Raw genomic sequence first — 57,671 nt, 5'->3', positions numbered from 1 at the left:
GTGGTTTAGACCACGTTCTTGCTTCTGGTGAAGATGTAAACGTATTAGTATTCGATACTGAGGTTTACTCAAACACTGGTGGTCAGGCTTCTAAGTCTACTCCAACTGCTGCTGTTGCTAAGTTTGCTGCTTCAGGTATGAAAGTTAAGAAGAAAGATCTTGGTATGATCGCTACTACTTACGGTTACGTTTACGTTGCTCAAGTAGGTATGGGTGCTAACCAAAATCAATTCATGAAGGCTCTTCAAGAAGCTGAGTCTTACAATGGTCCATCATTAATTATCTGTTACTCTCCATGTATCGCTCATGGTTTAAAGGCAGGTATGGGATCAGCTCAAGAAAGAATCAAAGAAGCTGTAGCTGCTGGTTACTGGCACTTATGGAGATTCGACCCTAGACTTAAAGATCAAGGTCAGAACCCATTCATCTTAGATTCTAAAGCACCTACTGCTAGCTACCAAGATTTCATCAGAGGTGAAGCTAGATACACAATTCTTATGAACCAATTCCCAGCTGAAGCAGAAAGATTATTTGCTAAAGCAGAGGAAGATGCAAAAGACAGATACCAGTCTTACGTAAGAATGACTGAAATGAAGTACGGTGAAGAATAAGAATAATATTCTTTAAATAATTAAGACTGCATCCTAGATGCAGTCTTATTTTTAATGGTTGTCTTTTGATTTAATTGTATCTATGTATTCGCTTAAGACAGTTTCAGCAAAGTATTCTGATGAATATCTGATAACACTGTCTCTTGTTTGATCTAAAAGAGAATCATAATAATCTTTGTCTTGCATCTTAAGAATACAATCTGAAATGTCCTCATCACTAGAAAAGAGTAGGCCGTTGTAATCGTCTTTTACAATTTCTATAAAGGCTTTATCATCAGCACAGATAACAGGGACCTCAGAAGACAGCGCTTCTATAACTGTTAGGCCCTGAGTTTCAAATCTTGAAGCCGTTATAAAGGTGTCCCCCAATTGGTAGTAGTAGGCAATCTCCTCCCAGGGTACCTTACCAAGAAGTTTGATATTATCTCTATAGGCTTCTGTATCTTTTAAAAGGGACTTGTATTCTGGTCCATCTCCAATAATTAAAAACTTGATATGTGGATTAGTAGGCACGATTTTCTTAACCGCTTCCACGATGGCACGTGTATTTTTTTCCTTGCTCATCCTTCCTATATTCAGACATACAAAATCATCTTCTTTTAGACCGAGTTTGGTCCTGAGTTCATGGGTATGTGGATCGTCTCTTTTTATCATAAACTTAGAAAAATCCAGTCCTGTTGGAATAGTAGTTAAAGGTGTCTCTACCTTATAATCTTCTAGGACTTTTCTCGTCTTTTCAGTTGGTACAATTATTTTTTGACAAGCATCAGCAAATTCTCTAACATAAACCTTCATCACACCTGTTGCCACTCTTTCAGTAGTTTTGAAATTAGTGACGTAGTGGATGAAGTCATCATACATGGTATGGTAGGTATGGATTTGAGCTATTTTACTTTTTCTAGCTATGTAAGTACCCAGAAGACCTATTGAAAACTCTGTATGAGAATGAACGATATCTAGGTGCATGTCTTCGATGATTTTATCAATTCTTTCTGGTATTAAAAGGTTTGCCAGTCTGTAATCAGTCCCTTTTAAAACCTTCATACCAGGTATTCTTAGAATTTTACCATCATACTCAGAATGAAGGGTTGAGTCATTGATGGTGATGATATAAACTGTGTGGCCCATCTTTTCTAGTTCCTTAGTTAAAACGTGGATACTTGTTGCGACACCATTGATCTGTGGCATATAAGTATCAGTAAACATACCGATGGTCAATTTCTCTGGATTGTCACCAGGCTTTTTCGTCATAAACTTAAAACTAGATTCATTTAATAGCCATTTTAAAACTCTTGATGAATAGTACTTTCTTGTTCTAAATCCCTGAGATTTATAAAGTTCCTCTGCAGCCTTGTTGGAAGCAGATACATGGAGTGACAGTTTTTTAAAGCCCTTATGTAAAGCGAACTCATCAGCTTTTTTAAGAAGGGATGAAGCAATACCTTGTCGTCTAGCCTGGTCTGTAATGGCAATGGCTTCTATGTAACATTCACCTTTTTCTGGTACTTCTATAAGGGCAAGTGTTGCTAAGAAAGTTTTAAAGAGCTTTCTTTTGCTGTATTTCTTTCTAAGCTCAATAAGGTCTAGAAACTCAGTTTTCTGTTTAAGCTCACGCCAGTTTAAGTTAATGGCACCGAGTATCTGGTCATCAGATTCTGCTACAAAGTAACCTTCTACTGGTTTCTTAGGAAAAAATTCTATGTCTGAAAAGAACTCGGTCAGTTCGTCATCATTATAATCAAATGGGTGTTTAAAGCGATCATTAAAGGCATGGCTCATGATTTTTACGACTTGGTCGTAATCGCTTTCTCTATATTCTCTAATTATGTAATTCATATCAACCTCCAGTTCTATTATCATGAAAGCTTCTTTAAATTTCAAGAAAAAACGGCCATAAGCCGTTATAATTTTTTCTCAATTTTTTCAAGTGCATTTGCAATTCTTTCGAGTGAACGGTTAATGGTGTCTAGTGGATCTTCAAGCTCCTTTAACTGTTCCATTTCTATGTCTAATATTTCGAGGACCTTTTTAAGTTGGTTTGCCGGCAGTGGTTTATCACCTTTTTCATAATATGAATACGCCGGTTGAGAGATGTTCAGCTTTTTAGCCATATCCTTTTGAGTCAAGCCTTTTTCTTTTCTTGTCATAAGAATGGTCTCTTTGATGCCTCTAATATTAGTCATAGTTTTACTCCTTTCTGGTACGAATACTCGTGTACAGTATTGTAATTATAGGAGACAAATAGCAAAGTATTGCAAAGGGTGCATATTGTAATGCTGATATGCCTGTGATACCTAAGATTATCAAACTGTTTACATTCCAAAACTCTAAGGGTGCGATAATAGTACCTGTATCTGCGATGGTTCTTGCCAGTACTTCATGTTTTAAGTTCATTTCATCGTACTTGTCCTTTAGGATATTGCCGGGTACAACAATACCAATGGTTTGATCACAAGTGATGGATGTTAAAAACATTGAGATGATCCCTGTTTTAAAGACCAGGGATGTTTTTGTCTTGGTGCCTGCAAGAATCCTGTCAAAAATCGGATTTAATGTTTTCTGATGTGTTAAGAGGCCGTTTAAGACGATGGCTGCTGTTACGATCAGTAAAACTTCAACCATTGGCAGTATGCCGCCTGCTTTTAAGATACTATCAATAAAAGGTTGTCCTGTATTAGCTTTATAACCAAATATAACTGACTTAAACCATAAACTTACAGAAATTTTTTGATAGAAGATAGTAATCAAACTTCCTGTAGTAAAAATGGCCAGCATATTCTTTAAAACATTGATACCACTAAGGGCCATAACAATGATGGCAAGAGGTATTAGAAACAAAAGCGGTGTAATCTTATAGTTTTCAAAAAGCGTTTCTTGATAACCTGTTAAGACACTTGTATCCACGGCAGTTGTAAGGGAAGAACCCAATATGTAATAAATCAAACCAGTGATCAAACAAGTGATTAATAGTGGCCCGATGGCTGCCTTAAAGTAGCGCTTGTAGTCAATACTTGTTACTTCAATGGTCAGGTTAGTAAGGGCTGATACCGGTGATATCTTATCTGAAATAAATGCCCCTGATACAATGGCACCTAATAGGATGGGTTCTGGTAAACCAAAACCTTTACCGATGCCATACAAGGCAAGTCCTACTGTAGACAGGGTGCCTAGGCCTGTTCCCATGACCGTTGATAAGATGGCTGTACAGACAAATGAGAATGCTAAAAAGTTGACACCTGCAATTTTATCAAAACCAAAATAGATGGTCGTCGGTATGATACCAGAGGACATCCAGATGGAGATATTTGCCCCTAGTAGCAAGATGATCAAATAAAGTGACTTACAGGTTTTAACGCCCTCTAAAGCCGTTTTATAGGCTATTTTCTTATCTTTTATGCTTGCCGTTAATATTAAGATGGCAGCTAGAAATCCCCAAAATAAAGAGATGTCTAAAACAACACATGATGCGATGCATAGTATGACGATGATTAACATAGTTACTCCTTTAAAGTTGCAATGATTTTTTTAGGTGATTCGATTATTTCAAAAGCATGATAAATGCTGGTAACAACTAGGTCTGCTTCTAAAAGGGCTTTAAGGCTTGCTCCTTCTCTTTCTATAACACCAATTGAAAGGCCGGCTTTATTAAACATCAAGTGGTCTATGGCACCATTACCAATTGCCAGACAGTGGTCAGGCTGGTGTTTAGAAATAATATCAGCCTTTTCTTTTGCTGTATTTGCCAAAATGACATGGATGTTTGTATCTTCAAATGCTTGTCTGACTGTTCCGAAGGTATCGCCTGTGATGACGTATACTTGATAATTTTCACTGAGATCACGCAGATTTTTTTTAATACCTGTCATAAGTTGACCATTGTTTGCTATGGTACCATTGTAATCGATAAAAATTGAATCAATCTCATATGTACCAAGCCCTGTTATTTCAATATTCATAAGCCACTCCTTTTTTTTATATGGTAATCCTAAAATTACATTTTTACAACCTATTTAATTGAAAAAAATTTAATGTTAAATTATAATTAAACTAGTTTAAGACTGTATTGGTGGGTATGTATAATATAGTTGATAAGGAGTGCAAGATATGAAGAATTACAAATGTCCAAAATGTAGCTACATCTATAAGCCTGAAAGAGGTGACTGGATGAGTGGCGTAGAAAAAGGCACCCCGTTTGAAGCATTACCTGATGATTGGAAATGCCCAACATGCGGTGAACCTAAGGATTTTTTTGAGGAGGTAGAATAATGAACCAAAAGGTAGTAGAAGCTTTAACAGCACAAGTAAATAAAGAATTTTATTCAGCATACCTATATTTAGCAATGAACCAACACTTTGAAGGTGAAGGCATGCCTGGTATGGCAAACTGGATGTACCAACAATTCCAAGAGGAACAATTCCATGCTAAAAAAATGCTTAAGTACTTAAACTCTAGAGGTCAAAAAGTTATTTTGGAAGCAATTGAAAAACCATTAATCGAGTGGCCGTCTACAATGGCTGTATTTGAGAATGTTTTAGAGCATGAAGAGTCAATCACTGCTTCAATTAATGCCATTCAAGGTATAGCAGTAGATGAAAAAGATTTCGCGACTATGAATTTCTTACAATGGTTTATCGATGAGCAAATTGAAGAAGAAGAAAATGCATCAAATCTTATCAAGCAGCTTGAGCTTATTGGTGACAACGGTTATGGTCTTCTAATGTTAGATAAAGAATTAGCTCAAAGAACATTTGCTGAGCCTGCGGCTGAATAATGTTTATTCACAAGAAAGTTAGATTGAATGCATCGATAACACAATCGATGCGTTTCTTTCTTATAGAAAAAGAAGTGGCTAAATGGCTGGGTCAGGCCACCATTGAAAACAAAACTGGTGGCAAATACCTCTTAAATCTTGAGTTTGAGGATAAAAGATGGGCAAGTGACACAGTTTTATTGGAAAAGGTCTTTGAATCACGCTTAAAATTTGATATGATAACGGCTGAGGCTAAATTACCGTCTTCAGTTGAATTTAACTTTATGCCGTGTACTTCTAAGACTGAGTATTGTACAGAAATTCATTTGATCCACAGAAACACGGGTGAGGATCAAGACATCATGAGCAGGTTCTGGGATGAAAAGTTAGACAAGCTGAGAAAACACTTTAATAATGATTGGGTTATTGAAGACAGAGATTTGGTATTGTCCGTTTTAAAGGGCGGCTTCTAGAAAGGAAGAACTATGAATTATAGATTGACAATCAGCTACGATGGTAGCAGATACAAAGGCTGGCAGCGCCTTGGCGATACCGACATGACTATTCAACAAAAGCTAGAAAATGCCTTGTTTGAAATGTTTTTCGAGCCTGTAGAAGTACATGCTTCTGGTAGAACAGATGCAGGTGTACATGCAGTAGGACAAGTAGCAAACTTTAAGGTAGATAAAGATGTAACACCAAAGGAAATCAAGGAGTATTTATACAGATACTTACCGGATGATATTGTTGTAACAAGTGTAAAGAAGGTAGATGATCGTTTCCATGCAAGACTAAATGCAACTGAGAAGACTTATGTTTATAAGATCTACAATGATTTCTATCATGATCCCTTCTTAAGAAAACATGTTTTACATGTTCAAGAACACCTTGAACTTGAAGCTATGAAAAAAGCTGCAGCTTACTTTGTAGGCGAGTATGATTTTTCTGCATTTACAACAGCCAAGTCTAAGAAGAAGTCACATATCAGAGAGATTAAATCGATTGAGATTTTAAAATCTGGTCATGAAATTGATATTACTATTACAGCCAATGGTTTCTTACACAATATGGCTAGAAAAATAGTGGGTACAATTTTAGAGGTTGGTCTAGGTAACTTTAAGGCAACTGCAGTACCGGGTATTATCAACGATAGAGACCGTGCTAAAACAGGTACTATGGCACCAGCAAAGGGTCTTTATTTATACAATGTAAAATACTAGGAATGACTTGGTCATTCTTTTTTTTTAGGTTATTGTCAACTTGATAAAAAAATGTGTTGACAATAAAGTCAAGTCCTAGTATCATACTAGTTGTATGAAGGGAGACGTTATGAAATTAACAGTTAAAGATATGGTATTATGTGCTTTATTCGCAGCACTTATTTCTATTGGTGCACTAGGTTCTATTCCACTACCGGGTGGTATTCCATTTTCGATTCAGCCTTTACTGGCTATGTTAGCAGGTGCTGTGCTTGGATCTAAAAGAGGGGCAATCTCAATGACATTATACATGTTCATGGGTGTTGTTGGTTTACCGGTATTTTCAAATGGTGCAGGTGGTTTCGGTTATATTTTAGCACCATCATTTGGTTACATCATCGGTTTTATCTTCTGTGCTTATGTAACAGGTTTAATCGTAGAAAAATCAAGAGCTAATAATTCTAAAGTTGGTATGGTGATTGCGCCATTTGCTGGTTTAATGGTAGATTATATCATTGGTGTGCCTTATTTATACATGATTTTCAATCTCGTTATGGGCAAGGCAATTGATGTGAACACAGCACTTGTTTATGGATTCTATCCATTCATCCTTTTAGATTTATTAAAAGCTGCTCTAGTGGTTGTAGTCATCTTTGGCTTATTACCTAGACTGGAAAGACAAGGTATTTTAGCATAGAAAAATGATGCCTAAGCATCATAGTTCAATGGTTTCATAAAGACGAGGGATATAAGTATCAAACTTGTATCTCTCTTTTATTTTTTTGTTAAAGGCTTCAATGGCTTCAAAGTCACCATGGACTAAGAAGAGTTTTTTCGGTCTTACATTGGTCAGCCATTCAAGCAGCTCTTCTTGGTCTGCATGACCCGAAAAACCGTGTAGTGTAAAGACATTTGCCCGATTTTTTACTTCCTCGCCATAGATCATGATATCTTTTTTATTTTGAATCTTCCTACCTTGGCTTTCTTCAGCCTGATAACCGACAAAGACGATGCTTGTGGTCTCTTTTTCTAGATAGGTCTTAAGGTGGTGAAGAATTCTTCCTGCATCACACATACCACTTGCAGAAATTAAAACTTTTGGCACCTTAGAATAGTCTAATTTATAGGATGTAGAAGCATCATCGATAAATTGAAGATTTTTCATTTCAAATGGGTGTTTCTTGCCTTTGATTTTCTGAATGATTTCAGGCTTCATACCATCTAAGTCTTTTTCAAAGACCTTGGTAGCATTGATGGCCATGGGACTGTCTACATAAAATGGAATATGAGATAAAGGTCTGTCCAGTTGATTTAGACCATAAATAATATCTTGTGTTCTGCCAACTGAAAATGCTGGTATGATAACCGTTCCCTTGTTTTCTATGGTTTCTAAGATGATGTCTGCCAATCTATCAAATCGGATGTTCATCTGTTTATGGAGCCTATTGCCATAGGTAGACTCTACAAAGATATAATCTGCCTGAATAGCTGGTCTAGGTGGTAAAAGTATCTGCGAGTGATAGGTACCGACATCACCGGAGAATAAAAGACTTTTCCCTTCAAGTGTTAAATAAACATGGGCAGACCCCAAAAGGTGGCCGGCATTTAAAAACTTAACCGATATGTCATTTGTGATTTTATAAGTTTCCTCATAAGGCAGGGGATTGAAATACTGGAGTGTGTTAATGACATCATTGACGTCGTAGTAAGGTTCAATTAAATCCAAACCTGCCTTCAATCTTTTTTCGTTTTCTTTTTCAGTTTCTACTTCATGAATTTTACCAGAGTCCTTTAAGAGTATATCTGATAAGGAAGCTGTACCACGTGTCATAAAGACCCGTCCTGTAAAGCCTTCTTTAACCAGTCTAGGCAGTCTGCCTGTATGGTCGATGTGGGCATGGGTTAAGACAACAAAATCAAGTGATTTTGGATCAAATGGAAAAGGTTCACGATTTTTACGCTCTTCTTCTGAAGAGCCTTGAAATTGACCACAATCGATTAGAAATGATGTTTTGTCACTTTGAATATGATAACAGGACCCTGTAACGCCTTCTTGTGCTCCGAGAAATTGTAGTTTCATATCTACCTCCATTTCCTTATATTTTATATATACCTGTTTAAGAGAAAAAAACACATTAATTTTCTATTTAAAGTCCCCTAGAAGGTACCTTTTCGTGGGTATTTCAAGTATAATGAGAGTGTTAGATAAAAGGGGTATTTTATGAAATATTTAAAGTTTAGCTATAAAAATGAAAAGGCTATCGGTATTCTAGAAAATGATCATGTTTATCCACTTCAATCCAATGGTTCATGGATAAAAAATATGATCTCATACATAGAAAGTCCTTGTGGGACTAGGGGGCAAGGTATCTCTATTGAAGATGTAAAAATATTGTCACCCATTGAATATCCGAGAAGAAACATCATTTGTTTAGGTAAGAATTACAAGGAACATGCTTTAGAGATGAAGGGAAAAATCACGGATGCTGTAGTGGTACCGGATGCGCCCATATATTTTTCAAAGGCCTGTTATAAGACCATCGGTCATGGAGAGACCATAACAGGTCATAAGGGTGTTTCTGATATGGTGGACTATGAAGTTGAACTGGCAATTATCATTGGAAAAGAGGGCTTAAATATAGGAAAAGATCAGGTCAGAGATCATATATTTGGTTATACCATCGCCAATGATGTATCAGCTAGAGACTTACAGAAAAACCACTTTCAGTGGCTAAAAGGCAAAAGCCTAGACGGTTTCTGTCCATTAGGACCTGTCATCATTGAAAGAGATGATGTGGCTTATCCGCCGGCTTTAGATATTAAATGTTATGTCAATGATGAACTGAGACAAGATGCTAAAACAGACGATCTTATATTTGATATAGATACCATCGTGTCTGACCTTTCAAAGGGTATGACACTGCTTCCGGGTGATATTATTTTAACCGGTACACCTTCTGGTGTGGGTATGGGCTTTAAGCCGCCTAAGTACTTATCATCAGGGGATGTCATCAAATGTGAGATTGAACATATAGGAAGACTCATCAACACTTTAGACTAGAAAGAGAGAAAAATGAAGAAATTAGCGATCATACTAATTATAGCCATGTTATTAGTGGCTTGCGGCAACAACAACACAGAAGTAGTCAACAATGTAGCTGTAGATTTAACAAATGTTGATGAAGCTATAAATGATACTGAAGAAACAACAGAAACAGATGTAGAAGAGACGGAAGTAACTGAAGAGACAGATGCTGAAGAAATTGAAGTAACTGAAGAGACAGATGCTGAAGAAACTGAAGTAACTGAAGAAACAGAAGAGACTGAAGAGACTGATGCAACAGAAGAAACGGATGCAACGGAAGAAACAGATGCAACTGAGGAGACTGATGCAACAGAAGAGGCTGAAGAAGTAGTTGAGCCAGTAGATTATACAGCAAATATATCTAAGCCTTATGATGATGTAGATTATACACCTTTTGAAAAGGTTGAGTCTTATGAATCTAATCCAGCGATTGAAGTAAAAGGTATTTATGTAACAGCTCATACAGCTGCCCTTGATCGTATGGATGATATTATTGAACTGATCAATACAACAGAGTTAAATGCAGTTGTTATTGATGTAAAAAATGACTCAGGTTATACACTTTTCTATTCTGAAGCTGCAGAGGAATATGTACCTGATGCCAATAATTATGTGCAAATAAAAGATATGGAAGCTTTCATGAAAAAGTTGAAAGACAACAACATCTACACCATTGCAAGAATTGTAACTTTCAAGTCGCCATTATATGCAGTTAAGTATCCTGACCGTGCCATTACTTACAAAGGGTCAGATCAAGTATACTATGCAGATGGTGCTTACTGGGCATCTCCATTTGATGAGAACTTATGGAAATACAATGTAGCTATTGCCAAAGAGGCGGTAGAGTATGGCTTTAATGAAGTTCAGTTTGACTATGTAAGATTCCCTGCTGTAAAGTCTTCTGTTAAGAAAAACTTAGACTTTGGAAATCCTGATAACCATTCATGGACATATGCGATTCAAAATTTTGTTAAGTATGCTCAATCAGAAATTAGTCCAATGGAAGCTTACATTGCCTTAGACGTATTTGGTTGGACAGCAACAACAATCAATGACTCAGGTATTGGTCAGCACTGGGAAGGTATGAGTAATGTAGCAGACTACATGTGTCCAATGGTTTATCCATCTCACTATGGTCCTAATATCTTTGGTCTACCAGTACCGGATGCAGCACCTTATAAAACTGTTTACAATGCTATGTTAGATTCTCAAGAGAGAAATGCCAACATTGAAACACCAGCGAAGTTAAGACCTTGGCTACAAGCCTTTACTGCTAAATGGGTAAAAGGTTATATTCCATACGGAACAACTGAAATTAGAGCTCAGATTCAAGCTTGTGAGGACTTAGGTATCAACGATTATATTTTCTGGAATCCAGGTAATAATTACAACAAGAATTGGTTTGAACAGGAGCAATAATGGGGATAAAAATAGTAACAGATTCAACAGCCTATATACCAAAGACTCTTCTTGAGTCTTTGGACATTAGAGTCTTATCACTCTCAGTAGTATTTGGTGAAGAAATCTATAAAGAAACAGAAATTCCATATGAAACATTTTATCAGAAGCTAGTGGATTCTGAGGAACTACCAACTTCTTCTCAACCTATTATTTTAGAAGTTCAGGAAATGTTTGAAGAAGTCCTTAAAGCAGGTCATGATTTGATAGGTGTCTTTTTATCATCTGACATGTCTGGCACTTATCAAACGGCTTGTATGATTGCATCTCAACTGTCAGACAAGTATCCTGATAGAAAAATACAAATCATCGATTCAAGATCTAATTGCATGCAGATGGGTTTAGCTGTTTTAAAAGGAGCTGAAAAGCTAGAAGATTCATTTGAGTCTGTTTTAGGGACCATTCATCATGTCATTGATCACAGTCGTTTCGTATTTATACCTGAAACCTTGGAGTTTCTGAAAAAGGGTGGACGAATAGGTTCGGCTAAAGCCCTTTTATCAAGTGTTCTTCAAATCAAACCTATTCTAACGGTTGATGATGGCAAGACATCTGTTATCAACAAGGTTAGAACAAGAAAAAAAGCCATTCAGGCTTTAATAGATATATTTAGAAAAGATCAAAGTGATCATACCATTACAGGTGGTTATGTCCATCATATCAATTGTCTAGAAGATGCAAAGAAGTTATCTGTGAGACTGGGTGAATCCTTTGATGTAACAGCAATTGGTCCTGTCATTGGCACCCATGTAGGACCTGGTGCAATTGGTATTGCTTATTGTTGGGAGTAAAATATGACAAGAAAGAGAAAGACTGGCGCCTTAATATTTATAGCACCTGTTTTAATCATTGCCATCGCAGTCATTGTGTTGGTTTTTCTTGATGTCTTTAATACAAAGCTGTTTTTACAGATTAAGTCTGTATTCGGCTTTGTTTTTAATTTCTACGTCGTTGCAGCAGTTATACTGGTATTTCTTGAAAAAAGAAACCCTCAGAGAATGATTTCTTGGCTTTTGGTTCTGGTTTTATTTCCTGGTGTGGGTCTGGTCTTTTACTTGACCTTTGGTCGGTCTTTTAGGAAGTCCTACCGTGTAAAGCATAAGCGTATGGATGATTATCCTAAATGGCTTGAAGATATGTCGAGAAGAGACATTGAATGGCTAGATACCCTAGACCGGGATGTAGATGATTTATCCAAGACCTTGATTCAACTCTTGCAGTCTAACTCTGAATCAAGACTTTTACTTAAGAACAAGGTCAAGGTGATGGCAGATGGGGCCATTACATTTATGGTCATGTTAGAAGAACTAGAAAAAGCTCAGTCTGTCATTAACTTCATGTTCTTTATTATAAAGGAAGATGATTTGGGCAATCGCTTTAAAGACGTCCTTATAGAAAAAGCCAAACAAGGTATAGAGGTCAACTTCTTATACGATGCCGTTGGTTCTTGGAAATTATCACAAACCTATAAAAATGAGCTTTCAGAAGCAGGTGTGAATGTCAGAGCCTTTTTACCGGTGCTGACGCCCTTTGCTTCTAGAAACTTTAACTATAGAAACCATAGAAAAATCGTTACCATTGATGGTCAGGTGGGCTTTGTTGGTGGTCTTAATATTGGTGATGAATATGTGGGCAAAAAAGAATACTTTGGCTACTGGCGTGATACCCATCTTATGTTAAAGGGTGAATCGGTTTATGCCCTTAATAATATCTTCTTAGATGACTGGGTCTTCTCAGGTGGCCACATTGAATCTTTGGATAAGCATTATCCACCACAAAACATTGAAAGACAGACCTTGATGCAGATTGTCAGCTCAGGTCCTGACTCTGACAAACATGTGATTATGCAGGGCTTCTTTAAGATGATTGCCTCTGCTAAAAAAAGCATATGTATCACGTCACCTTATCTGGTACCGGAAGATGCTCTACTTGTTGCCATAAAAACAGCTGCCTTGAGTGGGGTGGATGTAAAAATCATTATACCGGATGTGGCAGACCACTTTATGGTTTACTGGGCCAACCAGTCTTATATTGAAAACCTGCTTGAAAATAAGGTTAAGATCTATGCTTACAAGGGTGGATTTATACATGCCAAGTCACTCTTAGTTGATGGTGTGTGTGCATCAGTTGGTACAGCCAATCTAGATATTCGGTCTATGGAACTTAATTTTGAGGTCAATGCCTTTATCTACGATGAATCAGTTGTCAGTGATTTAAGAAATGACTTCGAAGAAGACTTAAGACGGTCAGAGAAGATTGTACTTGAAGAGTTTAAAAAGAGAAAATTCTATAGAAAGGTGTTAGAAGTGTTTGGTAGATTGGTATCACCACTTCAGTAATATATGATTATTTGGATGTTTTTTATAGTAGCCCTTGATCAGGTTACAAAGTATATAGCCGTAAAAAAGTTAATGAATCAACCTAGAAAGACCTTTGGGCCTATGATATTTCTTTATGTAAAAAACTATGGCGGCGCCATGGGTTTTATGAGAAAAAAGCCATGGCTTATAAAGTGGTTTTCAGTGGTCCTTTTGGTCATCGTTTCTTATCTATTTTTAACGTCAAGTGACTGGCTTCACAGATTTGCACTCATAACCATCATCGGTGGTGGCATGGGTAATGTGCTTGACCGGTTTACTAGAGGCTATGTCGTTGACTTTTATTCATTTAAAATAAAAAAACTGCCATATTTTAATATAGCAGATTTCTTCGTCATTATGGGTTGCTTACTCTTAATGATTGTTGAGCTTAATGTCTAGGACTTTCAGTGGAAGTCCTTTTTTTACGTCTAGGTGCAAGACCTTAGGCGGAATAAAATCATAAGCTGTATCGGTGTTGATGTTTTCATCACCTTTGTTGACATAACCTGATGAGAAGATGGTATGAATCTTATCAAAAAGAGGTAGATGGCCCATCTCTATGGCCTGGTGGCCTCTGACAACTAGGTCAATGTTCATATGTTTTAAGTAGTTGATCAGCTGGTCTTCATAAAATTTAAAACGCTTGCCTGTATGTGGTGTTTTCTTGTCTTGTATAGAAGGATCAGACCATAGAATACAGTCTCTGATTCTGGTTTCTTCATGATCAAGAGTCAAGTCTGTCAGTTGACCGTAATCTGAGATATAGAAGAACTGATCATCTAATGGTCTTGGAATACCACCATGAACAGCCTTGATGGTTACCTTGTCTGTTAAAATAAAGGCTGCCACATTTAAGGTGTTCATAAAGGTCATATATAGGTCTAAGAGCTCATCGTCAAAATCTTTATGGTTTTGATGCAGATGGTTTAAATAGATGTAGAAGTAATCCATATCTTCTTCTACCTTTTTAAGGTAGAGTGTGACTTCCCCATTTTCAATCTTGCCAATATCATGATTGCCCATTAGAAGGTAAATATTTTCCGGGAAATGTTTTTTTAGAAGGAGTAAGATATTTAAGGTCTTTAAATGATTTTTACCCCTGTCCACATAGTCGCCTAAGAAAACAACTTTAAAAGGAAGCTTTTTATCTACTTTTTCAAAAAATTCGATAGAATCCAATAGGTGTTCTAGTATGAAGGCATCTGAATGAATGTCCCCCACAAAATAGTAATCGCAGTTGTCATCTAAAAAGTAAAGATCTTTATAAGAGTAGCAACCACTGATTTTTCCCCTAAGTGACTTTGTATCAATGTCTTTTATGATATTTTCAAGGCCATTTTCTTTTTCTGATTGGTGTATTTTTAAAACATCTTTAAGGAGAGATTTGTTAAAGTCAAACCTTTCCTTTGAATCGCTCTCTAATAAGAGGTCATTGTTCATGTCTTTCCAGTAGGTATTGATAAGTTTCCAAAATGATGATTTTGTCATGGTCTTCTCCTTACAAAAAAAGTACCCAAGTACTTTATTTGGCTACATTTTTAGTTGCTGTATAGAAATTGATAAAACCTGCAAATATAATAAGTCCTGCACCTAATAGGAAGGTTGTTGATAAAGACTCACTCCAGAATATCACACCCCATAGTGATGAGAAGATGATGTTCATATAGGTATAGATAGACAGCTGAGAAGCTGGTGCATATCTGTAGGCATTGGTCATAAGTAGTTGTGCAATCAATGCAAAGACACCAATTAAACACAGTAGTAAAAGCTCAGTCAGGGTTGGCATAACAAATTGACTTATCATAATAGGTGCTGTGATGATGGTTGAACTTAAACAGAAGTAAAAGACGATGGTCATTGGACCGTCAGTGTGTCTAAGTTCTCTAATGATTGTATAGGCTGCTGCTGCAGCAACTGCACCCAAAAGACCTACCATAGCAGGTAGTATATCTACATTCATTTGTGGTCTTAATAGAACCACAATACCAGCCAAGGCAACTAGCACTGCAAAAATCTGACTTGTTCTGATTTTTTCCTTTAAGAAGATACCACCTAATATGATAACAAAGAAGGGTGATAACTTATTGATAACAACTGCTTCCGATAAGTTTAGAAGACTGAGTGACCAATAATATAAGAAAACACCTGTTAAGCCAAAAGCACATCTGCCGGCCATAAGTTTTTTATTTTGAACCTTTAAAATGCTTTTATCTCTTATAACATAGAAGGATAAAATCAAGACCCCGATGAAGTTTCTAAAGAAAACTTTTTGAATCAAAGGGAACTCATTGACCGATTTTACCGTCGTAGCCATAAGGGAGAAAAACAAAGCTGCTAATATAATCAGCAAAATACCTTTTCGTTTGTTTGTATCGCTCATTTTTACTCTCTTTCTCTAGCTGAGGCAGTCAAACTACCTTAGTCACATGTATTATAACAGAGTGATAAGAAATTACAAGATATTAAATTGTTATGAAATGTAATGATTTTGTAATTTCACAATATGCATTTTGTGGTATTATGATAGGGACGTATGTCAATAGAAAGGAACGAAAGTAATGAAATTTTATATAAAATTGTTTGTCTTATGTTTGGTCGGCTTCACACTTTTATTTGCAGGTGTTTGGAAGTTCATGATTAAAGATGCTGAGATTGATCAAGCAGTTGTGGCTATGCCAGAAACTGTTGAGCAAGACTTCTCTTTACCAGGTGAAGACGAAGAGCCAACTAAGGAAGATGAAAAGCCTACAGAAACAGTTGTAGAAGAAATAAAAAAATCACCACTTGAGTTATTAGTAGAAGAAAGTGACAGAGTAAATTTTGTAGTATTTGCACATGATGGTTCTAGAGCAGATACAATCATGTTTGCAAGTTTTGATCCATCAGACCAGTTAGTGGATATCATCTCTATTCCAAGAGACACTTATTGGTTGGTAGAAGGTTATACTGAAAGAGCAGACCATAAGAAAATCAATGCGGTTTACGGCCATGCTGGTGAAAAGGGTGGTTCTTTAGGACTGAAACAGGAAATTTCTAATATGCTTGGTGTGCCAGTTCATTATTATGTAAAGTTTAACTACAATGGTGCAGCAGCAGTTGTAGATACTTTAGGTGGTATTGAAGTGAATGTACCTTTTGATATGAAATATGATGATGTTTGGGCTGAACCAGAACTTCATATAGATATCAAAGCAGGTCAACAAGTATTAGATGGTAAAAATGCAGTTGATTATTTAAGATGGCGTCAAAACAATGATGACATTACATCAACAGGTGATTTACCGAGAATTGATAGAATGCAAGACTTCATCAAAAAAGCTATTAAGAAGTCAATGAGTTTAAAGTTACCTGCTGTTGTTAGCACAGGTATCCAATATGTACAGACTGATATTGCTGCCAATTTAGCCATCTCTTATGCAGATGATGCCATTGGCATGTCAACAGAAAATATTGTAACACACGATTTACCAGGAGAAGCACCACCAAAGTCTAGTTATTTTATAGGAGATCCTGCAGCAATTGAGAAGTTGCTTGTAGAGATTTATAGTAAAGGACAATAAGATGAAAAAGTTTTTTAAAGTATTAGGCATTCTCTTGCTAATCTTTATACTCTTATCAGCAGGTGCCTACGCTATGTTTAAAGCGACTTACGTGCCTTCTCATGAAAGACGAGAAGATCCTGTAGAGGAAGTGGTAGTAGAGCTTCCTGATCCAGATCCTGTTGTAGAAGTGATTGAAGAACCTGTTAAAACAGAAGAAGAGTTATGGCAAGAATGCATTGACGATTCTGACCGAGTGAATGTCTTGTTATTCGGTACAGATGGTTACCGTGCAGACACACTGATATTTTTATCATATTCAAAAACAGAAGAAGACATTGTTATGTTAACAGTACCGAGAGACACCAAACATGAAGTTGAAGGTATGACAGCACAAGGTCAAGATAAGATCAATGCAGTATTTTGTTTCCCAGGAGATATGGGTGGTGCAGACAATCAACGTCAAGCCATTGAAGATATCCTTGGTGTACCGATTCACTATTATGTAAAGGTTAACTACTGGGGCTTAATTGCCATCGTTGATACATTAGGTGGTATCAATGTCAATGTACCTTTTGATATGAACTATGATGATCCTTACGCTAAGCCAGAACTGCATGTTCATTTAAATGCGGGTAGTCAAACACTGACGGGTGATCAAGCCATGGGTTATATTCGTTGGAGAAAGAACAACGATGGTAAAGGTGATAGTGATTTAGCAAGAACACAAAGACAACAAGATTTCATTTTAAAAGTGGTAAAGAAATCATTTGGTCTTAATATCACAAAAGTCATTGATGTCTGTTATGACTACGTTAGAACAGACTTAACCAAAGAAGATATTCTATTTTATGGTTCTGATTTGGTATCATATGATTTTAATGAAGTAAGACGTTACTCATTACCAGGTGAAGCTGATTATAGATATTTCTATCAAGACGAAGATGCGACACTGGATCTTCTAAAAGAAATCTATGGTTTTCAAATGGAAGATGATTTTGCAAACAATGAAGAATAGGCTGGTAGTTTTACCAGTCTTTTTAATACCTTAAAGTGTTCATTATTGGCTGAGTGACTTTTCATTTTTCAGTAGTTCATGTAAACTATAAGTATAGGAGAGGGTAGATGAATATATTAATACTTGATGATGACAAAGCAATAAGAGATTACGTTTCATCTGTTGTTGAAAGAACATTAAAAGAATCCAATTTATTTGTTGTAGACAATGGTCTAGCAGCTCTTGACGTTATTGAAAACAATCATATTGACTTGATGTTATTGGATGTGGAATTAGATGAGGCAAAAGAAGTATTAGGTCTTGATTTTGCTAAACTGATTTCACGAGTTGCAAAGAACATCTCTTTTATCGTTATTTCAGCCCATGATAAATATGCTGTAAGATCATTTGAAATACATCCGTTTGCTTATATTGTAAAGCCAATAGATGAGTTAGAACTTATTAGAGTACTTCAGGAATGGGTATTATTAGAATACGATGATCAAAATGAACCTGAGAAAAGATCACTCAACTTTTCAACGAAAAAAGGTGTGGTGATTGTGCCTTTTGAAGATATCATCTATTTTGAAAAGCACAGAAGGTTTGTAAGAGTTGTGACGGAAAGTCAAAGCTTTGAATGTACAGAGTCTATCAGGGAAATTTTGACTAGACTGGATGATCGTTTTTACCAGACATACCAATCATTTGTTGTAAATATGAATAAGATTGTTTCTTTAGAAGTTCTAGAAAACAGATCATGGGAAATAAAGTTTGATGCTGTAGAAGGTACTGCTCTTCTAAGTCGTTATAAATACAAAGAATTTTTCGAGTTATTTGAAGGACGTCGAATATAATGAAGGAAATAATGAAAAGCATGGTTATGAAATTATTACAGTTGCTAATAATAGCATCTGTATTTGCCATGTTTTCTTTTGTTTTTGCAGATGATTTAATAGAACTAGAGTATGGCAATGAAGCTTATGAAGAATTTATGTCCTATAAATTGGAAAGTGGCTATGACTATCAAGTGTCTGATGACAAAATCCTTAGGATTGAAGACCATGTACTTTATGCCAATAGATTTGGAGATGCCAAGCTGATTGTGAGTGATTTAAATGGTAATTTTATTAGAGAAACAGAAGTGATTGTTTATTTTGTAGGAAATGAACTGACACCATTTAGTCCGGCAACCATCAATAAACCTTATCTTTCTGGTTATCCGGATGGCACCTTTAAACCGAAAAACTTTATGACAAGAGGTGAGCTTTCTGTTATCTTATGTGAGCTGATGCCTATGGAACTAAAAGTAGGTAATTCATACATTGATTTACATGATGATCACTGGGCAAGAGATTATCTTTTAAAAGCTGCAGACTATGGTTTTATAAGTGAAACATCAGAGGAGGAGATATCCCCTGATGCTTATATCACTAAAGAAATGATGGCACAGGTTATCTATAGATATTCTGACTATATGATGCTTGATCTCTTGACCGACAAGGTAGACTTAGTCGATACAGAGAATGTTATGGTTTACCATGCTATAAACTCTGGTGCCATGATGGTTTTTACAGACCAATTTGAACCGGAAAGCTTTTTAAAGAGAGAAGAAGTTGTTAAAATCATCAACTATATGTCTTCTAGAAAAATTCAAACATCGGGTCAATATTTTACAGACGTAGACTTTACAAATCCATTATATTTGCATATACAAGCATCTGCCAAGTAGCAGGTGTTTTTTTAGTTTGACATAAAATGTGCAATGGTCAATTACACTCTATATGTGCTAAATAAGTCCAAATAAGGATAAATAGCCATAGGGTGTTTTTTTTGTAGTGAATGAGGATAGTATGATGATATGGAACATGTTCGGGATAATGTGTTTTGTTGTAGCACATAGCTGCACGCCTTGAGAAAGCGTGGTGCTACAAAATGGGTTTTAAGTTGGTTGAACTGATAAGGAGGTTAGGTTTGAATAGGTTAGTAATTAGGAAGCCGCTAGCATTACTCTTATCCCTAGTAATGTTGGTGTCGAGTGCGCTTGTTTATGTACCCGCGTTTGCAAGTGTACCAGATGAAATTGTAGAAGGGACTGAGATAATTGGTCTTTTGAGAGGAGATCCTTCTAATAGAGTTTTTCTAGTTGAATCTCAATATGAAGAAGGCGGTTATCATGATTGGGTAATAGTAGGTTATCGTGCAACAAGACGTGGTCCTAGACCAATATATGATTTATTTTTCCATCATGGAGTTGAAGATGATGATCAAAAACTCGTGGAAATTAGTTCTACTATGTACCTGGAACCAGGCGATTATGATATTATTGTGACAACTGCATTTACTACTGTTCGCGATGATATTACTGGTCGATATGAGGAGTTTGCAGATATCGTAAGTGAATACGATATCACAGTAACTACTAATCAACCACCGAATTTGGTAGATGATTATGATGTAGAAGATTTTGATATGGAAGCGACTGAAGATGTTAAATTTGAGATGGACTTTAGTGGCTATTTCGAGGATGGCGATGGTCATGATGTCAGAATTGACAGCATCAGTACAGATGTAGACTTTGGTCATGATGAAACAAGTATCTGGTATATGCCACCAGAGAACTGGAACAGCGGAGAAACTTCTGACGATGTCATTGAAGGTACGTTCACTGTAGTGGATGTAACGGCCTTTAATACTAAAGAATTAATCGTTGAGTTCTCTGTGGATTTCAGACCAGTAGACGATACACCAACTGCAGGTGACATTGCAGTAGAAACCGATAAGAATGTTCCTAAGGTTGTGGATATTGCAGGGTATGTGTCTGATGTTGAGTCAGAGGATCTTGAACTTGTTGCGGGTTCAGTAGTTGCATACAATTCGGGCGAAGATATTCACGGTACAATAACTGGTTATACAACTTCTGGTTTTACTTTTACACCAGATAATGATTTTGTGGGAACTGTATTTCTTAAGTATACAGTCACTGAAAAGAATTCTGCAGATACTGATTTAACTGCTGATGGTATGATCGAGTTAGTTGTTGTAGATCCAGGTACTGATAATCAGGCACCGTATTATAATGGTACTGTATTTGAAGTAGATGAAGGTCAGCAAGATGTACCATTTGATTGGATGGACTATGTAACTGATCCTGATGGTGATCCATTAAGTCTTGTAAGTGGTATCAATCCAAGTGTTGGTAATATGGAAGGCGATGAAGTAGATGGTTTCTTCTATGACCATGATGGTTCAGAACCAAATCCAAGTGGTGCAGATGGTACCATCGAGTTTACAGTAAATGATGGTGAAGTAGATGCCATTATTGTTGTAGAAATTGAAGTAGATGGTCAAAATGATACATTACAGGCAATTGATGACAATGCTCAAGGTCGTGAAGATAATAGAGCTTTTGTTGATGTAGTTGCTAACGATATTTATGGTGATTTTGAAGAAATTAGAGTCATAAATGGTTATATGCAAGGAACAAAATGGGTAAACGCAGAACCATCTCATGGTGATGTATGGGTATCTTCTCAAGATCCACATGTAATTGTTTATGAACCAGACAATGATTTTGTAGGAATGGATACTTTCGCCTATGAAATTGAAGACAAAGATGGTCAAACAAGTATTGGTGTTGTTTTAATTGATATTAAAGGTAAGAACGACAACCTTAGATGGATGAACAATGACACTATGTATACTAGAGAAGGCCGAATTGTTGAAAAGAACGTATTGAAAAATGATAAGTTCTGGTCAGATGTTGAGTTCATCTTTATTAAAGAACAACCAAAACATGGTACTGTAGACATCAGTACAAATGGGGTAGCAAGATACGAGGCTAATCCAACTTATGATGGTTGGGATCACTTTAAATATGAAGTGAGATTAGAATCTGGTGAAATAGGTTGCGCTACAGTTTGGGTATGGATTGGTGAAGTTGACAAAATTATTCTTATGGATGATGTAAGAAGTGCTTGGGAAAACTCAGAAGAAAACTGGTATCCAATCAGTGACAATGATATTATCCTAGCTGGTATCGGTAGATACTGGCCATATGGAGATGCTTCATCAGGCGACGGTCCATTCCATGGTACTGTTGAGTATGATATGGATGATGGCGTTCTTTGGGCTAACTATGTGCCAAATCCAGGTTATCATGGTATAGATACATTTAGATACATGATAAGAGACAATGACTGGTGGTATGATATTGCTAGCGTTATCGTGAATGTTGTTCCAGTTGAGCATGAAGAACATCGATTCAAAGATTTCTTTGTAAGTACACCTAGCAACATGTCTGTACAAGTTGATGTATCAGATCAACAGTTTGTACCGGAGTTTGATACAGACAGTTTAAGTGTAATTACACACCAAGTTATTAAAGAGCCTTTAGTAGCTCCAGTAAGTACTGAGAGTGTAGGCTTTACTTTGATAGATCCTCCAGATCCAAATGATCCTAGATTAATGGATATTGATGTTGGTGTTAATGGTACATTATTAACATTCACACCTGGTGGAGATTTAGGCACAGCAACATTCAGATATGACCTTAGAGATGATTTAGGTCACTATGGTTATGGCTTAATTGATATCTTTGTATTTATCAGTTCAGGTGAAAGAATGATTGATGTGACAATTCATGATCCTGTATATGTAGATCAATATGCAGATAATGGATTAGAACTAGTAAGAGAAGGCGTTGTCTATTATGGAGAAGATGAAGACACACTTAAGTATGAGAAGAGAATCTTAGGTATGGGTCAACACTTCTATGACGACAGCTTGAAACAAGGTAATGGCTTACCACTTCCAATTCACTATTATTATGGTGACTTCACAATCAGATACTACATGTTAAATGGTTCTGAAACAACTGTTAGTGAAGAATCAAGACAAGTGATTGTAAATGGTAGACCAATTATTTCAATGGGAGATGTGAATCCAGAAGATATTATGCTACCTGAGGGTGGTGTCGATTTAGATGCTGAAGTAGCACTTTCTGTTGATGATGAGACTTACTACAGAGAATTTGACATTTTAGATGAACTGTATGGTTATGACTATGAAGATTATAATCATGATGGTTTAGATATCTTCCCAGTTGAAGATACACTTAATGATATGCCAACGGACTTAGAAGTTAAGTTTAGATTACCAAATCCTGATGAAGATCCATTAGTAGATGGTGACGAATATCTAGAATTCCCAATTGATGAGTTCTGGGATGTACTATTAGTTGGTGATATCAGTGAAGGTTATGAACCACTTGGTTCAACTATGACATCATGGGAAGATATTGATGGCAATGAAATTGATTTCTCAGTTTATGAGATTCAGTTTGCTATGGTAGATACACTAGAATTAGAGTCTTTCTGGACTCCGGTTTGGACACTTAAGGTTATGAACAATCCACCAGAAATTGAAGGTGTAATGCCATATGATATCTTAACTGTAGATGACCTAATGGACCCAATGGCTGGTATTGAAGTCATTGATCCGGAAGATTTACAAGCTGCAATGCCTGCTCCAGAAGGTGATGTAACACCATCTGAATCAGAACCACTTTATCTTCCATTAGAGCAGTACATTGACTTTATGATTTACGATGAAATCGCAGATGATTATGTAGATCTTGAAGCTGTAGACATCAATGAACTTGAACCTGGTGTTTATAGATTCTTATACAGCTATGAGGATATGCATGGAGTAGTAACTGAAGAACAAACATTGATGATTATTTTAACAAATCCATTATTAATGTTAGAACCTGAAATTATAGAAATGGAACCAAATGGTTGGTATCCGGTTTACAACGGTTTAAGATACGATGACAGTGAACTGTATGACCTATTAAACGAATCAGGCATCTGGTATAGTTTCCACACAGAATTAGGTGCTTTCATAGATGATGGTGATGGTTTAGTCTACTTAGAAGAGTTAGTTCAACTAGATGAGTCTGAAGAGATTATTTACAAGTTATTCGTTGAACTTCACTTTGACCCATATGAAGTTGGACCAAGTGGTGGCAGTCAAGAACCACCATATTATGACACAACTCAAGAGTATACAAGACAAGTTCTTATCTCTGATGAAGATATGGGGCAAATTATCTACTTGGTAGATACTTGGAGACCATTTGAAACAGGTTATTTAGAAGAACACGTTGAAGAACCTCCACTTGGAGAACCTCCTTCAGTTAATGAAGAAGGAAGAATTGAACCTGCTTGTAGTTATCTAAATGTTTATCCACTGTTGATGAAATTAAATCCTGAAACTGGACGTGATAGACTTGTAACTGCAGTGACATATGATTATGATGTTAGAGGTCAAGATATCTACTTCTACAGATATGGAGCACCGGATGATATTGCAGTAAGTGAAACTGGTGAAATCTATATTCTTAAAGGCAGATGGATGTATGAGTTTAATCATGAAACTATGATGTTTGAAGAATTATTCAATGTTGCAGACGAACTTGCAGACTATGCTAGAGCATTTGACTTTACCGATAGTGATGGTTCATGGTGGATTCACCTACAATCACTGACAATTGATGAAAGAGGTTATTTAGTTCTTGCATTAGAAGACAGTTCGCTTAATGATATGTTGAATACGGATTATGACTTTGAATATTATGATTCATTGTTATTATTCTTCGACCCAGACGGATTTGTACCCGATATGCCAGATAAGGGTGACCAAGGTACAGAACCTGGTGTAACACAAGTTGATCCACCGCCAATTCTACTAGATGTTAAGTATCTTGTAGAGCTTGCTCTGATCGATTGGGGTACAGTAACCTATGACGATGGCAACGGTGGCTATGAAATGGATAAAGAGCCATACCACTTTATTGGTGACTTGGCATTTAGTGAAGAGGGTATGATTTATGGTATTGGTGGTTATAGATATGATCCAACCATTCAAGATAGTGTCGAACCTTCAAGTCACATGAATAACTCACCTGATAAGTACTTTGAATTGTTTGCATTAGAGGTAGAACCTATGCCTGAACCAGATCCTGAGTTAAGTGAAGGAACAGAAGATGCGAATGGTAGCGAAGGCTTAGATAGAGACGATTTTGCAGAATACTATAGATTAACTACTTTTAATGAGTTAGAGTTTGGATACAAATACAAAGGCTTAGCTGTTGTAGGTGAACAGATATATATCACTAGATACATGTCTTCAAGATTACTTGATAGATTAAATGACATGAATAATCATACAAATGGTGTATCTGCTGCTAAGATGCAAGTTAACATGGTTGAAGTTGACCTATACAGAACTGAATTATTAGAGTTTGGATGGGAAGACGGTTTTGTCGACAGAGAAGATATGATGCATGTTCATGGCATGTTCATGGCTGCTACAGGTGCAGCTGGTCTTGAGACATTAATGACACTTGATCCAACAAACAGAAATATTACTTTATACAATGACGAATCAGCTACAAGTAAGACAGCTTCTTTCGCATTAACTACTATGCCTGAAGAATCATATGTCGATATTGATTGGACAGTTGATTCAGCTCATGCATCTTATGTAACACATGAAGGAAATGGCTTATTTAGATTAACAACTGCTGTAGATGGTGATATGACAATTAACTTTACAGTAAGTGCTATGAATCTATATTCAGGAAGCCTAGAATCTATTCCAGGTACAATTGTTGTAGATTATAGAATAAGACCAAATGATGACGATGACGACGATGATGGTGGTAGTACAGGCGGTTCATCAGCTCCTTCTACACCAACAATCAGAGTTAGTTTAGACACCGATGCTGTAACACTCGATTATGGTGAAACAGCAGATCCAGAATTTACTTCTTATGACTTTACTGAAACTGTAACAGGTACAGACGATGAAAGAGTCACTTGGTCATTAAGTGATGATGAGTTTGTAGAAGTAGATGAAAATGGTGTTGTAACAGCGAAAGCAGGTGTACCTGCTGATACTGGTGACTTTACTGTAACCTTAACAGTAAGAACAGTAGATGGTGGTGCTACAGATACTGCAACTATTTTATTCCAAGAGCAGGTACCATTAGGTGCTATAGACTTCTTTGATCCATATATTGCAGGTTATCCAGATGGCACATTTAGATCTAAGAATCATGTAACAAGAGCAGAAGTAGCTTCAATGTTTGCTAAGATACTAAAAATGAACTTAGACTATCCAGGCACTCAGAAGTTTAGTGATGTTCCTGAGACTCACTGGGCATATGCACAAGTACAAGCAATGTTCAGATCTGGTTTATTCGTAGGTTATTTAGATACAGAAGGTTCTAGATACTTTGATCCTGAGGCTCCAATTTCAAGAGCTGAGATTGCACAAGTATTTACAAACTACTGGAACTATCTAGATATCTCAGTAAATGGTGGTACAACTACACCAATCACAGATGTACCAGATACTCTTTGGGCAGCTCCTGCTATTAATAGAATTTACAACACTGGTGTTGTAACAAGCTTCACAGATGGCACATATAGACCATATGATCCAACACTTCGTGAACAAATTGTTTATATGATAAACAGATTAATAGAGAGACCTCCTAACCAAGCACCAGCTAGTAAATTTAATGACATTACGCCTGATGCTACCAACTATGGTGACATCGAGGCTGCATCTCAAACCTACTTAAAACTTCAAGATCAGTAGGGAAGTAAAAGATTGGACCGAAAGGTCCTTTCTTTTTGTGCAAAGGTTTCTGCATATATTTAAAGAGTGGCGACTCCTTATACAGAGCTAAGAGCAGGTTAGGCTTTTGAGTTTAATCTGTAGTTCTTAGATAGATACTGCAAAAAGATAGAGTCTATTAGAAAAAATTGCCATTAGTTTGAAAGACCACCTCCTGTGGTATATAATAAAAAAGATAGGTGTTGTTATGGGGGTAGTATGGAAAAGCTAAAGAAAGTATACCTTTTTATAGGTACTGCAATTGTTGCGATTGCATTAATAGATTTGTTTTTCATAACCAGATTTAGATACAATGTTGTCTTGAATGTAGACTTCTTTATTCGAGTAACCTTGATGACCTTTATCTTTATATTTGGTATTCGTCTCATTAGAAAGATTGATAGGATCTTTGTAGATAGAATACTAGAGTTAAATGTCTTAAGAGCCAAACAAGCAGTGATGGATGATTATCGTGATGTTTCTATAGAAAAACACGAAATCACAAGAAAGCTTCAGATTATACAGTCTTATGCCAAGATGAAAAACTACGACGAATTAGAGGCATATTTACAAAGCGAATTAGAAAAAGAGTAGACTTATGAAAAAAGGATTAAGATATCTAAGATTTGATATGATCATCTTTCAGATTTTGATTATGCTTTACTTATTTTTATATGGTGGTTTCTTAGGCGAGCATATTGTTATGATTGGTTTTATCTTAACAGCGGCAAACTTGATTTACATTCTCTATGAGCTAGAGAATATCCACCATATGATTTCAAGTGATGAATCTAAAAGAAATCGTGTGGTACTTTTAGATGAGGAAAAGCAAAAATCACTCAATCATATTAAAAACATAAAAAGAATATATAAGAACGAATCTAGAGATACACTTTTACATTATATTGAGAAAACGCAAAAGGAATACTACGATGAGAAGGTGTTGGATTACGACTTAGAGATACTCAACATCATCCTTCAGCGGTATATTCATATCTGTAAGAACTTAGATGTAGAGTTTGAATATGATATTCAAGAAAATGTCAAGTCACTACTTGATACAGCTGGTATGACTGGTGAACAGTTATGTACCGTTTTAGGGAATCTATTTGATAACTCTATAGAGGTGTTGAAGAATCGTAAAAACAACAGACAGATGAATCTGTCAATTTTAGGGACCGGTTACCAAGTGATTATTCAAGTTTCCAACAATGGTGCCAAGATTCCTGATGATGTAAAAGATAAACTCTTCAACTATGGTTATTCTACCAAAGCAGGCTCTAGAGGGGCTGGTCTCTTTATTGTGTACAAGCTGGTTGAAAAGGTGAATGCGAGAATTTCGGTTCTATCAGATGATAAGAGAACGTCATTTGATATAGTATTTGATTTAGAATAGGAAAAGCATGTTTTATAATTACCCAATTCATTATTTATACGATCTGTTGGCCATGGGCGTTATCTTGTTTCTTGGCAAACAGTTGTTTAATTTAACAGTAACAAAAAAACAAATGGGTCTGTTTATTGGGTGGATGATGCTTTGTTATCAAATCAATTTTTACTTGGTGGTTCCCTATTTACAAAGAGAACTCAAGTATATCGTCTTGTATTTAGGTCTCTACATTGGCTTTAGATATATCATCAAGCTGAAGACCGTCGGATCCTTGATTGTTATTACGACTACATCAGCTTTAAATGGCATCTTCACAAATATTAATCTGTACTTTATGTTGGTATTTCTTTTTCCAAACTACGGTGTTGCTTTGGAAGCGCAGCATTTACAATATACATGTTATATTGTTAGTATTGTTCTCTTGTCTATTTTGACAAAAGTTTTGAACTTACAAATATTTGATTTGGAAAAGTATGTTTAGGAGTCGCTTATGTTGGCAGTACATTGGGTTTTTGGTATACATAATTTAATCATTACTTATTTGACGGTAAGCATCTTAAAGCAATTGTTCTACATCAAAGTGGAGCAAAAGATGGTTATGGCTTATGTACTCTGGATGCAACTTGTCTTTGTCTTTAATGACTTTGTGATTCAGGTGCATCTGCCATTAGAGTATAAGTATCCGTTCTTGTTCCTAGGTTTTTTAGTAGGCTTTCTGATATTTTTAAAGCTGCCACTCACATCTAGTGTGTTAATCATTATAGTCAATATGGCTATTAACAGTTTGGCCACCAATGTCAATATATTTACCCTCTTGATCCATCAGTTTAAGTCTTATGGCTTAGCACTTGAAAATGACTTTTATCAGTATACAACACTTGTTATGGTCATGATGATGATCTACATAGTTCTGAGAACATTTGATGTAAGAATACTAGATATTTCAAGATACAACTAAACAAGCATAAATTCTGGCTATCTAGGCCAGTTTTTTTATGATTATTTTTACGTATTGTTAAGTTAAATAAAAACTTTTGTATAAAACTTATATTTTGTCGAAAAATGTGTCCGGTCACGTCTATTTATCCAATCAAATGGTCTAACTAGAAATTTTATACTTTTTTCATTGTTTATCAAAATATCTTTATGTATAATAAAAAGGCTGAGGATTGTAAAAAGGAGGAAAGAATGAAGTTATTAAGGAAGCTTCTCATCAGAATTGTAGCGATTATCATCGCAGTCAGTCTGGCGATAGGCGGATACTCAATTTTTAGATCATACACGAGTATGAATGAATTGGTATCGGATAAGGTCGATTCGGAATTGGCTCTAAGAGCTAAATTAGTAGAAGAAAAATTAGAAAGTACAGTACGCTTAGTAAACGTTATAGCACATAATCCGAGTGTGAAAAGCGCAATTAAATCAGGTCGTAGCAATAGTGGCGTACAAGAAATGCTTACAGACGTTGTATTAGATAATGGTGATCTAATGGACTTGATAGGTTTAGTTGATAGTTCAGATACCTTGTTTGTATCAGATGCTGTTAACAGCCTAAGTGGTGTAAGTGTTGGAGAAAGAGATTACATAAAAGAAGGAAAAGAAACAGAAGATGTTGTCATCAGTGAGATTGTTGTTTCAAAGAGTAGTGGTGAACAGGTTGTTGTAATTTGTAAACCAATATTTGAAAATAACAGATACATCGGTTCAGTTATTGCTTCTGTAAAGTATTCACTTGTAGTTAATTTAGTAGAAGATACTAAGATTGGTGAACACGGTTATGCTTATATTGTTGACAATAAGGGGGATGACAGAGGTACACTTGTTTACCATAAGAATGCTCAATTAGTAGAAGACAAACACAACTTATATTCAGACAATAATCCTGAATTGTCTGCATTTTTAGACAAAATGCAAACGAGTGATGAAGATTCTGGAGAATATGAACTGAATGGTGTTTCTAAGATTGTTAGGTACAAGAACTTTGAAAACTGGTCACTTGTTATTACTGTAGATGAAGATGATCTGAATTCTACTTCAATTGGCATCATGACTGTGACGATTTACATGATTATCGCTGCAGTTATCCTAGCGTCTTTAGTAGGTTTTGCAGTGGTTCACTTCTCTATCATCAAGCCTATTCGTTTATTGGAAGAATCAATGGCTAAGGCAGGTGAAGGTGACTTAACATCTCCAGTAGAAATCAAGACTAAAGATGAGATTGAAGAGCTGGGTCACTCATACAATAAGATGTTAGAAAACCAAAGAGCAACACTATCTCAGATCAACGATATTTCAAACTCTATGGCTGCATCAGCAGAGGAGTTAACGGCTTCTTCAGAAGAAGTTAATGCGAGTTCTGAAGAAGTAAGTCAAAACATTGAAGAGATGATGAATAACATCCTTTCAAATGAAAGCATGATGTCTTCTGTTGAAGAAGAAATGACTAAGTTAAATGATTCTATTGATGTATCAAGTGACCTTGCTAATAAGAGTCAAGAGGTGTGTCAGGAATCCATGGCAGTTGCATCTGAAGGTCGTACAGGGGTACAATCATCGGTTCAGTCTATAGCCAATATTTCTAAATCGACATCAGAAATCATTGAGTCGTTTGCTGAGTTAAACATTCAAGCTAAGAAGGTTACAGGTATCAGTGAAATCATCAAGGGTATTGCTGAGCAGATCAACTTACTTGCACTGAATGCATCTATAGAAGCTGCACGTGCTGGTGAAGCGGGTAGAGGTTTTACAGTTGTTGCTGAAGAAGTAAGAAAGCTTGCTGAACAAACAACATTAGAGTCAGCCAATATCCACGAAGTATTAAATGAGATTTCGACATTAATCGATCATGCCAACAACAATGTTAATGATTCTAAATTACACGTTGATCAAGGTGAAGAGACAATTCAATCACTTGATGGTAAGTTTATGAACATCATGACAACTTTTGAATCATTAAATACATTTGTTACTGAGCTTGAAACAATCTGTAAAGATCAGGTAGTTATTTCAGACGATATTATGTTGTCTGTAGAAAATTCGACAAAATCATCAAAAGAGAATGCTTCAAAGGCACAGGAAATTTCTGCTGCTGCTGAAGAACAATCGGCTATTACAGAGGCTTTATCTGCTGCTGCAGAAGAATCTAGTCAAATGGCCCTTGATCTTAATGATATGATTGGACAATACAAATTATAAGATGTTTCTTCGGAAACATCTTTTTTTTGGCTAAATAGCCACCATATCGGCTAAATGAGCAGGAAGTATGGTTATTTTTTGTGAGTGTCGTATAATATAATTAAATTTGGCTGAGATGATAATGAAGTGGGATAAGACTATAAGAGAGGTCTTGTCCCATTTTGATTTTTGTACACAAATGGTCCTATCCTCATATTGAAGAGGTGTATAAGGAATTTTTTTTATTTGCTTATACATTATAAAAATGAAAAATGGCCTGAAAGCTTCTGATTGCAAGTGTTTTATATAAAATAGACATGTAAAACATGCTCGTTTTTGGCTAAATAGGCGCTTATCTTGCTAAATAGACATACCTTATGATTATTAACATATCATGAAGTATAATTAAAGTAGTTAAGGAGCTAGGTATGTTTACTTTGCAGTGTTTAGACGATATTAAAACAATGAGTTCAGAACAACTTAAACATAGCGATTCATTACCACCAACTGCCTTACTGAACAATCAATATGAAATTCTTTTTTTAGAAGGCATATGTCAAGGTTCATTTCTTTATAAGGCAATTGATTTAAAGCGAGATGTTTTTGTGACCATTAAGGAGTTTTTTCCAAGAGATGCTATAGGATATGAAGAGCAGCTCTATTTGGTGCGTGATTACGAAACACTTAGTCTACGTTTAATGGATGAAACACCTCTAAGACAAAAACAATATGAAAAGCTCTTAGAAAGTTTTTTAGAAGAGGCAAACTATCTTGAAAAAGTATCTCATGGGAGTCCTATATTAAAGATTCAGGAATCCTTTTATGATAAGAATACAGCTTATCTTGTATTTAACTACAACAAGTGGCCAACCCTACAGGACTTTATAGATACAAAATATCAGTTTAATACACAAGAACTTAAGTGGCTAACGAAGGAACTTGTTGATATGATCAGTAGGTTTCATAAAAGAGAGATTGTTCATAGAAATATTAATCCTAAAAATATTTATATCAAGCAAGATGAAATACTCATTGATTCAATAGGTACATGTGACTATTTAAAAGACATTAAAATATTTGATGCAGACGCTTATGAATGCAGATATTATGCCCCTGAAATCATTATGCATAATGGTGTGATTGGTACTTGGACAGATGTTTATGCCATTGGTAAAGTGATTATAGATGTCATTACAAGTATGCATGAGAGTGGTGATTACTTTGAAGGCTTAAACATGCTTTCAGGTGAACTCAAAGATGTTTATCAAAAGCTTGCTTATAATGCCATTCAATTTGACCATAATATCCGTACCAAAAGTGCTGTTGAGATGAAAAAGGTATTGTCATCCGATGAAGATTCATCTTACTTTAGAACGCCAAAGGCTGTGATAGCCATGATAGCCATGATTTCTTTTTTCTCATGTCTTATTCTAGTATGGCAGTACAACAATGACACCATGATGTCAGATGATTATTTGTTTATCGAGGAGGAAGAAGTACCTCTTGGACAGGTGATAATCGAAGACAAACCATGTTACTTCCTATTGGATCATTTGGTTATGACAGATACAAGTCTTGATATCAGGTGGTTGAAGAAGGAACATGTTCTGATCAGTCATTTAGAAATTATCAACTCAAATAAGGAAATTCTGACCATTGATTTACTTGAACACCAGATATCTGTTAATATATCAGCCTTTGATTTGCCAGAGGACAAATATCTTGTTAAACTATATTATAAGATATCGGATGAATTACTATATGAAATTATGCATTTAGAGATTAAAGAATAGACTTGGTCTATTCTTTTTGGGTGGGTTATGAAAAAATACAAGAAGTTAAAGATATACAAATACTTGGATAATCCTCATATGGTCGAAAAGATCATTGAAGCTGGAGGTGACCTTAACAGGATTTACAGAAAGACTAAGGAGCATGCACTTTTCTTTGCTGTAGAAGATGGTGTCAGCAAGGACGTTTTAAAAATGTTACTGGATGCAGATATTGATTTAAATATTCAAAATAAACAGGGTGACTCTATTGTCCATGTCTGTAAGGACTTAGATAAGCTGGAGCTTATCATTAGTTATGGGGCAGATGTTAACTTGTTTAACAAGGCATCTGTAACGCCAATTTTTGGCTGTATCGATCATGACCGTGCCAAGCTACTTGTTGACAGTGGGGCTGATCTAAATGTCTGCGATGCTGATGGCAATCACTTTTTAAAGTCTATACATGCATCTGATTTTGATTTGATGAAGATTTTTATCGATAAGGGATTAAGTCGTTTTCTAGAAAAGACAGGCTTAACATTAGATTCGTTTTTAGAGACTTGGTCAACACGTGAAGTAGTCGCATACTTTGAAAACAAATTGGTGACAAGTCCTGAACTATATAAACTACAAAGAGATTAATTTAGCTGTATTCGGGTATACCTCAATTAGGAGGGCTTATGGATATATATGTAGCGAGACAACCAATATTTGATGCAGACTATAAAGTTGTTGCCTATGAGTTGCTTTATAGAGACAGTGCAGAAAACAGGTTCAATGCCCATTTATCAGATAATGTGGCAACATCTTTACTATTAATGAACTCTTATTTCAACTTTGGACTGGACAATCTAGTCGGTGATACAAAGGCATTCATCAATTTTGACAAGCACTTGGTTGAAATGGGTGTGCCAGAACTCTTGAACAATGAAAGAGTATATGTAGAAATACTGGAAACGGTAGTGCCAGATAAGAAGCTCTTAAAGAGGCTACAGCATTTAAAAGAGCTTGGTTATACCTTAGTATTAGATGATTATTGTTCAAACTATCCTCATGAAGACGTTTTGGATCTTGTGAAAATCATCAAAGTTGATTTTGCCAAGTGTGATGATGATTGCAGAAGAGATGTTGTTGAAAGAATAAAAGGTACGGACAAAATCCTATTGGCTGAAAAGGTTGAAACAAAAGAAGAGTTTGAGCTGGCCAAGTCACTGGGCTATACTTATTTCCAAGGTTTTTATTTTGCTAGACCTTCTGTTGAGACTAGAAAAACTATGAACTCAAGTGGCTTGCAATATGTGAGATTGATGAGTGAACTGAACAATCCCGAACCGGATTTTCATGTTCTATCAGATATCATCTTACAAGATGTGGCTTTGACCTATAAACTTCTAAAGCTAGTAAATGCCAATGCCAAACCCATAAGTGAGATTACTTCTGTTCAGCAGGCCTTGGCAGTTCTCGGTATAGATCATTTCAGGACCTGGCTGTCACTTGCCATGGTACAGAACATGTCGAGTAAAGAATCGTCTGAAGCTGTAAAGTATGCGCTTATCAGATCAAACTTGCTTTCAAAGATAGCCAGACATTCATCTATGAAAAAAGAAGAAAACTTACTTTCTCTTTTAGGCACTCTTTCTGTTTTGGATGTTATACTTGAGATGAATATGGCAGATGCTTTAGAAAATCTACCGATAGGGGAAGAAATGAAATTGACGCTTCTGGGTCATGAAACAAGGTACTCAGATGCTATGAAACTCTGTTTAGCCTATGAAAAGGGTGTTTTTGACGAGGCTGAAATTGCAGCCAAGAGATTAAATTATGAACTGACCATGTTACCAGAAGACTATGTATCTGCTATATCATGGGCAGAGAGAATGTTTATTGAACTGAGCTAAGTCTCAGTTTTTTTGCGAAATGCGCAGTAATATGGCTAAATATTCCTAATTTCTTGCATGTTAGACCTTTTTGTTATACATTAAACTTCTAGGAGGGGTGTATGTTTCATTTAGAAGAATTATTGAAAATGAAACCAACAGTTGAAGCTATTGAGAATCTTTCTGCATTAGAAAATGGTCGAATTGGAGAAACGGCATACGTAATTGAAAAAACCATTCATAGATCTAATGACTGTTTTGTATACTATGGTAGAAACTCTGTCACAAAACAAAGAATCGTCATAAAAGAGTTTTTCCCAATGATTGATTTTTCCTATATGGGTGTTTCTATTCGTTTAGAAAGAGACGGAACTATTGTTAAACTCGTAGATGAGGCTGTTGAGAGTATAAGGGTGCTGAGTAATCTAAAGAAGTATTATAAAGAATCATCTCTTATGATGAAAAGAATGTCTTCAAAGTATGTTGTCAATGTTTTGGATGTTTTTGAGTGCAATGAAACAGTTTATACTATCATGGAATACGTGCCTTATCCAAACTTAAAACAGTTTATAGAATATAAGAAACTTTATCCAAACCAAGCAAAATCATTGTTCGAAATGATTCTTCACGGCGTTGAACAACTACATTCAAAAGGATGTGTTGTAAAGACACTTTCTCCTTCCAGCATTTATATAGCAGAGAACCATGTCATCGTAGGTGATTTCAATGGCTTAAAAAGATCTTACTTTGTCAGTCAAAATGACGATGATATTTATATAGCACCAGAAGTGACCAGTGGTGGTATTTTAACGGAAACAACAGATTGCTACTCATTAGGCAAAGTACTTGAGTATTTACTAGGGCATGCGGAGTTTTATACAACAACCATCCATAAAAAGATGCAGCCTGATAGATTATCTTATTTGATAAAAAAGGCGGCTGAAAGAAATCCTTTAGACCGTGTTCAAAATATCACTGAGTTTAATAATCTTTTAAACCATAAGGTTGTAGATAAGAGTAAGACCTTTGATGTTTTAAAAACTTTTCTTGCCATACTCCTCGTTATGGTAGCCATTTTTATGGTTAGAAAGTCTGGTATCATTGATATGATTCCCAAGCCAGTCAAGGAAGCTGACGCAGTAGCGGAAACAACATATACTTCTGATTTTAAAATGATTACCAAAAGAAGTTCTTTTGAGTTTAATGAGAAAAAAGTCATAAGATGGGTAGATTGTGAAAGTTCGTGTAATTTCAATATTGTATTACAAGGGAACGATGTCGATTACCGTCTAGTAACCCATATAACTGCCATTGATTTGACTGGATTTTGCTTAAATCCAGGTTCTTATAAACTTCATATTTCAAATGATGCTTCAGAGGTCCTTACTTATGAGTTTTACATAACTAAAGATAGCAAGTTTGCTGATGAAAGCCCTGAAATAAGTCTAAGAAACTATGCTTTTTATGAGTCTGAAGACAAAAGTATTTCTTGGGAGAACCGTGGCTTAGTAAGGGTGGTAATGCTTGAACTAGGTAGCCTTGAAATCATCAGAGATATGTACACAGAACATGTGTCTTTAGACCTTGGTAAATCACTTCCAAAGGGAGATTATATGGTTTCTGTACAAAAGAAGGTGGATGACTTAAATTCTGCTTTTAGTCATGTGTATGTTAAAATATATTCAGATGATGAACTGAAAGCGCCTGTGCTGAAGATGGAGGATGATTTTGTTTTTTCAAAGAATGATTTAATAGAATGGCAGCCATTTGAAGGGGGTATGATTCACATTAGATTGGTCCATGAAGATGGTTCTTTTGCCGCCTTTGAAGCCAGTGCAGAAACGGGTTATATTCAACTGGATGAGACGCTTTTAAATGGTCAATATGAAATCTTTGCCACACATATTTTAAATGATCGGTCATCACATATTGTCAACAAATCCATCTTATTTGAGAATTGATGGCTAAATAGACAGTCATACGGCTAAATGGACATGATATATTGAAATAAGTCTGTTCTTGATTATAATGTAAGCATTAATGTCAGGGGAGATGTGTTATGCAAAGTCAGTATAAAAACCGCAGTTTAATGGAATTATACAGCATACTTGAGGGTATGCTTTCGCAAGATATAACGTTGAGATATCCAATGGAGTTGAAGAATATGCATCAAGGGATTGCTGCAAAGATTTGTACTCCTTCGGAAAATTTGACGTTATTTTTTTATCCTGGTCATCCAGTATCGCAGTTTAGTGTTATTATAAACGGTATGAGATATATTTATCCTAAACGTTTGCTACGATTTAAACGTCATCACGTAGGTGATCTACTAAAAGTCATTGGTGATGATGATAGAATGCGTGGCTATTCAAAATGTATAGAAATGTATCTTACAGCTATACTTAAAGAAGGGGATTTATACAATATAGAAGTTAAATCGTCTTAGTATAGACTTTTCTTATCAATGGCTGTAAAGTTATAGTAAGGAGATGTTTATGAGAATCCATTTGTACACTTGCAAAAGTGATTATGAAAAAGTTCTCGGACTTCTTTGTGATGATATTCATCATAGCATTGAGGTAGATTGCATCACAGATTGTCAGCTTATTAATGCTGCTGTATCAAATAGTTCGGATTTGTTTGTACTAGATGACAGATTGTATGATAAAATGAATCGTGATTGTGTCGATCTTATTAAATCAAGTCAAATAAAGTTGATCGTGCTTCTAAAGGAAAAAATGAATGTCAAAAGATACCTTGCTTTTAATTTAGTTGACTATTTCGTTTCTCCTCTTAATTGGGATGATATAGATGAACGTTTAAGGGTAGAATATAGAAATTATCAATTTCTCAAGAAATCAATTGGTCTAGGATTAGAAGAAAGATTAGTTGTAAAAACACCTTCAGAAATATATGCAATACAGTATAGCGATATACTATTTCTAGAAAAAAATCAAAAAGTGACTCGGATACATACATATGATAAAATTTATGAATGCCATGATTCTTTAAAACACTTGCTCATTAGTTTACCAAACGAGTTTATAAGAATACATTCTTCTTATGTGGTAAACTTCAATAATGCAAACCATGTTTTAGATATAGGCAATAGGACTTATCATGTAATATTTGATGATTATGATGAATGTGCTGTAATGAGTAGACAAAAGTCTGAAGAACTCTTAGAACATGCTGTTAATCATTATCGAATGAGTATCATTGATGTCGATAAGAAAGGTTAATGAATTGTTTGAGTTTTTAACAAAAATATTTACAGAAGAAATCAGTGTATTTCTTATGTCTATGATGCCTATCGTAGAGCTTAGAGGCGCTATTCCACTTGGTGTAGGATTGGGAATGGAGCCTATAAATGCTGCAATTATTGCCGTTGCTGGTAATTGTTTAATCGTGCCGATACTATTAAAGATTATTAATCCTCTCTTTTATCATTTCAGAAAATTGGAGGCATTAAGAGGATTTGTGAATCGCTATGAGGAACGTGCAGCAAAAAAAATTGGTCATTACAGAGAATATCGATTATTGGGTTTGTACCTTTTAGTAGCCATACCTTTACCCATGACTGGTGCTTATACAGGATGTGTGGCAGCGGTTATAACAAAAGTAAGCTTTAAAAAAGCATGTATAGCCATTATGGCTGGTGTGATCACAGCAGGATTCTTAGTTTATCTATTAAGCTACTATTTTCATATAATGTTTCTGGCGTAGTTACTACGTCTTTTTTATTACCATAAAAATCCAAAGAATGTAACGATTTGACTATACTATTGTAAAATTATAGATATAATAGATAGTAAGAAGGAGAGATACGATGAGGGTATTGGTATTTTCAGAAGATAAATATGTAATTGACACCATTGCTTTATGTCAAAGTGAGGACCATGATGTTTTCGTCACACAAGTTACTTACTCAAAGATTAAAAGTCTAGGTATGTTAGGTACACAAGATATTTATGTCTTTGATTATAATTACATGGATAGAGTTGATAAAGGTTATTTAGACCTTTTAAAGAAACTACAGGTTGAAGTTGTTGCATATGTTCAAAAGATGGACCACCTCTCATTCTTTATGGGATACAACATGGTTGCTTATTTCTGTGGTTCTATTTCTCTTAAAAAGATGGCAGAGTACTCTCAAGAAATATATAGTAGACACTCTCTGATGAAGAAAATTAAAGAAATCCATAAATCGGATAAAATTATTAGTAAAAACAAGTCAGAGGCTGTTGTTTTAAATATTGATAAGATCAACTATGTGACGAGAGAAAGAGACTTGATGTACTACTATTCAGATGATAGAACTTTTCTGAGTGAGGATCATTTTGATAAAGTCATTTCTATGTTACCTGAGTACTTTGTCAGGGTAGATAAGTCTACTGTCGTTAACTTTTCAAAGGTAAAGGAAGTTTCCAAAGTTTCTAGTAAAAAGTTTAAAATATGGTTTGAAAATGGGATTCACCATACTTATGCGACAGATTATCCAATAAAAACACCTTCTGAAGATGTTGTAAAAAGACATCAGGAGGCCTATGTTATACAGTCTATTATGGAGACAAGTTCGTGAAAAAATTATACATGATATTGCTGCTATTGGTTCTAGTATCACTCTTTTGGTTTTCTAATCAAAACGGTCAAATATCAACCAGTCAATCGGATGGCGTTTTAGATGGATTAAGGATTCAGACATCTTCCTATGAAGAGCATAGGAATTATACCTTAATCATACGAAAAACAGCCCATGTTTCAATATATTTCATAATTGGTATCCTAATATACCTAATTATAGAAAATCCCAAATATGTCCTAATAGGGGTTTTTCTGATTGCTTGTAGCGACGAGCTTCATCAGCTTATGGTACCAGGAAGATCAGGTAGGATCTTAGATGTATTTATTGACCTGTTTGGGGGCTTATTAGCTATAGCGGCATATAATTTAACATGTCAAATTAAAAAGAAGCTGACTTCAAATTGAAGTCAGCTTGATTTTTATTTATCTAAAAATTGATAAATGATTGTTGCAGCTTCTGCTCTTGAAGCTGTGTTTTGAGGTTTAAATGAGTTATCTGGGTAACCTGAGATAATCTCATTAGATTTCATTGCATAAACAGCAGATCGTGCATCTTCAGTAATAAAAGAATGATCAGAGAATGGTGTATCTTGAGTTTCTAAATTGTCACCATACTTGATTTCATAAGCTTTGTTTACTAAGACAGCCATTTCTTCTCTAGTTATTGCATCTGTAGGTCTGAACTTGTTGCCCTCATGACCATAGTATAAACCATTTGCCTTAGCAATTGCTAAGTATGATTCGTACCAACCACTAGCATCTGAGAAGTTGATGTTGGCTTCTTCATCTAAACCTAAATGATTGATAAGCATAGTAACAAACTCAGCTCTAGTAATTGTGCCATTTGGATCATAAGCACTTTCACTCTTACCGCTTACAATACCTTTAGCAGCCAGTGATGTGATGTAGTTTTTAGCCCACATATCAATATCTGTAAATGATGTTTCATATTTCATAACAGAGTAGATTGAGAAGTGAGGTGCTGTAAAGATGATATTACCATCTTCGATAGTGTAATCAAGTTTTGTCCATACACCATTTTCATAAACACCAACCATTAGGCTGTCAGCATCTACATCTAAATCGCCTATAGGGAATGACAAACGTACATTCTCAAGAGATTGACCATTAGAGTTTACTGTTAAGTCCATAGTTTTTAAGGTCTCAACTTTACCATTTGAAGTTTCTTTAGATAGTGGAGTTTTAACTTCATCACGCTTTACGTTTAAGTTTTCCTGAACTTTATCAATTAATGCATTTGGAATTGTAAATTTAACATCTCCAGCTTCTACTGCTAAGTCCATATCTGTTTGAGCAAGGTGCTTAACAGTTTCAGGATCAAGCGTCAATTGATCTGTTGCTTTAACAAGAATACTCGGCTTAACTTCAAGATCAGCATCATTCAATGAGTTCTTCACTAATGCTTCGACTTGCTCAATACTTTTGATTGCCTTGTTGATATCAGAAACTGTAACAGTTTCTTTTTCTATGGCAGTCTTTTCTTCATAAAGAGAAGTTACCAAACGAGTCATTGATCTTTCTAATGCTTTCTTTTCCTTTTTACTTAAATCATCTTGGTCTTTAAGTGTATCATATGAATTGTCAAGCATGTCTCTAACAAGACTTGATGCTTCAGACACAGACATGTCTGTCATGTTGTCTTTTACTGCATTGGTCATATCAGCTACTAGATCAACAGCATCTTCAGGCTCAAGAACTTTAAGTGTTTGATTAAGTGCTTTATTGACATCTTTAAGTTCATCAGCTGTTGGATCTTTAAGCTCATCTAACATTTTATTAGCAGAATCTTTAAGAACCTTCTTTTCTTCCTTAGAAGCATCCTTGCCTGCCTTAGGAATTTTGTCCTTTATTTCTTCTTCCTTATCTTTTTTAGGCTCTTTTTCTTTTTTAGGTTCATCGTCATCGTCATCGTCATCGTCTTTTGGTCTAGGAGGATTAACCGTTAAATGGGCACTAACAGAATACTTATCATCTGCGATACCTTCTATATACTTAGTTGATGGTTGACGGATATCTATGTTACTAAGATCCCAAACTACAGGTAACAGGACTTTTGTTCCATCATGCTTAGTCGCTTCTATCTTCTTTGGCAATGATGGATTCGTCCCATACTCTGTTGTATAAGTTGTGTTAAATGAACTGACGTTAATCGATTTGATTTCATCAGAAACTGTTATCATATGTGCACAACGACCTTCACTTAACTCAATGTTCAAACTGTAACTTCCAGATGTATTTGGAGCATTGTAATTGAACTCAAACTCATTGTTGACAAGAGCCACATCAAAGGTATCAATAATCTTATCGTGTACATCTCTTAAAGAATAGGTGATTGTATCTTTATCAGTCTTGTAATAACCTCTTCCATTGATTGTTTCACTGAGTCTAAATGATGATTTGTCCATAGACAAAGAATAATCATCTTCGCTTAAAGTAATTTCAATAATATAGATATGGTTAGGTAATTCAAACTTTAATCGGTAAGTACCGTTTTCTACATCTGGATATTTAACAGACAAAGAGGCTTGACCTTTATCATCTGTTCTAACTTGACCAAAGTTTAAAAGTGCATTGCCGCTTTCGTCTTTTAAGGTATATGGTACATACTCATAGGCATATGGCTGACCATCTTTTGTGATTGTGATGGTGCCTTTTATAGTCTGTCCATTGGATATGTAGCCATCAATGTCACTCTCAAGATCAAAATCTGATTCTGCATATACAAATGACATAGTGAAAAGCAGGAGTATGATTAATAATATTTTTTTCATGTTTCCTCCTATTCAATCACAATTTCAATACTTTTTTCAGGCGATAAAACTGTTGGATTAACTAGAGAAGTCCAGTAGTAAGCAGTTACTTTATAAGTACCACTTTCTAAACCGCTTGTGTCAAAGCCAAAACCAGCTTTATCATTATTTGATTTAACAAATGATGAGAATCCTAAGCGAACTGGTCGGTCATTTCTTGTTACCTTGAATAAAACAGTACCTGTGATTTCATTTAAATCCGAGCTTGTTTCAACTGTTACATTTACAAACTCATTTTGAGAGAATGTTTGTTTAGCTTGATAGCTTAAAGTCGTAGTTTGTAAAGCTGTTAACTGGTGTCCTTGGCTTTGAACAGTGATGTTATCAAGAGAATCAGGATTCAATCTATATGATCCATTATATTCTGATAAGTTACCTACGACATCAATAATATCGTCTACCTTAAGTTTTGCTTTAGCATCATCATAAGTTTTGCCACTTCTAGAATCAACTTTTATCTTTAATAGGTTGTTATCTTTTACAGCTTCTATATAGGTATTGTCGAAATTGTCTGATGTTATTTTGCCAATTCTATAACCTACAAGTTTTACAAGTTGTGATTCTGTGCTATCGTTAATCAAGCTATGAGTAATCACTTTTGGTTCAGGCATTGGAACTGAATCCAAAATTTCTAAGTTTGATTCTTTTATTTGGAACTGACCGTTACGGTCTTCTGTTTTACCTGTAATCTTTAGATGCGTACCTTTTACTATATTGGTATCAAAATCATCGTCTTTTAGATGAATGTATCCACCACCAGTGTCATCCTGGAAGTAGAATGATTGATTACCATATCCACCAATTGTAGTAGTTACAACAACATCAAGAATAACATCTTTATTTGGATCTAGAGCTCTGGCCTGAGCTACAGTAATTGGATCATCTGATTTAACAACATAATTATATGTGTTCACATCACTAACCTTGTCACTTAATACAGCAACAGTTTTAATAGTCATGTTCTCAGAAATTGTAATAGCTTCAGTATACTCTGTGTTATTTGTAAGTGTAACTAAATCTAATGTATCACCCTTAGTATAGTAAATTTTAACCCCTGGTGTTTCAGAAGTCAGTGTTACTTTTGAATCTTTATCTACAGAACCTATTGCTGAAGCTTCTACAGGAGCAACCTTGGCTGTAATTGTATATGTTTTTACTTCTGATAAAGAGTCACCTTTTTTAGCAACAGCTTGAATAGTCATTGAATCTGTTACTGGAATTGGTGCAGTATATTCTTCGTTATTAGTAATTGTGTCTAAATCTAAGTCACCTAATGAATAATAAATTGTTGCTCCATCAGTCAGTGTTGATAACTCAAGTGTCTGACCAATAAATGTATCATCTGAATGATTAGATGTTACTGGCTCAACAAAACCTTCTGGTGCAAAACCAGCAATTGCTACCATTACAGGATCATGATCACTGTGTCTAACATCTTTCGATAAAGTTGAGTTGATATTAATAACATCAACGCGTGTATCATCTAACATGTTATCAGTTACTAAAATGTGGTCTAGAACTTGTGCGTTTCCGCCATACATATAAGTAAACTGTTCGCTTTTATGTAACTCATTAATCATGTTATTCAGTACGTCACCAGCCAATGCTTTAACCGGAGCTGAATAATGGAAGTCATTCATATCACCCAGAACAACAACTTTTGCATCTGAGTTTGCTGCAACAATGCTATCGACAAAATCGTTTACTAATTGTGCTTGAGCAGTACGTTTTTCAGCAGAGTGTAATTCTGGTAATTGTTTATTTCCGTAGATGCTTTCATCGCCACCCTTTGATTTTAAGTGATTTGCTATAACAATGATGCTTTGTCCATTGAATTCAAATTCTGCAGCAAGAGATTTTCTAGTACCATCAAATGCAGGATCTGTAGCTGCTATACGACCAGGATTTTTAGCTAAATGACCATCTGCATCTACTGTAACAGTTTCAGTAGAACCACCTTTAGTACCATCTTTTAATGTCACTCTAGCTGGATTATATAAGAAACCTACACGAATGTTACCTCCAGGTTGTCCACCTTCGGTGTGAAGTACAGGATTAATATCCGTCCATTCGTATCTTGGACCACCCTTATCTAGGATTGCCTGAATAAACTTTGAATAAGTTTCTGAAGCATCCACAACTGTTGAACCTTCTTCACCTTCATGACTGTCATTGTCTTGCACTTCAACAAGACCTATGATGTCAGGTGACTTCATACTATTTACTATTTGATCTGCTATGCCTTCAGTTTTCTTACTACTATCTTTACCACCGTGGTTGTAAACATTGTAAGAAGCGATGGTTAACTCGTTAGTTGAAGTTTCGTATTTGAATACGTCGCTAACAGTCCCTTGCTCTTCAGGGGCTGTTACATCTTTACTTAAATAGATATTATATGCTGCCCATTCATAATCGATAACACCAAAAACTGGTGCTTCAAGTTTATCTCCCATCACAAATCGTTTAGCGTTTTTTAAAGCGCCGTAATCACCAGCACTGTTTAGGATGATTTTCTCATTATTTGAGTCATTTTCTGTCAATAATAGACCATTGTGACTGTTAACATCACCGTCTTTTATTGCAACAGCTAAATCGTCAGGAACAACAGTTATAACTCTGTTTACATATGGTCCAACAACCACAGGATTATTTACGGTTACATACATACCTTCAAGAGATTCATAAAAATCAATTGCAAATGTAGTAGGGTCATATGTACTAAAATCCTCAGATGATACTTGATCGTGCGGTACTATTCTTCCGCCTTGACCTAAGACAATCGGTGTTGGTAAAGCATTTTCTTTGTTATCATTTGATATTTTCCAAGCTTCGATTGATGTTACTGAAAGTTGATTACTTTCATCATAAGCGTGGAGGGTATTTTTCTTAATGTTTTCAAAGACAGCTCCATTAACGGTTACTGAATTACCAGGCTTAACATACTCATCTGTAAGGACAAAAATACCATCTGAAGTAGTTTCGTCGTTGTCAGATGTAGTTTGCATGTAAAAGCCTTTAATTGTTTCGCCATAAGAATCGAATTTATAACTCAATCTTTTAGTAACAATACCAGTTACATTAGTTACAGCCTTTTCTTCAAATGGAGAGATATGACCTTGACCTTGTATTTCTTGAATTGTTTTATCTCCAACACTATCAATAACTTTTAAATCAATTGTTTTAATAACACTATTGTTTAATGTGTCATGTGTAGCAACTGCCTTAATTGTTACATCTTCTGTAACTTCAAATGGAGCCGTGTATAATTGACTTGATGAAGTGGGTTCGCTACCGTTAAGTGTATAATATATTTTCGCATCTTCAGTTGATGTAGTTAATTCTACTTTGTCATTTCTTTCAAAATAATTAAACTTTGCATTTGTTTTAATTTTATTTACTCTAGTTTTATCTTCAATGATAAAACTTTCGTCTTCTACATAAACAACGTAGTTTCCATATTCATAGTGTACATAACCTGTAATATAATCATATGTAAGACCTTTGGTTAACCAAGATGTTTCAGCTGGGTAAACTTCTGAGTTGTCTGCAAAAGTAAATTTACCATAAGAAATATTGCCCATTTCAGCATTTTCTAGTGTGATAAATTTTCCTTCTAAGCTTTCATTTAAGGCACCAGAGTGCTTTGTAGGTACGACTTCATGACTGCCATCATTGATTTTTACGTCTTCAGTTGCTGCTATTTCAATATAACAGAAACCATAATCTTCTTTAAGAACACCTTTAAGCTCTACCTCTTTCCCCGCTTCAAGGCTTACATCATCAGGGACCTTAATGCCGATACCAGCCGTGTTGTCTTCTCCGTAGATATACTTGCCTGCTTGACCAGTAACAATAACTTTTATGTCGACTGGTGTGCTATCACCTGTATGGTTATTTCTAGCATCAGCAACTGTTGAAAATACCTTGTCTGTTGTAACCTGGAAATCTAAAACTGTTTCATCAGAAGCTTCTAGGCCATCTTTAGTAGCTCTAACTCTAATCGTGAGATCTTCATTAATAATGAATTTGCCGTCAACTTTTAAGATTTCAAAATCAACATAAGCTTCATAGTCACTTCCGTTATGAGTTGCAACTTCTATTTTTGCACCATCTGTATCTGTAGTAAGTATGAGTTCCGTACCAGCTTGAACAAGACCTGTTGCTAGGTTAGAAGAGACTGGTTTACATTTGGTTTCTTCAATGTTGCCATGCTTACCTAAGTCATCTAGATAATCTTTTGCATGAACAATCCATTCACCATTTTCACTAGGATTTTGAACGCCAGTTTTACCTGTGGTTACATCAAGTTTTCTTACAAATGTCTTATCTTTTAGTATTGGTTTTCCAATGTCACCAATTTCATCTATGACGACATCATTTCCATCAACTACTTTCACCAATGATACAGTATCATCACCATTTACTTTACTCATGCTGCTGCTTGGCAAATCAGTATGAATCTTGTATGGATCAATACCATTAGTTTTAGAAACTACAAAAACATCACCATGAGCCAACAAAGTTTCACTGTTTGCAAGCGCTATGTAAATAGGTTTTTTAACTTCTCCACTAGTAAACCAGCCAATTTTAATCTTATACTGACTTAAATCAACCGATGAGCCAGTACCATTAAATATTTCTACTGCCTTATTATCGTTGCCGCCTCCTTCGATGTACTCTGATATGATTAGATCGCTCGTTACCTCTGCATGAACAGGTGCGAACGGAATAGAGGTTATTAATATCAGAGCGATTAATAACCTAGATAACCCTTTTTTCATTTTAGCCTCCCTTTAATCTCTTCTATTTACCTAGTGCAACCATTCTATTATATATAATAGGTTTGTCACTAGCTTAATTGACTGATTATATAAAATCTTCATAATAATATAACAAACAAAAATGGGAAATGTGCAATGATGGTTTACATAACTTATGGCAATAAAAAAACAGCATTAAGTTTGCTGTTAAATACCTTAAAAAAAATATGTAAATATACCTGTTGCATAGATTTACACCTCCAAATGTTTGTATATGATTAATATATATAAAATCAGTACTTGTATATTGTACCATGACATATGACATTATGTGAAGTTAGATTGATATAAAAATTCATCTTTGAATAGAAAAAACTAATGTATAGAGAGTCAAGGATAGGTATATTGAATGTGCTGTTAAAATTTCGAGTAATATGTTTGAATGAAAACGTTTTTTTAACGTCAAATTTATTTGACTGTCCATAGGGGATATGATAAGGAGGTATGCTTAAGACCAAGTAACTGATTCTGTAAGATCTACGTTAAAATCTTATAAAATAATTGAAATATTTTGTTTTGTAAGCTTCACAAACCACTTTCTAAATGAGATTATATGGTTCGATTTATGAACATTTTGATTGAAAGTTGACTATTTGCTAGCAGAATATTTCGTATTCGCCATATATGTTACAAAAGCTTAATAAAGAAAACGTTTCTACAACGATAAAATGTAATACGTTATGAAACATTTCCAGTTAAGAAAAATTTAATATCCATGTCGAATTTTATTGTTTTATATCTAATTTTATTGGCAATATTCTGAATATTCATTGATATTCTAATGTTTTTTGAAACGAGAAATAAATCGATAAAATATTTATTTTCCTGTCAAGAGGAAATGTGTCATTTGTCATAACAAAAGGCATCATATAAAATGGGTTCGTAGTCTTTTTTTATAATGATCTTAAATTATGGTAACCAATCCTTTTATGTTCTAATTGGAAATTAATTAAATATTTAAGAAATTATAGAAAAATTCAATTTCGTATTGTATTGTGCATATGTAAATAAGGGGGGATATTTAGAGCACGTCAAAACATTGGAATGTTAACTTATAGGAGGCTAATAAATGATAATGAAACAATTAAGAAGATTTTTAGTTTTCACATTGATTCTATCACTTGTAATGAGTAATTTCGTTTTTGCAGACAACGAGACTGTCGTTATTACAGATGATGTTAGAGAATTAATGTATGGAGAAAAGTCAAAAATCTCTGAAAATTTGGTTGACTTAGATTTGTCATCAGATGATCAAGTAAGAATAGTAATTGAGCTCGAAGAAGAGCCAGTAATCAAACATGCTACTGCACAAGGTGTAAAAGTGGCTGACATGCAACAATCTCAAATTGATTCAATTGTGAGTGCAATTGCAGAAGAAAGAAATGAAACATTAAATGAAATGTCAAGCGAGTCTATTGAAGTGACTGTATTAAATACATATGAAAATGTATTCAATGGTTTTTCAATGACTGCTAAATATGGCGATATTGAAAAGATTGCAAAACTTTCAAACGTTAAGAGAGTTTCTATTTCTAAAGAATATGCTTTACCAGAGCCACAAATGACAAGCTCTTATACTTACACAAAAGCTGATATTGTTAATAAGCAATATAAGTATACTGGTGAAGGTATGGTTGTTTCAATCATTGACTCTGGTGTGGATTATACACATAAAGATATGAAAGTTGATGCTGATACTCAAGTAGCTTTAAGTGAAAATGAGATCATTGGTATTATTTCTACTGATAAACTACCAGGCAAATATTACACTGAAAAAGTACCATACGGTTACAACTATATGGACAGAACAGATGTAATTATTGATTATCAAGCAGATACTGATATGCATGGTATGCACGTTGCTGGTACTGTAGCTGCTAATGGTGAAATCAAAGGTGTTGCACCTAATGCGCAACTTCTTGCTATGAAAGTATTCTCAAACGACCCTGCTATTGCAACAACTTATGGTGATATCATGGTTGCTGCTATGGATGATTCTGTAAAGCTTGGTGCTGATGTTATGAACCTTTCTATTGGTGCAACAGCACAATGGGTTGATCATAATGATCCTGAGCAAGTTGCAGTAAGAAACGCGACTGAAGCAGGTATTGTTATGAGTATTTCTGCTGGTAACTCAGCATTCTACGGTAATGGTAATGATAATCCACTAGCAAAGAATCCAGATATCGGTGTTGTAGGTTCACCTGGTTTATCAGTAGAATCTATTCAAGTTGCATCTTCTGATAACTACTCAGAGTTGTATGAATTAAATGTGGATGCTGATGGTCTATCAACACTTAACGGTTATGGTGCTGATAGATGGGAAGACAAGACTTATGATCTTGCAACTATCGGTGGTAAAGTTGGTAATCCAGAAGATTTTGAAGGTGTTGATGTAAAAGGTAAGGTAGTTTTAGTTAAGCGTGGTGCTTTATCATTCTATGACAAGACGGTAAATGCATTAAATGCTGGTGCTGCTGGTATCATTGTATATGACCATGGTTTAGCTGGTTTCTACTATAACCAAGGTAACTGGGCTGAAATTCCATTCATGATGATGCCTAAAGAAGATGGTGAAGCTTTAGAGGCTGCTATTGCAGGTGGTCTAGATGAGTTTACAGTGTCTTTAGGTTATGCTCAAACGAATCCTACTTCAGGTTATATTTCAAGCTTCTCATCTTGGGGTTCTACGCCAAACTTAGACTTTAAACCTGAATTAACTGCTCCAGGTGGCGATATTTACTCAACATTAAATGATGATAAATATGGTAAAAAGAGTGGTACATCAATGGCGGCTCCACACGTTGCGGGTGGTGCGACATTAATCGCAGAAAGAATTAAAGAAGAATCAATCTTCCCAGCTGAAGTTAGAACAACTAAAGATGGTGCAAGAAGTCTTTTAGTAAAAAATATCTTAATGAATACGGCACTTCCAATTGTTGATACTGACAACTATGGTGGTGAAAGTTATCAATCAGTACGTCAACAAGGTGCTGGTAACATGAACTTATTATACGGTGTAAAGACAACTGCTGTTGTAACTGATTCTACATCTGGCGTAGCTAAGGTTAACCTTGGTGAAGTAGCAGAAGGTTCAACAATTGACTTTACATTAAGAGTTAAAAACTATGGTAATGCTGAGCTTAAGTACAACGTTTCTGCTATGGCTCAAATCAACACAAACTATGTAGATAAGGCAGGCAACAATAGAAATGCGTTAACTACAGAAGAAATAAAAGGCATTAAAACAACAATCACTGTTGGTCAAGAAGAATTAGATGGTTTATTAACAGTACCAGCTGAAGGCGAAGTACTGGTTAATTTTGAAATGGACCTTGAAGAAGCAACTATGTATGATGGTTCAGACATTATGAAAGCCTTCCCTAATGGTAACTACATCGAAGGTTTTGCATTCTTTGATCTACATGAAGAATCATTAAGTACAGGTAAAGCGGACGCTAAAACAGCTTACGATGCTGCTAATGCAGAGCTTACTAAATTAGCTGAAGAGCTAGCAACATTAGAAAAAACTGCTGAAGCAAAAGCTGAGGCGATCACAGAATTAGAAACAGCAATTGAAACTTTAAATGCTGATATCGAAACATTAAAGACTGATAATGCTGATACAATCACATTGGCTTCATCTTATGATACTGCTAAAGAAGCATATGAAACTGCTCAAGCAGCTTATGATGAGTTAGTAGCTAAGCATGATGGTCTTGACGGTAAGACAAAAGAAGAAATTGAAGCTTCTAAAACAACTGCTGAAGCTGAATTAGTTGTTTTACAAGCAGAACTTAAAGCACTTACAGATGCAGTAGAGGGCTTAAATACTGCTAAGTCTGAAGCTGATGCTGAGTTAGCTACTGCTACTCAAGCTGTAACAGATGCTGAAAAAGTATTAGAAGATGCAAATGCATTAGAAGATACTGATGCAACAAAAGCAGACAAAGTTGCTGCAGCAACTACTGCGCTAGAAGATGCTAACGAAGCTAAGGCTGAAAAGCAAACTGCAGCAGATGATGCTCAAGCTGACATCGATAAGAACACAGCTGATACAAGTGCTAAGAATGAAGAAATCGCTGCTAAAGAAGAAGTAATCGAAACATTAGCAGGTCAATTAACAATTGTTGAAGATGTTGTAGCTGCTAAAGAAGCTGTAGATGCTGCTAAAGTTGCTATGGACAATGCGAAAGCAAACTTAACTCCAGAAGTTGAAGCTGCATACACTGCTTATGAGGCTGCTAAGTCACAGAAGCTTGCTGAAATCGCTGAAAAAGAAGCTGCACTTGTAGCTGCTAGAAATGCGAAGGATGAGGCAGATGAAAAAGTTGAAGAAAAGACACCTGCTTATCAAGCACAAGTTAAATTAGTTGCTGATAAGAAAGAAGCTTATGATAATGCTGTAGAAGAGTACAACATGGCATTGCCACTAAGTGTACCATTCTTAGGATTCTATGGTGATTTTGGTGATGCACCTGCAATTGATGCACCTTTCCATTCAGATGATTCATTCTATGGTTTAACAGGTTTATTAGACAAAGATTACAACTTCTTAGGTCAAAGAGGATCTGAAAAGAGTGATGATTTAATTGCAATCTCACCTAATGGTGACGGTTACAATGATTTTGCAACACCTATTCTTTCATTCTTAAGAAACATGAAAGAAATCAGCTACACAATTGAAAATGAAGCTGGTGACACAGTAAGAACTTTAGGTATGAATGATATTCAATCTAAAGACTACTTTGATGGCAAAAACGGTAGACAATACTCTATCTTAAGCCAATACAACTTTGATGGTACTGCTGGTGTAAAAGTAGACGAAGAAGGCAACACAGTTGCTAAAGTATTACCTGACGGTCAGTACACATATGTTATCACTGGTAAGTTAGATGATGCTGAAAAGACAGTAAAGAGATATGAAATCCCAGTTAAAGTTGATACTACAAAACCTGTGATCAAATCAGTATCACATGATAAAAAGGCTCAAACTGTAACGTTTGACATTACTGAAAATGGTTCTGGTGCACAAGTATTTGTACTGTTAAACAGTAAGTACGAGCTTGTAGCTAAATCATACACAAACACAATTGATGTATCAGAAGTTGAAGCAGGTACTATAGTTATTCCAGTTGTTTCAGATATGGCAGCTAATGAGGCCATTGGTTCACCATTACTTCTTAATGACACTCAAAAGCCTGAAGTTACATTAAACGTAGATGCATTAGAAGTATACACAGATTCTGATTTAACTTTCACAGGTACAGTAATTGATTTCTTAATGCCTACATTAACAATCAATGACACACCAGTTGAAGTTGCTAAAGATGGATCATTTAAGTACAAACATGTTTATAAAGCAGATGGTTTACAAAGCTTACATGTTGTAGCGACAGATGATGATGGTAATGAAATTGAATTTACAAGAGATTTCTACATTGACTCTGCTGCACCAGTGATGGTTGTAACGCCTACTGGTTTTGATACAACAGATACTGTTGAGTATGTAGCAAGCACAGTAGAAAAAGTATCATTTACTGCTAAGATTGATGAAGCAACATTCCCAACATTAAAAGTTAAGTACAATGGTGATGTGGTTTATGATGTAAGCGAAGATTTTGTATCTTACAAAGAATTAATGCAAGCATCTGAATATGAATTCACTAAAGAAGTAACACTTGTAGAAGGCGACAACATCATTCAAATTCTTGCAGAAGACGTGGGTGGTAATGTAGCTAAGTTTGAAAAGAAAATTGTTAAATTAGCTGAAGGTGAACAAGCACCAACTAACTTTGAAGTAACTGAAGCTACTGTAACAACTCCAGACAACGGCGTATCTTTTGACAGAGCATTAGATTACTCATTTACTGCTAACAAAGCAGGTACATGGTCTATTGATATCATTGGTTCTGACGATGCAGTTATCAAGACATTAACTCATGATTCTGCTACAACTGTAACAGGTAAGTGGCATCCAGAAGCTGATGTTGTTCTTGGCGGTGAGTTTACAATTAAGGCAACTGTAACAAGTGGTGAAGAAACTGCTGTTAAAGAAGAAGTATTCACAGTGAACAACTACAAGATCGATATCGTAAAAGTAGGTCATCAAATCGTTGATGGTATGTTAAGAGTAACTGCAGATATTGCAAACTTAAATACTGGTGACGAAAACGGTACTGTAATTATTCAGTTAAGCAAGGAAAATGGTTTAACTTTCAGTATCAACACACTTGACTTTAACTTAGGTGATGAAGAGACAACTGTTGTTACAACAGGTGTACAAGCACCAGATGAAGATGTTAAGGTTGAAGTATTTGTATGGACTAGCTGGTCAACTCCAGCAGTTATGGCTGAGAAAGACGGCTTAACAATTACAATGGATTAATAATGCGAAGGGGCTTTGCCCCTTTGTATTTCAAATGAGAGGAGTAACAATGAAAAGGTTCATATCGTTAATACTTATATTTGCGATGTTTTCTTCTCTAGTATTACCAGCATTTGCTGCGTCAGATTATAATGTGGTGATTTCTTTAGATAAAGACGAATATGATCTTTATGATAAAGTTAACCTGTCTGGGACATTAACTGGTGATGGCAGTGTTGAGAATGTGTCTTTAATGTACAAACTATTGGTTAATGGTTCTCAAAAGACAAGTGGGGAAATAGAAACAACAAAGGGTGGCAGTTTTGAAATGGACTTTGTCATCTCAGATTACGGTACTGGTAGTGCTGAAATCAAATTCATAAAGTTAGGTGATTTGGTAGGATCAAAAACCTTTACAATAGGCAATCTTGCTAGAACAACTTTAGAGATTGCAGAAGACGAAGTCGCGCTAGGTGATGATGTTGTTGCGAATGGTTATTTAGCCAAAGATGGCCAAGCTGCAGGTAACGTAACTGCAACATACAAGATTTTAAAAGAGAGCAAGATTGTAACCAGTGGGCAATTGAGTTCTGAGTCAAATGGCTCTTATTCTGTTCCAATAGGGACAGATGGTTACGATTTAGGTGTTTATACTTTTAAGTTATTCTATGATGGTGAAACATACTCAAAATCTTTTGATGTAATTGCTGAAGAAGCTACTGTAACGAATTTAACTATAAAAAACAAAGTATCTGTAATGACTGTTGGTGATACTTTGACGCTAGATACTGAAGCGGTATACAGTGATAGTAGTAAAAAGACAGTAACGCCAAGTGTATCATCAAATAATGATGCTGTGACTGTATCTGGACAAACTTTAACAGCAAAAAAAGCTGGTCAAGCAACAATTACTGTTTCTTATGAAGGTCAAACAGATACAATGACTATCAATGTTTCTGATGTTCAAGCTTTTGAAGTAACAACAGATAAAGCTAAATACGATTTGGATGAACAAGTAAAAGTAACTGTTTCAGGTGCGGACACTGCATACAAATCAGTAGTTTTAAAGTTCTTTGACGGTGACAATAAGACTATTAAAACAATGAACGAAACGATGGGTTCTGGTGCAACAACATTTGCATTTGACTTAGACGAATCCATGTCTTCTGGTACCTACAAGGTGTTGGTTACCTTATCAGGTAATGATGTAACACATTCATTTGAAGTTACAGATGAAGGTCATGGTTCTACAGTAGATCCTGGTGATGGTTACAAAGATGGGGAAGATGCGACCGTTACAGGTATTCTTAAAGATACATATGGTAATCCATTAGCAAATAGACCGGTAGTTTTACATCTTAAAAAAGATGGCGATGTTAAGACTACTACTCAAGTAATTACAGATAGCAAGGGTGTTTATACGCATACCTTTAAGCTGGTATATGGTCAAGGAACTTACACTGTAGAAATGAAGTTCGGTGGTAAAACAACTCAAGTACCATTTAATGTGGAAGAAGCTGCGGTTAACAGTATTAAATTTGTGAACACTTCAACGAGTGTGAGAGTACCAAATTCTATTACTTTACAAGTAGAAGGTACTAAAACTGATGGTACAAAAGTAATCCTTAAAGCATCAAATGGTGTAAAATATTCAGTTTCAAACTCTAGAGCATCAATATCTGGTGACAAACTGGTTGCTAAGAGTGAAGGATCTGTTGTTGTTACAGCTAAGTATGAAGGTTTAACAACAACTCATACTGTAACAATCAAACCAAAGTCAACTTCTACAGGTGGTAGTTCAGGTGGCAGCTCAGGATCTAATCCTGGTTCTGGTGGCAGCTCAGGTTCTACGCCAAGTAAGCCTAAGGATGAAACGGATGTACCTGACGAAACACCTCAAGCAGGTGATTCAGACCAAAAGGCAGAAGAGAACAAAGAAAAGGTTGAAGAAGTTAAAGAGGACATCGCTAAATCAGAAGATCCAGCTAATGATGTGGGTGATTTAGCCAAAGAAATGAAAGAAGATCTAGATGCGATGGATGACAATGATGCATCTGAAGTTGTAGAAGATCTTGTAGAAGTTGCAACGGATGTTATCGAAGATCAAGATGTTACTTATGAAGAAGCTGAAGAAATGGTAGAAGATATCATTGAAAATGCAGTTTCATCTGTAGAAGAAACAAGTCAATCTACTGAAGCTAAGGTAGAAGAGATGGCTGAGAAGCTGGTTCAAAAAGCGGGTACTGTGACAATCATTTCTGATGAAGTACCGCAAGCTATAGAAGGCAAAGAAAAGCCAGCAGTAAATATTGACAATACGTCATTAGAAGCAGCGATGACTAAAGCCAATGAAGCCATGACGTCTCTTGAGACAACTCTTAAAGATAATGGTCTTTCTAAAGTTGCTGCATCAGTAGAAAAACAAGTATCTATAAAGGTAGAAGCATCACAAGATATGGACCTTGTTTTAGGACTTGAAAATATCCAATCTCTTAAAAAAGAAGAATTTGGTGTAACGGTAGATGCAAATGGTTTGACCATGACATTGCCAAAGTCTCTAATCGATACATCAAAAGAAGAAATTGTTGTTTCTAAAGCTGTATCTGATAAGACTTATTCAATTCAAACGACTAATGGTACTGTTATTGTTGAAAAAGTTCATGATCTAGATGTTCGTGTGGACAACAAAAAAGTTGAAGGACAAGTTGTCTTATCTCTTCCAATAGGTAATCATGCTGCGGATACAATTATGGTTGGTCTCTATGAAAACAATGCATGGACAAAGATTCCTTTTGAAATTAAAGGTGACCGTGCATACTTTACTGCACCACACTTTAGTGAGTATGGTTTAATGGTTTATAAGCCTTCATTTGAAGATATTGATATGTGGGCTAAAGACTATGTAACTTCATTAGCTGCTAAGGGTATTGTAAGCGGTAAAAGTGAAATGGCCTTTGATCCTAATGGTACAATTACAAGAGCTGAGTTTGCGACAATTCTTGTGAATCATTTAGGATTTGAAGATACAGTAAACTCTAATTATAAGGATGTTGAAGAAGGTAAATGGTATTACAACCATGTGGCTCGTGCAGGCATGAACGGCATTAATGCAGGTACTGCAAATGGTGAATTCAGACCTGAAGACAAGATTACTCGTGAAGAGATGGCTGTGATGTTAACACAAGCCTATAAAGCTAAGTATGGTGTTGAAATGACAGGTACAGCTGATCAATTCTCAGATCATTCTAGCGTATCAGAATATGCAAAGGAAGCTGTTTATGCAATGAGAAATACAGGTATTATTTCTGGTTACCCAGACAATACTTTCAAACCTCAAAATACAGCATCTAGAGCTGAAGCGGCTACTATGATGTACTTATTCCTAGAAGAGTAAAAAAATTCACGGCAGAACATTCTGCCGTGGTTTTATTGTAAAAAGAAAACCACTGGTTCGACCAGTGGTTCTAAAAAGCTTTAGCTATGAGCGGTGTTTTTACCTCCTTATGATACGATTAAGATGGTTCGCCAACCAGAATAATTGAATCATAAGGAGGATCCGAATATATGGATATGAATAGTTTATCACATACAAAATGGAATTGTAAATATCACATAGTGTTTGCACCAAAGTATAGAAGACAAGTGATTTACGGGAAAATAAAAAGTGATGTGGGCAAAATAATAAGGAAATTATGTGCGCAAAAAGGAGTAAATATTCTTGAAGCGACAGCGTGTCCAGATCACATCCATATTGTAGTAGAAATACCGCCAAAGTTAAGTGTGTCCAGTTTTATGGGATATTTGAAAGGGAAGAGTTCTTTAATGATTTTTGATAGACATGCTAATTTGAAATATAAGTTCGGCAACAGACGCTTCTGGTGCCGGGGCTACTATGTCGATACAATCGGTCGGAATGAAAAACAAATTAGAGAGTATGTAAAAAATCAGCTACAAGACGATATTGCAGCTGATCAAATAAGCCTAATGGAATACATTGATCCATTTACAGGTGAAAAATCTAAAAAGAAGTAAAACTCATATAAGAGACTGCTTTAGCAGTTGCATGTGAGCGTAAGCGGTTGGCGGACTTTTCAGAGAGCCTTAAGGCTCAAGCGTGTCCCATGCCCTTATAGGGCTGAGCAAACTACCCGCTGAGCGGGTAGTTTTGATT

At 35.6% G+C, this 57,671-nt stretch carries 42 protein-coding genes (1 of these 42 running past the window's edge); 33 read left to right on the top strand and 9 right to left on the bottom strand.

The features are described from left to right. Positions 1-611, top strand: partial view of a pyruvate:ferredoxin (flavodoxin) oxidoreductase gene (gene nifJ, locus EZV73_RS06315; protein ID WP_240839399.1) — the 3' portion only. It extends 2,929 nt beyond the left edge of the window; the window shows 611 of its 3,540 coding nt (coding positions 2,930-3,540); its start codon lies off the left edge, out of view; it ends in the stop codon at positions 609-611. A 51-nt stretch (positions 612-662) separates the two neighbouring features. Here nifJ and EZV73_RS06310 read toward each other — a convergent pair whose 3' ends face one another. The 4 genes from EZV73_RS06310 to EZV73_RS06295 form a co-directional block, all read right to left on the bottom strand. Continuing rightward, the gene (locus tag EZV73_RS06310) at positions 663-2,447 is read right to left on the bottom strand and encodes a GNAT family N-acetyltransferase (protein WP_240839398.1); all 1,785 of its coding nucleotides are present in this window, start codon (positions 2,445-2,447) and stop codon (positions 663-665) included. A gap of 65 nt (positions 2,448-2,512) precedes the next feature. Beyond that, the gene (locus EZV73_RS06305; protein ID WP_240839397.1) at positions 2,513-2,794 is read right to left on the bottom strand and encodes a helix-turn-helix domain-containing protein; all 282 of its coding nucleotides are present in this window, start codon (positions 2,792-2,794) and stop codon (positions 2,513-2,515) included. Positions 2,795-2,798: 4 nt separating this feature from the next. Then, positions 2,799-4,106 carry a Na+/H+ antiporter NhaC family protein gene (locus EZV73_RS06300; protein ID WP_240839396.1) on the bottom strand — a complete coding sequence of 436 codons (1,308 nt, stop codon included), beginning with the start codon at positions 4,104-4,106 and terminating at the stop codon, positions 2,799-2,801. A 2-nt stretch (positions 4,107-4,108) separates the two neighbouring features. After that, a complete protein-coding gene (locus tag EZV73_RS06295; RefSeq protein ID WP_240839394.1) occupies positions 4,109-4,567 on the bottom strand; it encodes an ATPase P in 459 nt (152 codons plus the stop codon). A 148-nt stretch (positions 4,568-4,715) separates the two neighbouring features. Here EZV73_RS06295 and EZV73_RS06290 point away from each other — a divergent pair, with 148 nt between their 5' ends. The 5 genes from EZV73_RS06290 (at position 4,716) to EZV73_RS06270 (ending at position 7,258) form a co-directional block, all read left to right on the top strand. Continuing rightward, entirely contained in the window at positions 4,716-4,877 is a 162-nt protein-coding gene (locus tag EZV73_RS06290; protein ID WP_240839393.1) for a rubredoxin, read from the top strand. Then, positions 4,877-5,383: a ferritin gene (locus EZV73_RS06285; RefSeq protein ID WP_240839391.1), complete on the top strand. Its 507-nt coding sequence runs from the start codon at positions 4,877-4,879 to the stop codon at positions 5,381-5,383. The genes EZV73_RS06290 and EZV73_RS06285 overlap by 1 nt, the downstream gene beginning before the upstream one ends. A 23-nt stretch (positions 5,384-5,406) precedes the next feature. Further along, a complete protein-coding gene (locus tag EZV73_RS06280; RefSeq protein ID WP_240839389.1) occupies positions 5,407-5,835 on the top strand; it encodes an SRPBCC domain-containing protein in 429 nt (142 codons plus the stop codon). A gap of 12 nt (positions 5,836-5,847) precedes the next feature. Beyond that, a complete protein-coding gene (gene truA / locus EZV73_RS06275; protein ID WP_240839387.1) occupies positions 5,848-6,582 on the top strand; it encodes a tRNA pseudouridine(38-40) synthase TruA in 735 nt (244 codons plus the stop codon). 109 nt (positions 6,583-6,691) lie between these two features. After that, the gene (locus tag EZV73_RS06270; RefSeq protein ID WP_240839385.1) at positions 6,692-7,258 is read left to right on the top strand and encodes a biotin transporter BioY; all 567 of its coding nucleotides are present in this window, start codon (positions 6,692-6,694) and stop codon (positions 7,256-7,258) included. 18 nt (positions 7,259-7,276) lie between these two features. Here the strand turns inward: EZV73_RS06270 and EZV73_RS06265 are convergent, their stop codons facing one another. Beyond that, complete coding sequence (locus EZV73_RS06265; protein WP_240839383.1) at positions 7,277-8,641, bottom strand: MBL fold metallo-hydrolase RNA specificity domain-containing protein; 1,365 nt, start codon at positions 8,639-8,641, stop codon at positions 7,277-7,279. Between the two features lie 141 nt (positions 8,642-8,782). On the opposite strand from EZV73_RS06265, the gene EZV73_RS06260 reads away from it, so the two are divergent. From EZV73_RS06260 to lspA, 5 genes are read left to right on the top strand one after another with little or no spacing between them, the layout of a single operon-like run. Further along, on the top strand, positions 8,783-9,622 hold the full coding sequence (locus EZV73_RS06260) for a fumarylacetoacetate hydrolase family protein (RefSeq protein ID WP_240839382.1): 840 nt from the start codon (positions 8,783-8,785) through the stop codon (positions 9,620-9,622). A gap of 12 nt (positions 9,623-9,634) precedes the next feature. Next, on the top strand, positions 9,635-11,065 hold the full coding sequence (locus tag EZV73_RS06255; RefSeq protein ID WP_240839380.1) for a putative glycoside hydrolase: 1,431 nt from the start codon (positions 9,635-9,637) through the stop codon (positions 11,063-11,065). After that, positions 11,065-11,895 (top strand): DegV family protein, encoded by an 831-nt coding sequence (locus EZV73_RS06250; protein WP_240839378.1) that lies wholly within the window; start codon positions 11,065-11,067, stop codon positions 11,893-11,895. The genes EZV73_RS06255 and EZV73_RS06250 overlap by 1 nt, the downstream gene beginning before the upstream one ends. 3 nt (positions 11,896-11,898) lie before the next feature. After that, positions 11,899-13,443 carry a cardiolipin synthase gene (gene cls, locus EZV73_RS06245; RefSeq protein ID WP_240839376.1) on the top strand — a complete coding sequence of 515 codons (1,545 nt, stop codon included), beginning with the start codon at positions 11,899-11,901 and terminating at the stop codon, positions 13,441-13,443. 15 nt (positions 13,444-13,458) lie between these two features. Beyond that, positions 13,459-13,863, top strand: a complete 405-nt coding sequence (gene lspA, locus EZV73_RS06240) for a signal peptidase II (RefSeq protein ID WP_240839374.1) — start codon at positions 13,459-13,461, stop codon at positions 13,861-13,863. On the opposite strand, the gene EZV73_RS06235 is transcribed toward lspA, so the two are convergent. Then, complete coding sequence (locus EZV73_RS06235) at positions 13,837-14,952, bottom strand: metallophosphoesterase family protein (RefSeq protein ID WP_240839372.1); 1,116 nt, start codon at positions 14,950-14,952, stop codon at positions 13,837-13,839. The genes lspA and EZV73_RS06235 overlap by 27 nt on opposite strands. Positions 14,953-14,986: 34 nt before the next feature. After that, on the bottom strand, positions 14,987-15,844 hold the full coding sequence (locus tag EZV73_RS06230; RefSeq protein WP_240839370.1) for a DMT family transporter: 858 nt from the start codon (positions 15,842-15,844) through the stop codon (positions 14,987-14,989). Between the two features lie 178 nt (positions 15,845-16,022). Here EZV73_RS06230 and EZV73_RS06225 point away from each other — a divergent pair, with 178 nt between their 5' ends. The 19 genes from EZV73_RS06225 to EZV73_RS06135 all read left to right on the top strand — a co-directional run bounded on the left by EZV73_RS06225 (position 16,023) and on the right by EZV73_RS06135 (position 39,887). Next, complete coding sequence (locus EZV73_RS06225) at positions 16,023-17,024, top strand: LCP family protein (protein ID WP_240839368.1); 1,002 nt, start codon at positions 16,023-16,025, stop codon at positions 17,022-17,024. 1 nt (position 17,025) lies between these two features. After that, complete coding sequence (locus tag EZV73_RS06220; protein ID WP_240839366.1) at positions 17,026-18,021, top strand: LCP family protein; 996 nt, start codon at positions 17,026-17,028, stop codon at positions 18,019-18,021. Positions 18,022-18,128: 107 nt separating this feature from the next. Next, on the top strand, positions 18,129-18,854 hold the full coding sequence (locus EZV73_RS06215) for a LytTR family DNA-binding domain-containing protein (RefSeq protein ID WP_240839364.1): 726 nt from the start codon (positions 18,129-18,131) through the stop codon (positions 18,852-18,854). Then, on the top strand, positions 18,854-19,729 hold the full coding sequence (locus EZV73_RS06210) for an S-layer homology domain-containing protein (RefSeq protein ID WP_240839362.1): 876 nt from the start codon (positions 18,854-18,856) through the stop codon (positions 19,727-19,729). Before EZV73_RS06215 ends, EZV73_RS06210 begins: the two co-directional genes overlap by 1 nt. A gap of 242 nt (positions 19,730-19,971) precedes the next feature. Then, positions 19,972-26,667 (top strand): Ig-like domain-containing protein, encoded by a 6,696-nt coding sequence (locus EZV73_RS06205; RefSeq protein ID WP_240839360.1) that lies wholly within the window; start codon positions 19,972-19,974, stop codon positions 26,665-26,667. 237 nt (positions 26,668-26,904) lie between these two features. Next, on the top strand, positions 26,905-27,279 hold the full coding sequence (locus EZV73_RS06200) for a hypothetical protein (protein ID WP_240839359.1): 375 nt from the start codon (positions 26,905-26,907) through the stop codon (positions 27,277-27,279). 4 nt (positions 27,280-27,283) lie between these two features. After that, a complete protein-coding gene (locus EZV73_RS06195) occupies positions 27,284-28,081 on the top strand; it encodes a sensor histidine kinase (protein WP_240839357.1) in 798 nt (265 codons plus the stop codon). A gap of 7 nt (positions 28,082-28,088) precedes the next feature. Then, positions 28,089-28,556, top strand: a complete 468-nt coding sequence (locus tag EZV73_RS06190) for a hypothetical protein (protein ID WP_240839355.1) — start codon at positions 28,089-28,091, stop codon at positions 28,554-28,556. A 9-nt stretch (positions 28,557-28,565) separates the two neighbouring features. Next, positions 28,566-29,033 (top strand): hypothetical protein, encoded by a 468-nt coding sequence (locus EZV73_RS06185; RefSeq protein WP_240839353.1) that lies wholly within the window; start codon positions 28,566-28,568, stop codon positions 29,031-29,033. Positions 29,034-29,263: 230 nt separating this feature from the next. Further along, entirely contained in the window at positions 29,264-31,270 is a 2,007-nt protein-coding gene (locus tag EZV73_RS06180; RefSeq protein ID WP_240839351.1) for a methyl-accepting chemotaxis protein, read from the top strand. Positions 31,271-31,677: 407 nt separating this feature from the next. After that, positions 31,678-33,042, top strand: coding sequence for a protein kinase (locus tag EZV73_RS06175; RefSeq protein WP_240839350.1), 1,365 nt, complete (start codon positions 31,678-31,680; stop codon positions 33,040-33,042). Between the two features lie 27 nt (positions 33,043-33,069). Further along, positions 33,070-33,663: an ankyrin repeat domain-containing protein gene (locus EZV73_RS06170; RefSeq protein ID WP_240839349.1), complete on the top strand. Its 594-nt coding sequence runs from the start codon at positions 33,070-33,072 to the stop codon at positions 33,661-33,663. A gap of 38 nt (positions 33,664-33,701) precedes the next feature. Beyond that, positions 33,702-34,919, top strand: a complete 1,218-nt coding sequence (locus EZV73_RS06165; protein ID WP_240839348.1) for an EAL and HDOD domain-containing protein — start codon at positions 33,702-33,704, stop codon at positions 34,917-34,919. 101 nt (positions 34,920-35,020) lie between these two features. Next, positions 35,021-36,859 (top strand): protein kinase, encoded by a 1,839-nt coding sequence (locus tag EZV73_RS06160; RefSeq protein WP_240839347.1) that lies wholly within the window; start codon positions 35,021-35,023, stop codon positions 36,857-36,859. Positions 36,860-36,957: 98 nt separating this feature from the next. Beyond that, positions 36,958-37,344: a hypothetical protein gene (locus tag EZV73_RS06155; protein ID WP_240839346.1), complete on the top strand. Its 387-nt coding sequence runs from the start codon at positions 36,958-36,960 to the stop codon at positions 37,342-37,344. A gap of 49 nt (positions 37,345-37,393) precedes the next feature. Next, on the top strand, positions 37,394-38,140 hold the full coding sequence (locus EZV73_RS06150) for a LytTR family DNA-binding domain-containing protein (RefSeq protein WP_240839345.1): 747 nt from the start codon (positions 37,394-37,396) through the stop codon (positions 38,138-38,140). Then, the gene (locus EZV73_RS06145; protein WP_240839343.1) at positions 38,121-38,624 is read left to right on the top strand and encodes a small multi-drug export protein; all 504 of its coding nucleotides are present in this window, start codon (positions 38,121-38,123) and stop codon (positions 38,622-38,624) included. The genes EZV73_RS06150 and EZV73_RS06145 overlap by 20 nt, the downstream gene beginning before the upstream one ends. A 103-nt stretch (positions 38,625-38,727) precedes the next feature. Then, positions 38,728-39,480 carry a LytTR family DNA-binding domain-containing protein gene (locus EZV73_RS06140; protein ID WP_240839341.1) on the top strand — a complete coding sequence of 251 codons (753 nt, stop codon included), beginning with the start codon at positions 38,728-38,730 and terminating at the stop codon, positions 39,478-39,480. Beyond that, entirely contained in the window at positions 39,477-39,887 is a 411-nt protein-coding gene (locus EZV73_RS06135) for a VanZ family protein (protein ID WP_240839339.1), read from the top strand. Before EZV73_RS06140 ends, EZV73_RS06135 begins: the two co-directional genes overlap by 4 nt. 14 nt (positions 39,888-39,901) lie before the next feature. Here the strand turns inward: EZV73_RS06135 and EZV73_RS06130 are convergent, their stop codons facing one another. Then, positions 39,902-42,274: an S-layer homology domain-containing protein gene (locus EZV73_RS06130; protein ID WP_240839337.1), complete on the bottom strand. Its 2,373-nt coding sequence runs from the start codon at positions 42,272-42,274 to the stop codon at positions 39,902-39,904. A gap of 8 nt (positions 42,275-42,282) precedes the next feature. Next, the gene (locus EZV73_RS06125; RefSeq protein ID WP_240839335.1) at positions 42,283-47,094 is read right to left on the bottom strand and encodes a chitobiase/beta-hexosaminidase C-terminal domain-containing protein; all 4,812 of its coding nucleotides are present in this window, start codon (positions 47,092-47,094) and stop codon (positions 42,283-42,285) included. Positions 47,095-48,202: 1,108 nt separating this feature from the next. On the opposite strand from EZV73_RS06125, the gene EZV73_RS06120 reads away from it, so the two are divergent. From EZV73_RS06120 to tnpA, 3 genes are all read left to right on the top strand, one after another. Continuing rightward, the gene (locus tag EZV73_RS06120; protein WP_240839333.1) at positions 48,203-53,521 is read left to right on the top strand and encodes a S8 family serine peptidase; all 5,319 of its coding nucleotides are present in this window, start codon (positions 48,203-48,205) and stop codon (positions 53,519-53,521) included. Positions 53,522-53,570: 49 nt separating this feature from the next. After that, positions 53,571-56,894, top strand: coding sequence for an S-layer homology domain-containing protein (locus EZV73_RS06115; protein WP_240839331.1), 3,324 nt, complete (start codon positions 53,571-53,573; stop codon positions 56,892-56,894). A 170-nt stretch (positions 56,895-57,064) separates the two neighbouring features. Further along, positions 57,065-57,532, top strand: coding sequence for an IS200/IS605 family transposase (tnpA, locus tag EZV73_RS06110; RefSeq protein ID WP_240839329.1), 468 nt, complete (start codon positions 57,065-57,067; stop codon positions 57,530-57,532). The last annotated feature ends 139 nt before the right edge of the window (positions 57,533-57,671 follow it).

Origin of the sequence: Acidaminobacter sp. JC074 (genome assembly GCF_022496765.1) — a bacterium.
Lineage (GTDB): Bacteria > Bacillota > Clostridia > Peptostreptococcales > Acidaminobacteraceae > JABXKX01.
Note: the sequence above shows the minus strand (reverse complement) of the source record. Positions and strands in the feature narration are given on the sequence as shown.

Bases quoted from the DNA above. Each gene is read 5' to 3' on its own strand.
- EZV73_RS06170 (WP_240839349.1), top strand. From the start codon at position 33,070: ATGAAAAAATACAAGAAGTTAAAGATATACAAATACTTGGATAATCCT.
- EZV73_RS06155 (WP_240839346.1), top strand. From the start codon at position 36,958: ATGCAAAGTCAGTATAAAAACCGCAGTTTAATGGAATTATACAGCATA.
- EZV73_RS06195 (WP_240839357.1), top strand. From the start codon at position 27,284: ATGAAAAAAGGATTAAGATATCTAAGATTTGATATGATCATCTTTCAG.
- EZV73_RS06210 (WP_240839362.1), top strand. From the start codon at position 18,854: ATGAAGGAAATAATGAAAAGCATGGTTATGAAATTATTACAGTTGCTA.
- EZV73_RS06215 (WP_240839364.1), top strand. From the start codon at position 18,129: ATGAATATATTAATACTTGATGATGACAAAGCAATAAGAGATTACGTT.
- EZV73_RS06115 (WP_240839331.1), top strand. From the start codon at position 53,571: ATGAAAAGGTTCATATCGTTAATACTTATATTTGCGATGTTTTCTTCT.
- EZV73_RS06140 (WP_240839341.1), top strand. From the start codon at position 38,728: ATGAGGGTATTGGTATTTTCAGAAGATAAATATGTAATTGACACCATT.
- EZV73_RS06220 (WP_240839366.1), top strand. From the start codon at position 17,026: ATGAAAAAGTTTTTTAAAGTATTAGGCATTCTCTTGCTAATCTTTATA.
- EZV73_RS06285 (WP_240839391.1), top strand. From the start codon at position 4,877: ATGAACCAAAAGGTAGTAGAAGCTTTAACAGCACAAGTAAATAAAGAA.
- EZV73_RS06310 (WP_240839398.1), bottom strand. From the start codon at position 2,447: ATGAATTACATAATTAGAGAATATAGAGAAAGCGATTACGACCAAGTC.
- EZV73_RS06270 (WP_240839385.1), top strand. From the start codon at position 6,692: ATGAAATTAACAGTTAAAGATATGGTATTATGTGCTTTATTCGCAGCA.
- tnpA (WP_240839329.1), top strand. From the start codon at position 57,065: ATGGATATGAATAGTTTATCACATACAAAATGGAATTGTAAATATCAC.
- EZV73_RS06120 (WP_240839333.1), top strand. From the start codon at position 48,203: ATGATAATGAAACAATTAAGAAGATTTTTAGTTTTCACATTGATTCTA.
- EZV73_RS06125 (WP_240839335.1), bottom strand. From the start codon at position 47,094: ATGAAAAAAGGGTTATCTAGGTTATTAATCGCTCTGATATTAATAACC.
- EZV73_RS06255 (WP_240839380.1), top strand. From the start codon at position 9,635: ATGAAGAAATTAGCGATCATACTAATTATAGCCATGTTATTAGTGGCT.
- EZV73_RS06145 (WP_240839343.1), top strand. From the start codon at position 38,121: ATGTCGATAAGAAAGGTTAATGAATTGTTTGAGTTTTTAACAAAAATA.
- EZV73_RS06260 (WP_240839382.1), top strand. From the start codon at position 8,783: ATGAAATATTTAAAGTTTAGCTATAAAAATGAAAAGGCTATCGGTATT.
- EZV73_RS06180 (WP_240839351.1), top strand. From the start codon at position 29,264: ATGAAGTTATTAAGGAAGCTTCTCATCAGAATTGTAGCGATTATCATC.
- EZV73_RS06150 (WP_240839345.1), top strand. From the start codon at position 37,394: ATGAGAATCCATTTGTACACTTGCAAAAGTGATTATGAAAAAGTTCTC.
- EZV73_RS06230 (WP_240839370.1), bottom strand. From the start codon at position 15,844: ATGAGCGATACAAACAAACGAAAAGGTATTTTGCTGATTATATTAGCA.
- EZV73_RS06300 (WP_240839396.1), bottom strand. From the start codon at position 4,106: ATGTTAATCATCGTCATACTATGCATCGCATCATGTGTTGTTTTAGAC.
- EZV73_RS06130 (WP_240839337.1), bottom strand. From the start codon at position 42,274: ATGAAAAAAATATTATTAATCATACTCCTGCTTTTCACTATGTCATTT.
- EZV73_RS06225 (WP_240839368.1), top strand. From the start codon at position 16,023: ATGAAATTTTATATAAAATTGTTTGTCTTATGTTTGGTCGGCTTCACA.
- EZV73_RS06305 (WP_240839397.1), bottom strand. From the start codon at position 2,794: ATGACTAATATTAGAGGCATCAAAGAGACCATTCTTATGACAAGAAAA.
- EZV73_RS06160 (WP_240839347.1), top strand. From the start codon at position 35,021: ATGTTTCATTTAGAAGAATTATTGAAAATGAAACCAACAGTTGAAGCT.
- EZV73_RS06290 (WP_240839393.1), top strand. From the start codon at position 4,716: ATGAAGAATTACAAATGTCCAAAATGTAGCTACATCTATAAGCCTGAA.
- EZV73_RS06165 (WP_240839348.1), top strand. From the start codon at position 33,702: ATGGATATATATGTAGCGAGACAACCAATATTTGATGCAGACTATAAA.
- EZV73_RS06265 (WP_240839383.1), bottom strand. From the start codon at position 8,641: ATGAAACTACAATTTCTCGGAGCACAAGAAGGCGTTACAGGGTCCTGT.
- EZV73_RS06295 (WP_240839394.1), bottom strand. From the start codon at position 4,567: ATGAATATTGAAATAACAGGGCTTGGTACATATGAGATTGATTCAATT.
- truA (WP_240839387.1), top strand. From the start codon at position 5,848: ATGAATTATAGATTGACAATCAGCTACGATGGTAGCAGATACAAAGGC.
- EZV73_RS06235 (WP_240839372.1), bottom strand. From the start codon at position 14,952: ATGACAAAATCATCATTTTGGAAACTTATCAATACCTACTGGAAAGAC.
- lspA (WP_240839374.1), top strand. From the start codon at position 13,459: ATGTTTTTTATAGTAGCCCTTGATCAGGTTACAAAGTATATAGCCGTA.
- EZV73_RS06190 (WP_240839355.1), top strand. From the start codon at position 28,089: ATGTTTTATAATTACCCAATTCATTATTTATACGATCTGTTGGCCATG.
- EZV73_RS06175 (WP_240839350.1), top strand. From the start codon at position 31,678: ATGTTTACTTTGCAGTGTTTAGACGATATTAAAACAATGAGTTCAGAA.
- cls (WP_240839376.1), top strand. From the start codon at position 11,899: ATGACAAGAAAGAGAAAGACTGGCGCCTTAATATTTATAGCACCTGTT.
- EZV73_RS06185 (WP_240839353.1), top strand. From the start codon at position 28,566: ATGTTGGCAGTACATTGGGTTTTTGGTATACATAATTTAATCATTACT.
- EZV73_RS06250 (WP_240839378.1), top strand. From the start codon at position 11,065: ATGGGGATAAAAATAGTAACAGATTCAACAGCCTATATACCAAAGACT.
- EZV73_RS06200 (WP_240839359.1), top strand. From the start codon at position 26,905: ATGGAAAAGCTAAAGAAAGTATACCTTTTTATAGGTACTGCAATTGTT.